The sequence below is a fragment of the Halomonas sp. B23F22_20 genome, assembly GCF_043496985.1.
Classification (GTDB): domain Bacteria; phylum Pseudomonadota; class Gammaproteobacteria; order Pseudomonadales; family Halomonadaceae; genus Halomonas.
This window is the reverse complement of the sequence record NZ_JBIEKH010000001.1, coordinates 56,392-113,594: the sequence shown is the minus strand read 5'-3', so window position 1 is coordinate 113,594 and position 57,203 is coordinate 56,392. Positions and strand designations below refer to the sequence as shown.

At 66.3% G+C, this 57,203-nt stretch carries 48 protein-coding genes and 2 tRNA genes (2 of these 50 only partly in view); 16 read left to right on the top strand and 34 right to left on the bottom strand.

What is annotated here, in order from left to right; genetic code table 11:
- The 11 genes from ACGTN6_RS00505 to ACGTN6_RS00455 form a co-directional block, all read right to left on the bottom strand.
- Positions 1–872, bottom strand: partial view of an AGE family epimerase/isomerase gene (locus ACGTN6_RS00505; RefSeq protein WP_394589282.1) — the 5' portion only. The gene continues 319 nt to the left of window position 1, outside the view; only the first 872 of its 1,191 coding nucleotides appear in the window; the start codon lies at positions 870–872; its stop codon lies beyond the left edge, outside the window.
- A 79-nt stretch (positions 873–951) separates the two neighbouring features.
- Positions 952–2,436, bottom strand: a complete 1,485-nt coding sequence (locus ACGTN6_RS00500) for an ATP-binding protein (protein WP_394589281.1) — start codon at positions 2,434–2,436, stop codon at positions 952–954.
- Positions 2,433–3,158, bottom strand: a complete 726-nt coding sequence (locus tag ACGTN6_RS00495; protein WP_394589280.1) for a response regulator — start codon at positions 3,156–3,158, stop codon at positions 2,433–2,435. Before ACGTN6_RS00495 ends, ACGTN6_RS00500 begins: the two co-directional genes overlap by 4 nt.
- A 56-nt stretch (positions 3,159–3,214) precedes the next feature.
- A complete protein-coding gene (locus ACGTN6_RS00490; RefSeq protein ID WP_394589279.1) occupies positions 3,215–4,012 on the bottom strand; it encodes an HAD family hydrolase in 798 nt (265 codons plus the stop codon).
- Positions 4,013–4,101: 89 nt separating this feature from the next.
- Positions 4,102–6,834 (bottom strand): beta-N-acetylhexosaminidase, encoded by a 2,733-nt coding sequence (locus ACGTN6_RS00485; RefSeq protein WP_394589278.1) that lies wholly within the window; start codon positions 6,832–6,834, stop codon positions 4,102–4,104.
- An 80-nt stretch (positions 6,835–6,914) separates the two neighbouring features.
- The gene (locus ACGTN6_RS00480; RefSeq protein ID WP_394589277.1) at positions 6,915–8,339 is read right to left on the bottom strand and encodes an OprD family outer membrane porin; all 1,425 of its coding nucleotides are present in this window, start codon (positions 8,337–8,339) and stop codon (positions 6,915–6,917) included.
- A gap of 218 nt (positions 8,340–8,557) precedes the next feature.
- Complete coding sequence (gene nagE / locus ACGTN6_RS00475; protein ID WP_394589276.1) at positions 8,558–10,261, bottom strand: N-acetylglucosamine-specific PTS transporter subunit IIBC; 1,704 nt, start codon at positions 10,259–10,261, stop codon at positions 8,558–8,560.
- The gene (gene ptsP / locus ACGTN6_RS00470; protein WP_394589275.1) at positions 10,258–12,798 is read right to left on the bottom strand and encodes a phosphoenolpyruvate--protein phosphotransferase; all 2,541 of its coding nucleotides are present in this window, start codon (positions 12,796–12,798) and stop codon (positions 10,258–10,260) included. Before ptsP ends, nagE begins: the two co-directional genes overlap by 4 nt.
- A 201-nt stretch (positions 12,799–12,999) precedes the next feature.
- The gene (locus ACGTN6_RS00465; protein ID WP_394589274.1) at positions 13,000–14,010 is read right to left on the bottom strand and encodes an SIS domain-containing protein; all 1,011 of its coding nucleotides are present in this window, start codon (positions 14,008–14,010) and stop codon (positions 13,000–13,002) included.
- On the bottom strand, positions 13,994–15,124 hold the full coding sequence (gene nagA, locus ACGTN6_RS00460) for an N-acetylglucosamine-6-phosphate deacetylase (RefSeq protein ID WP_394589273.1): 1,131 nt from the start codon (positions 15,122–15,124) through the stop codon (positions 13,994–13,996). Before nagA ends, ACGTN6_RS00465 begins: the two co-directional genes overlap by 17 nt.
- A 12-nt stretch (positions 15,125–15,136) precedes the next feature.
- Positions 15,137–15,871, bottom strand: coding sequence for a GntR family transcriptional regulator (locus ACGTN6_RS00455; RefSeq protein WP_394589272.1), 735 nt, complete (start codon positions 15,869–15,871; stop codon positions 15,137–15,139).
- Positions 15,872–16,099: 228 nt separating this feature from the next.
- Between ACGTN6_RS00455 and ACGTN6_RS00450 the strand changes: the two genes are divergently transcribed.
- The 7 genes from ACGTN6_RS00450 (at position 16,100) to ACGTN6_RS00420 (ending at position 24,210) form a co-directional block, all read left to right on the top strand.
- Complete coding sequence (locus ACGTN6_RS00450) at positions 16,100–18,040, top strand: exoribonuclease II (protein ID WP_394589271.1); 1,941 nt, start codon at positions 16,100–16,102, stop codon at positions 18,038–18,040.
- Positions 18,041–18,235: 195 nt separating this feature from the next.
- The gene (locus ACGTN6_RS00445) at positions 18,236–19,354 is read left to right on the top strand and encodes a glycosyltransferase family 4 protein (protein ID WP_394589270.1); all 1,119 of its coding nucleotides are present in this window, start codon (positions 18,236–18,238) and stop codon (positions 19,352–19,354) included.
- The gene (locus ACGTN6_RS00440; protein ID WP_394589269.1) at positions 19,347–20,333 is read left to right on the top strand and encodes a lysylphosphatidylglycerol synthase transmembrane domain-containing protein; all 987 of its coding nucleotides are present in this window, start codon (positions 19,347–19,349) and stop codon (positions 20,331–20,333) included. Before ACGTN6_RS00445 ends, ACGTN6_RS00440 begins: the two co-directional genes overlap by 8 nt.
- 102 nt (positions 20,334–20,435) lie before the next feature.
- A complete protein-coding gene (gene siaA, locus ACGTN6_RS00435) occupies positions 20,436–22,481 on the top strand; it encodes a biofilm regulation protein phosphatase SiaA (protein ID WP_394589268.1) in 2,046 nt (681 codons plus the stop codon).
- A gap of 12 nt (positions 22,482–22,493) precedes the next feature.
- Entirely contained in the window at positions 22,494–23,027 is a 534-nt protein-coding gene (gene siaB / locus ACGTN6_RS00430) for a biofilm regulation protein kinase SiaB (RefSeq protein ID WP_394589267.1), read from the top strand.
- Positions 23,028–23,038: 11 nt separating this feature from the next.
- Positions 23,039–23,428 (top strand): biofilm regulation phosphoprotein SiaC, encoded by a 390-nt coding sequence (siaC, locus tag ACGTN6_RS00425; RefSeq protein WP_394589266.1) that lies wholly within the window; start codon positions 23,039–23,041, stop codon positions 23,426–23,428.
- The gene (locus ACGTN6_RS00420) at positions 23,425–24,210 is read left to right on the top strand and encodes a diguanylate cyclase domain-containing protein (protein WP_394589265.1); all 786 of its coding nucleotides are present in this window, start codon (positions 23,425–23,427) and stop codon (positions 24,208–24,210) included. The genes siaC and ACGTN6_RS00420 overlap by 4 nt, the downstream gene beginning before the upstream one ends.
- A gap of 113 nt (positions 24,211–24,323) precedes the next feature.
- On the opposite strand, the gene sucD is transcribed toward ACGTN6_RS00420, so the two are convergent.
- The 9 genes from sucD to sdhC form a co-directional block, all read right to left on the bottom strand.
- The gene (sucD, locus tag ACGTN6_RS00415) at positions 24,324–25,196 is read right to left on the bottom strand and encodes a succinate--CoA ligase subunit alpha (RefSeq protein ID WP_394589264.1); all 873 of its coding nucleotides are present in this window, start codon (positions 25,194–25,196) and stop codon (positions 24,324–24,326) included.
- Positions 25,196–26,362, bottom strand: a complete 1,167-nt coding sequence (sucC, locus tag ACGTN6_RS00410) for an ADP-forming succinate--CoA ligase subunit beta (RefSeq protein ID WP_183387563.1) — start codon at positions 26,360–26,362, stop codon at positions 25,196–25,198. Before sucC ends, sucD begins: the two co-directional genes overlap by 1 nt.
- A gap of 137 nt (positions 26,363–26,499) precedes the next feature.
- Positions 26,500–27,939 (bottom strand): dihydrolipoyl dehydrogenase, encoded by a 1,440-nt coding sequence (gene lpdA, locus ACGTN6_RS00405; RefSeq protein WP_394589263.1) that lies wholly within the window; start codon positions 27,937–27,939, stop codon positions 26,500–26,502.
- 48 nt (positions 27,940–27,987) lie between these two features.
- On the bottom strand, positions 27,988–29,535 hold the full coding sequence (odhB, locus tag ACGTN6_RS00400) for a 2-oxoglutarate dehydrogenase complex dihydrolipoyllysine-residue succinyltransferase (RefSeq protein WP_394589262.1): 1,548 nt from the start codon (positions 29,533–29,535) through the stop codon (positions 27,988–27,990).
- A 42-nt stretch (positions 29,536–29,577) separates the two neighbouring features.
- Entirely contained in the window at positions 29,578–32,412 is a 2,835-nt protein-coding gene (locus tag ACGTN6_RS00395) for a 2-oxoglutarate dehydrogenase E1 component (protein ID WP_394589261.1), read from the bottom strand.
- 208 nt (positions 32,413–32,620) lie between these two features.
- Positions 32,621–33,331: a succinate dehydrogenase iron-sulfur subunit gene (locus ACGTN6_RS00390; protein ID WP_394589260.1), complete on the bottom strand. Its 711-nt coding sequence runs from the start codon at positions 33,329–33,331 to the stop codon at positions 32,621–32,623.
- Positions 33,332–33,342: 11 nt separating this feature from the next.
- The gene (gene sdhA / locus ACGTN6_RS00385) at positions 33,343–35,115 is read right to left on the bottom strand and encodes a succinate dehydrogenase flavoprotein subunit (RefSeq protein ID WP_394589259.1); all 1,773 of its coding nucleotides are present in this window, start codon (positions 35,113–35,115) and stop codon (positions 33,343–33,345) included.
- 3 nt (positions 35,116–35,118) lie between these two features.
- Positions 35,119–35,466, bottom strand: a complete 348-nt coding sequence (gene sdhD / locus ACGTN6_RS00380; RefSeq protein WP_394589258.1) for a succinate dehydrogenase, hydrophobic membrane anchor protein — start codon at positions 35,464–35,466, stop codon at positions 35,119–35,121.
- Positions 35,460–35,837, bottom strand: a complete 378-nt coding sequence (gene sdhC / locus ACGTN6_RS00375) for a succinate dehydrogenase, cytochrome b556 subunit (RefSeq protein WP_394589257.1) — start codon at positions 35,835–35,837, stop codon at positions 35,460–35,462. The genes sdhD and sdhC overlap by 7 nt, the downstream gene beginning before the upstream one ends.
- A gap of 454 nt (positions 35,838–36,291) precedes the next feature.
- Here sdhC and gltA point away from each other — a divergent pair, with 454 nt between their 5' ends.
- Positions 36,292–37,578 (top strand): citrate synthase, encoded by a 1,287-nt coding sequence (gene gltA, locus ACGTN6_RS00370; protein WP_394589256.1) that lies wholly within the window; start codon positions 36,292–36,294, stop codon positions 37,576–37,578.
- 620 nt (positions 37,579–38,198) lie between these two features.
- Here the strand turns inward: gltA and ACGTN6_RS00365 are convergent.
- The 3 genes from ACGTN6_RS00365 to gltX form a co-directional block, all read right to left on the bottom strand.
- A tRNA-Glu gene (locus tag ACGTN6_RS00365) sits at positions 38,199–38,274 on the bottom strand.
- Positions 38,275–38,297: 23 nt separating this feature from the next.
- Positions 38,298–38,373 (bottom strand) — tRNA-Ala (locus ACGTN6_RS00360).
- 140 nt (positions 38,374–38,513) lie between these two features.
- The gene (gene gltX / locus ACGTN6_RS00355; protein WP_394589255.1) at positions 38,514–39,992 is read right to left on the bottom strand and encodes a glutamate--tRNA ligase; all 1,479 of its coding nucleotides are present in this window, start codon (positions 39,990–39,992) and stop codon (positions 38,514–38,516) included.
- A 209-nt stretch (positions 39,993–40,201) separates the two neighbouring features.
- On the opposite strand from gltX, the gene ACGTN6_RS00350 reads away from it, so the two are divergent.
- On the top strand, positions 40,202–40,942 hold the full coding sequence (locus ACGTN6_RS00350; RefSeq protein WP_394589254.1) for an SDR family NAD(P)-dependent oxidoreductase: 741 nt from the start codon (positions 40,202–40,204) through the stop codon (positions 40,940–40,942).
- 106 nt (positions 40,943–41,048) lie between these two features.
- Positions 41,049–41,636 carry a helix-turn-helix domain-containing protein gene (locus tag ACGTN6_RS00345; protein WP_394589253.1) on the top strand — a complete coding sequence of 196 codons (588 nt, stop codon included), beginning with the start codon at positions 41,049–41,051 and terminating at the stop codon, positions 41,634–41,636.
- 13 nt (positions 41,637–41,649) lie between these two features.
- Here the strand turns inward: ACGTN6_RS00345 and ACGTN6_RS00340 are convergent, their stop codons facing one another.
- The 3 genes from ACGTN6_RS00340 to ACGTN6_RS00330 all read right to left on the bottom strand — a co-directional run bounded on the left by ACGTN6_RS00340 (position 41,650) and on the right by ACGTN6_RS00330 (position 42,899).
- Positions 41,650–42,237 (bottom strand): hypothetical protein, encoded by a 588-nt coding sequence (locus ACGTN6_RS00340; protein WP_394589252.1) that lies wholly within the window; start codon positions 42,235–42,237, stop codon positions 41,650–41,652.
- Positions 42,238–42,300: 63 nt separating this feature from the next.
- Positions 42,301–42,624, bottom strand: coding sequence for a TraR/DksA family transcriptional regulator (locus ACGTN6_RS00335; protein WP_394589251.1), 324 nt, complete (start codon positions 42,622–42,624; stop codon positions 42,301–42,303).
- 35 nt (positions 42,625–42,659) lie between these two features.
- Entirely contained in the window at positions 42,660–42,899 is a 240-nt protein-coding gene (locus tag ACGTN6_RS00330; RefSeq protein ID WP_394589250.1) for a hypothetical protein, read from the bottom strand.
- Positions 42,900–43,047: 148 nt separating this feature from the next.
- Here ACGTN6_RS00330 and dusA point away from each other — a divergent pair, with 148 nt between their 5' ends.
- Positions 43,048–44,049 carry a tRNA dihydrouridine(20/20a) synthase DusA gene (gene dusA, locus ACGTN6_RS00325; protein ID WP_394589249.1) on the top strand — a complete coding sequence of 334 codons (1,002 nt, stop codon included), beginning with the start codon at positions 43,048–43,050 and terminating at the stop codon, positions 44,047–44,049.
- 1 nt (position 44,050) lies between these two features.
- On the opposite strand, the gene ACGTN6_RS00320 is transcribed toward dusA, so the two are convergent.
- Positions 44,051–45,082, bottom strand: coding sequence for a succinylglutamate desuccinylase/aspartoacylase family protein (locus tag ACGTN6_RS00320; protein WP_183387640.1), 1,032 nt, complete (start codon positions 45,080–45,082; stop codon positions 44,051–44,053).
- Positions 45,083–45,237: 155 nt separating this feature from the next.
- Here ACGTN6_RS00320 and ACGTN6_RS00315 point away from each other — a divergent pair, with 155 nt between their 5' ends.
- Positions 45,238–45,858, top strand: coding sequence for a TetR family transcriptional regulator (locus tag ACGTN6_RS00315; protein WP_394589248.1), 621 nt, complete (start codon positions 45,238–45,240; stop codon positions 45,856–45,858).
- Here the strand turns inward: ACGTN6_RS00315 and ACGTN6_RS00310 are convergent.
- The 4 genes from ACGTN6_RS00310 to ACGTN6_RS00295 all read right to left on the bottom strand — a co-directional run bounded on the left by ACGTN6_RS00310 (position 45,850) and on the right by ACGTN6_RS00295 (position 52,735).
- Entirely contained in the window at positions 45,850–46,554 is a 705-nt protein-coding gene (locus tag ACGTN6_RS00310; protein WP_394589247.1) for a hypothetical protein, read from the bottom strand. The two genes, ACGTN6_RS00315 and ACGTN6_RS00310, sit on opposite strands and share 9 nt — an antisense overlap.
- Positions 46,555–46,725: 171 nt before the next feature.
- Positions 46,726–49,908, bottom strand: a complete 3,183-nt coding sequence (locus ACGTN6_RS00305; protein ID WP_394589246.1) for an efflux RND transporter permease subunit — start codon at positions 49,906–49,908, stop codon at positions 46,726–46,728.
- Positions 49,905–51,182 carry an efflux RND transporter periplasmic adaptor subunit gene (locus tag ACGTN6_RS00300; protein ID WP_394589245.1) on the bottom strand — a complete coding sequence of 426 codons (1,278 nt, stop codon included), beginning with the start codon at positions 51,180–51,182 and terminating at the stop codon, positions 49,905–49,907. The genes ACGTN6_RS00305 and ACGTN6_RS00300 overlap by 4 nt, the downstream gene beginning before the upstream one ends.
- 95 nt (positions 51,183–51,277) lie before the next feature.
- On the bottom strand, positions 51,278–52,735 hold the full coding sequence (locus ACGTN6_RS00295) for a TolC family outer membrane protein (RefSeq protein WP_394589244.1): 1,458 nt from the start codon (positions 52,733–52,735) through the stop codon (positions 51,278–51,280).
- 166 nt (positions 52,736–52,901) lie between these two features.
- Here ACGTN6_RS00295 and ACGTN6_RS00290 point away from each other — a divergent pair, with 166 nt between their 5' ends.
- Positions 52,902–53,831 carry an alpha/beta fold hydrolase gene (locus ACGTN6_RS00290; RefSeq protein ID WP_394589243.1) on the top strand — a complete coding sequence of 310 codons (930 nt, stop codon included), beginning with the start codon at positions 52,902–52,904 and terminating at the stop codon, positions 53,829–53,831.
- Positions 53,832–53,835: 4 nt separating this feature from the next.
- On the opposite strand, the gene ACGTN6_RS00285 is transcribed toward ACGTN6_RS00290, so the two are convergent.
- A complete protein-coding gene (locus ACGTN6_RS00285; RefSeq protein WP_394589242.1) occupies positions 53,836–54,678 on the bottom strand; it encodes a fructosamine kinase family protein in 843 nt (280 codons plus the stop codon).
- Between the two features lie 131 nt (positions 54,679–54,809).
- Positions 54,810–55,316: a fasciclin domain-containing protein gene (locus tag ACGTN6_RS00280; protein ID WP_444875036.1), complete on the bottom strand. Its 507-nt coding sequence runs from the start codon at positions 55,314–55,316 to the stop codon at positions 54,810–54,812.
- A gap of 197 nt (positions 55,317–55,513) precedes the next feature.
- Here ACGTN6_RS00280 and ACGTN6_RS00275 point away from each other — a divergent pair, with 197 nt between their 5' ends.
- Positions 55,514–55,825, top strand: coding sequence for a YqfO family protein (locus ACGTN6_RS00275; RefSeq protein WP_394589241.1), 312 nt, complete (start codon positions 55,514–55,516; stop codon positions 55,823–55,825).
- A gap of 38 nt (positions 55,826–55,863) precedes the next feature.
- Here the strand turns inward: ACGTN6_RS00275 and ACGTN6_RS00270 are convergent, their stop codons facing one another.
- On the bottom strand, positions 55,864–56,421 hold the full coding sequence (locus tag ACGTN6_RS00270) for an NUDIX hydrolase (RefSeq protein WP_394589240.1): 558 nt from the start codon (positions 56,419–56,421) through the stop codon (positions 55,864–55,866).
- Between the two features lie 93 nt (positions 56,422–56,514).
- Between ACGTN6_RS00270 and ACGTN6_RS00265 the strand changes: the two genes are divergently transcribed.
- Both ACGTN6_RS00265 and ACGTN6_RS00260 read left to right on the top strand, forming a co-directional pair.
- A complete protein-coding gene (locus ACGTN6_RS00265; RefSeq protein ID WP_394589239.1) occupies positions 56,515–57,135 on the top strand; it encodes a CoA pyrophosphatase in 621 nt (206 codons plus the stop codon).
- On the top strand, positions 57,132–57,203 hold the beginning of the coding sequence (locus ACGTN6_RS00260) for a 2OG-Fe(II) oxygenase (protein ID WP_394589238.1). 579 nt of this gene lie beyond the right edge of the window; only the first 72 of its 651 coding nucleotides appear in the window; its start codon is at positions 57,132–57,134; the stop codon falls past the right edge of the window. Before ACGTN6_RS00265 ends, ACGTN6_RS00260 begins: the two co-directional genes overlap by 4 nt.

Sequence of the window (57,203 nt, the reverse complement as noted above, 5' to 3'; positions counted from 1 at the left end):
ACCAGACCACCGTGGCGACGGTCCCAGCCCACCGTGGCGCTGGACAGGAACAATCGCTCGGCGGCGGGCACCAGCCAGGGTTCGGGACGATGGCGCTCCAGCATCACCAGCAGCTTGGCCCACTCGGTCTGGTGACCGACCTGGTAGCCCCAGGGACGAAACAGGTGGGCCGGGTCGTCGCGATTGTAGTCCCAGTCGGGCCGCCACTGGTCGTCGTAGTGCTCCCAGATCCAGCCGTGGGGATGGTCGCGATTGGCCGTCACCATGGCCCGGGCGATGGCCGATGCCTGGTCGAGGAAGACGGCGTCGCCGGTGGCCTCGAAGGCGGCGATCAGCGCCTCGCAGCCGTGCATATTGGCGTTCTGGCCACGATAGGCAGAGACTCGCCAGTGCCGGTCGGCCTCATCGGCGAAGCGCTGCCAGCGCGGTTCCCAGAAGCGTTTCTGCAGCATCCGATGAACGGCATGGAGGCCGTCTCGCGCCTCGTCGATGCCGGCCCGGAGCGCCTCGGCATAGGCCAGCAGCACGAAGGCCAGCCCATAGCAGTGATGGGTGTCGTCCTCGACCACCCCGGCGTCAAGGGTCCAGGCGTAGCCCTGGGTGGCGGTCTGGAAGTGCGCCTGCTCCAGGTAGGCCAGGCCATGTCGGGCCCAGTGGCGATACTCGTCGCCGCCGCCATGGCGAGCGTAGCGGGCGTAGGTCACCACATAGCGGGCACTGGACACCAGGTGGCGGTGCTCGCGGTCGAGGATGGTGCCGTCATCGAGCAGGTAGTGATGGAAACCGCCGTGCGGATCGATGGCGCGGGGATGGTAGAAAGCCATGGTCTTGCGGACATGGGCGGCGAGAAAGTCGCGATCGTAGACGTTCACTGGGCTCCTCCTGAAGGAATATCGGGTCCAGCCTAGCGTGAGCCGGGGGGAATGCCGTATTTCCAAATGCTGCGAAGTGTTACGAGGCCAGCGGGCCAGGACGGGGCAGCTCGAGGCGCACCACCAGCCCTCCGCCGGGAGGGTCGTCGAGCTGCAGCCGCCCGCCGTGGGCCTCGAGGATGTGTCGGGCGATGCCCAGCCCCAGGCCGCTGCCGCCGGTATATCGGCTGCGCGATGGTTCGAGTCGCACGAAGGGCTCGAAGACACGCTCGCGCTGTGCCGCCGGGATGCCCGGCCCATGGTCGCGGATATCGAGACGCAGCGCCCTCTCGTCGTCCGCCAGGCTTACTTCGGCGCGCCGACCATAGAAGACGGCATTCTCCAGCAGGTTGGCCAGGCAGCGCTTGAACGCCAAGGGCTTGACGGTCAGCGGCGCCGCCTCGCCCTCGATCGTCACTTCGCCGCCCTGCAGTCGCAGCTCGCCGGCCAGTTCCTCGAGCAGTTCCCGCGGCTCGATGGCGGCGATCGCCTCATGCATGTCGAGGCCCTTGACCGAATCCAGGGCACCTTTCACCAGCCGGTCGAGCTCGTCGAGGGAGGCGCAGAAACGCTCGCGCTGGGTCGGGTCGTCGAGCATCTCGGCGCGCAGCCGAAGGCGTGTGATCGGCGTCTTGAGGTCGTGGGAAATCGCCGAGAACAGTCGCTCGCGCTCCTCCACCTGATGGCGGATGCGCCGCTGCATGCGATTGAAGGCCGCCGCCGAGGCCGCCACTTCCCGTGGCCCGCCCTCGCCCAGCGGTGGCGCATCCAGGTCGTCGCCGAAGCGCCGCGCCGCGCCGGCCAGCCGCGCCAGGGTACGGGTGGCGCTGCGAATGCCCAGCCACGACAGGCCGATCACGGTCAGCAGTACCACCAGCAGCACGAACAGGCGATCCGCCGACAGCCATTGGCGCGCGTCCAGGCCCTCCGGCACCGGCAACAGGGTCGCCACATACAGCCACTGGTCGGCCTCCAGAGGCAGCTGCACCACCAGAATCGGCTGCGACGGCGGCGCCGTCAGCAGGCTGTGCTGGCCCCAGCGCGGCGGCAGGTCACGCAGCGGCACCTCGTTGTTGAGCAGCCGCAGGGTACCGGGCTCGGAGAAGGCCACCAGGGCGTCGGTGACGCCAAGCTCTGCGCGCAGCACGCCCCGAAAGTTGTCGATCACCAGCCGCGCCTCGGGCCCTGCCCCGGCATCAGACACGGCGATGCGATGATCGTTGACGCTGACGAAGAAGCGCGTGCCGCCCATATCGCGCAGCTGGTCGAGCACGATGTGGCGGTAGCCGTAGGGCAACGAACGGAAGAAGCGCACCGTAGACGCCACGCTGTAGGCGATGTCACGCGACAGCTCATCGAGCCGGGCCAGCCGGCCGTCGCGCACCTGGGCCGTCCAGATGGCATAGCTGGCCAACTGGGCGCCGAGCACGCCGACCAGCATGATCAGCAGGAAGCGGCCACGCAGGGTACGCGGCAGCCAGCGCGCCAGTCGCCTGCGACCGCGTTGCCAGGCGCCGCGGCTCACGCGATCACGTCCACCCGGGCCGCCAGCACGTAGCCCGCGCCGCGCACGGTGCGGATCAGCGCCGAGTGCTGGGCGTCCTCGCCCAGCCGCTGGCGAAGACGGCAGACATGCACGTCGATGGAGCGATCCAGCGGCGGCGCCGGCCGCCCCCGGGTCAGGTCGAACAAGGCATCGCGCGACAGCACCTGCTCGGCGTGGTCAAGGAAGGCCTGCAGCAGCGTGAAATCGGCACCGGAGAGCGCGCTGCGCTCGCCATCGGCGCCGATCAGCTCACGGGTCACGCGATCCAGCCGCCAGTCGCCGAAGGCTACCACCCTGGCCCGCGCCGGGGGAATCGACGATTCCCGGGGTCGGCAGCGCCTCAGCACCGCCTTGACCCGGGCCAGCAGCTCGCGGGGGTTGAAGGGTTTGCCCAGGTAGTCGTCGGCGCCGAGTTCGAGGCCGAGGATGCGATCGGTCTCGTCGGGGCTGGCGGTGAGCATGATGATCGGCAGCTCGCCGTCGCGGCGCACTTCGCGACAGATCGCGAAGCCATCGTCACCGGGCAGCATCAGGTCGACGATCAGCAGGTCGGGACGCTCGGTGGCAAGCAGCCCGCGCAGCGCCACGGCATCTTCCGCTACCAGGGCGCGATAGCCGTGGCGGCCCAGGTAGTCGGCCAGCAGGTCGCGGATTTCCGGGTCGTCGTCGACCACGATCAGGGTAGCGGCGGGGGTTGTCATGTCGGACACCTTACCCGCGCCGCCGTTCTTGGGCGATACCACCAAGGTGGCAGCGCTCAGAGGGCAAAGCGTTCGGCCAGATGGCGCGCCACGCCGCCGTCGGCGTGGTGGCCGATGCGCCGGGCCCCGGGTAGCGTCGCCGCAAGCTCGGGGTGGCCGTTGGCCATGATGTGACCCTCGCCGGCCAGCGCCAACATCTCGGCGTCGTTGAGGTTGTCGCCGAACGCCAGGCAGCGCTCGGCGGGCAGGTCGAGGCGCGCGAGCAGCGCCGTCAGCGCGGTGCCCTTGTTGACGCCCTCGGCCATGATCTCCAGCGAATTGCCCATGGAATAAGTGACGTGCAGCCGCTCGCCGCCGCGCCGCCGCGCCTCCTGCTCGAGCTCGGCGAGATGCCCGGGGTCGCCGATGTAGAGCACCTTGCCGACACCCTCGGGCGAGAGCCGCTCCACCGCCTCCACCCGATAGCCGAACCCGGTGTGGACGTGCAGAGCGAGCAACTCCGGGGCCTCGGCGTCGATCACCCATTCGTCGTCATGATAGAGATTGAGGCGTACCTCGGCGGGGCGCGGCAGCTCGATCAGCTCACGAACCAGCTCGGCCGGCAGGTAGCGAGCCTCGATCAGGGCATCGTCGGGGCCGTGGGTATAGGCTCCGTTGGTGCTGATGATGTGGGCGTCCACGCCGAGCCGGTCACGGAACGCCAGGATATCGCGGTAGTGGCGCCCGGACGCCAGGGCGATATGGTGGCCCCGGGCCGACAGGGCGCGGAAGGTCTCGACGGTATCGTCCGCCAGGGCGTGATCCGCGCCGAGCAGGGTACCGTCGAGGTCCGTGACGATCAGGTGGGGCGTCATGCCTTGTCCTCACTCGATGAATAGGCGGCCAGTCTAGCAGCCCGTCGCACCGCATGCCGCCCGGCACAAGCGGCACGACGGGCCATGCGCTAGAGCGAAACGGAACGGCTGTGACGCTGACCATCGCGGCTGACGGTGCGCATCAGTACGTCATCATCGACCTCGGGGCGTGCCACGTCGTCGTAGGTTCGCCAGGTCTCACCGCCGTCAAGCGATATCTCGATGGTGACGCCTGGCAGCGCCACGTTGGCGAGCAGCCGGCCCTCCTCGATCCTGCCGCCGGGCAGCGGCAGCCGATAGGCGATACCCGCCGCCTCGAGCCGCGGTAACTCACGTTGCCCCAGCAGGTTGGCGAAGCGCTGCCAATCGCTCATCAGTGCCTGACGAGCGACATGCTCGGTGACACCGCCCTCGTAGGTTCGCCCCGCCACCGGGTCGAGCTCCCAGTCGGCGCGGTGCCAGGCACGCTCGGCCAGCGCCAGCAGGCGAGGGAAGACCATCGATTCCATCTGCTCCTCGGTGCGCACCGTCTCGCTCCAGGCCTGGCCGGACAGCCCGTGGGCGCCCTCCCAGGCCGGCTGGCTCTCGGCGGAGAAGGCCTTGCCATCACGATCCCGGGAAGTCTCGGCATTCTGCGCCAGGCTCGAGGCGGAAAACGAAAACACCTTGCGGGTATCGGTGAAGCGCGTCGCCCAGTAGTACCCCCGCTCATGAGGATTGACCTCGTAGGGCATGTCGAAATAGAGGTAATCCGGATTGGAGAGCACCACGTCGTAGCCACGCTGCTGCCAGTCGACGGCCGATTCGCTGCCTCCCCAATAGAGGGTCTCCCAGAAGTTCACCGCGACACGTTCGGTCGTAAAGTCGTCGGCATGAGCCACATCCTTGAGGCCGTCCTGCCAGGCCGACATGCCCTCGATGCCGTGCTCGGCGACCAGGTCATTGACGTGGCGGGCAAAATAGCTCGGCAGTTGCTCGACCGAGTCCACCTCCCCTTCGACCACCAGTCGCTGGCAGGTCGGCGAGGCCTCCCACGGATGATCCTCGCCGCTCTGGTCGACGGTGCCTTTCCAGTCCACCGGCTCGGCGGCGTCGACATCCTGGAAGCCGTTGCCCAGCAGGATGTTCTTGGCCTCGTCGCCGCCATAGTGCCAGGTGCGCAACGCTAACCCCGCCTCGCGATGCATCGACGTCACCTCGCCGATCACCTTGTCGACGAATCGCAGCGAGGCATCGCGACAGGGGTTGAGATAACTTTGGCGATCATAGAGCTGCACCGAGAGCGTCTTCGAGGTGTCTTCCGGGTCCAGCAGACGGTACTCGTTGGCCGCCTCCTCGTCACCGTCGGCCATCAACCGACGGTAGCGCGCCTCCATGGCCACCACTGCCGCTCGGGCGTGGGCCGGCATGTCGATCTCGGGAATCACCTCGATATGGCGCGCCTTGGCATAGCGCAGGATCTCGATGTAATCCTCGCGACTGAAGTGGCCACTGCCATGGGTCTCGCGAGTCGGCCCAGAGCCGAGCTGGGGCAGCAGACAATCATTCTCATCCAGATCGTGACAACGTTCTCCCCCCACCTCGGTCAATTCCGGCAGGCCAGGAATTTCCAGCCGCCATCCCTCGTCATCGCTGAGGTGGAAGTGGAAACGGTTGAGCTTGTAGGCCGCCATCCGGTCGAGCAGTCGGAGCACCGAGGCCTTGTCCTTCATGTTCCGCGCCACGTCCAGCATCATGCCGCGATAGTCGAAACGCGGCGCATCCTCGATCTCCAGTGCCGGCAGGTGGCCGTCGGCCCCCAGCGCCCCCAGCAGCGACTGCACGCCGTAGAAGGCGCCGGCGGCATCGAAGGCGGTGATGCTCGCCCCCCGAGCATCGGAGCTGAGCCGATAGGCTCCCTCCCGGGCCAGTTCTCCCTCGAAGCCGTCTGCCGCCAGCCGCACCTCGATCGGCCACCCCCCGCCATCGCGCAGCGCGATGCCGCGTCGCGAGAAGTACGTCTCCAGGGCCGATCGACTGGCCGCCGACATGGCCGGCGCATCGAGCACGACGCCAGCGGCGAGATCGGCCTCGGCGGCACCGACCTCGAGGTGACGCGGCGATGGCACGATTCCGCCGCGCAGCGACGCTGCCGGCATGGGACTGGCCACTGAGTTGCGCTCGAAGCGCGTCGCCGCCTTCATCACCACATTGGCGTCATCCGGGGTGCGCTTGACACGCTCCCCGGCGATCGGCGCCACGAAGTCGCCGATGTTCTCCGTCGACGTGCTGTCGAGAGTGGCGGTCGCCTCCCCCACTGCGATATACCAGCGTGGCATGACATCGGTCATGAACAGCTGCCAGTACTCCCCGACCACCGGAATCTCGAGGCGCTCTCCCGCCGCCAGACCGCCGAAGCCGGCGGCGGGCTCGAGCCGGTTGAGATCGCCGGTCAGGTGCTCGATGTCGACCCGATCGCTGTCGACGCGCAGCAGTCGACGTATGCTCGGAAAATAGATCGCCCAGTCATCGTGCTCGATAGCGGAGCCGCGGTTGGTCAAGCCGATGGTGGCAGTAAAGCAGGAGGCATAATCGGCGCCCAGGGATTGGCAATCGATGCCGTGGACGGAGGCATGGTTGGCGTTGATGCGATAATCGACCTCGAGTTGATCGGCCAGGCGCTCGGCCAGAGCCCGATCACCCTCGGCCTGGGCCTGCCCGACGCCGGGCAACGCCAGCAAGGACAGCGCCCCGGCCATGAGCCAGCGACGACGGGCGAGTGCGGTGGCGAGGGGGCGTCGAACGAACCCATGCATCGGGCGAGTCATGTTCGTGGTCATCATGCTTGTTCCTTTTGTCATGAAATGGCCATGGAAAAGACATCGGCATGCCCGGAGGCGCGCCTCCGGACACGATCGGGGCGTTACAGCAGGGAGAACGGCGCCACGATCAAGAACTTCACGTCGCGCTCGTCCTGAAAGGCGTTCTTGAAACCGCCCTCGCCCCAGGAGGCGTAATCGGTGCGGTTGTCATAGTCGGTGTAGTGCAGCTGGAAACGAGTGCCCTCGGCCCAGCCGTCCTGCACGACGTAATGCACATCGACGTTCCAGGCCCGTTCACTGAAGCGGCGATCCGGATCGGCATAGCCCGCATAGGGTTTCGCGCCCCAGCCATAGGCGTAGGACACGCCCAGGGCCCACCCCGGCAGCGACCAGCCATCGAGGGCGTATTCGACGCCGGCATAGATCGCCTTCTCATCGTGGTGATTCCAGTCCGAGCGAGCGTCCCACCAGATATCGAGGCGTCCGTTGGACGAGGCATAGGGCGTGGTCATGCGCGGGACGAAATACCCCTGCGAGCCGGGGGCTCGCACCCAGGAGAACTCCAGATTCCAATCGAAGGGCCCACGACTGTAGCTAGCCGTCATGGCCTGCTGCCAGGCGGTGCCGTCATAGACGTCGTTTACCGAGCCGTCGCTGTGGCTATCGTTCGCGCCATAGAACTGATAACTCAGGGAAAGGGGCGAGCCGGCCAGCTCGGTATCCCAGGACACCTTGGCGAAGCCCTGGTTCATGTAGTCGTGGGCCTGGCCAATCGCGGCCTCGAGTGTCACACCATCCTCGAAACGGTAGGACGCCCCCAGGGAATGCAGGTAATCGATCTTCCGATCATCGGGCTGACGGAATTCATAGACATCGCGGTACCAGGGCGCCTTGTAGGCATCGGCATAGACATAGCTCAGCGCCACACCGCCGATCTCGGTGCCGACTTCCGCGCCCCGATAGGTGCCCGGCAGATAAGACCAGTTGGGGGCGATGACGCTGGTTCCCTGGGGCTGTAGATACCCCATCCGCGCCCAGCTATCGCCCAGCTTCAGCTTGAGGGCGGCACGGTACAGGCTCGCGCCGTTCTCCTCCTTGCCATCCCACCGCTCGTCCCACAGGGTATCGGCCGGCCGGAAGTTGAATTCCGTGCCCTGGTGTTGATTCTGGAAGTCATAGGCCGCGAAGGCCGCCAGATCCAGCCCCACCACGCCCCCGGCATAGCCGCTGGAGAAGTCGAGCGCCAGATTGGCGGTGGAGTGCTGGAGGTTGGAAGCGTAACGCCCGGGTTGCCCCTCGCCGTTGGCGCCCCTGCCGCCCTCGCGGCGGTCGCGATCGCGGTAGATGTAATAAAGGTTGGCGTCGAGGCTCGCGTTTTCCCAGAAGCCTTCGGTCTCCACCTGGGCCAGTGCCGGTGTCAGCGAGGGCCATAGCGATAACGCCACGACACTCACCAGCAGGCGGCGTCGGCCGCGCCCGCCGATGAGCGACGTCGACACGGCGCAATGACGATGAAACGACTGCATCGTTGTCTCCTTGGCTTGTTGGCATTGTTGTGTGGACATCTCGGTTGTCATGGGCCCGACCGGGCCCGGCTCGACGGTCTCCCTCCGCCGAGTGCTGGCGCGCAGGCACCCGCCACGGCCCCGAGAGGCCATGCTGGATGACAAGGCGAAAGGATGGCGGCCGGACACGGCCGCCGGAGAAACGCTCCGCTAGGAACGCGGAGCGACGGGAATGACGGTCAGTCGCGCACCGACAGGGAAGCAGCGATGGTGCCCGCCTGGTCGCCGACCACCAGGTGCCAGGCGCCCTGCCCCAGCGACTGCATGCCCCGGCAGCCCAGGGCCTCGAGGGCCGCACCGTCCAGCCGGTCCTCGTCGGCCAGCTCGACGCGCAGCCGGCTATAGGCCAGGGCCTCCAGGCGACGCAGGTTGTCCACGCCTCCGAGGGCCTCGCGCCAGCGCTCGAGCCGCTCGGCATCCGGCACCGGAGTGGCGACCTGCGCGTCGCGCTCGGTGTCGCCCGACGTGTCCGGCGAAGCGTCATCGGGAGCCGCCAGGCCGGCACCCGCCACGGCGGCGCGGATCTCGTCGGCTACGCCGTCGGCGATCGGGCCGAGGATCACCTGCAGGCCGCCGCCACCCAGCTTGAGCACGCCACGCGATCCCAGGGACTTGAGCGCGGGCTCGTCGATGGCGCCGGCATCGGCGAGCACCAGGCGCAGCCGGGTGGTGCAGGCGCCGACGCTCGTCAGGTTGTTCGCCCCACCGAGGGCGGCAACGAAGGCCGGGCCGCGTTCGCCGATGGCCGCGGGCGCCGCCTCGGCGGCCTCGTCCTCGGGCTCGCGGCCCGGCGTCGGCAGGTCGAAGCGCACGATGGTCCAGCGAAACACCATGTAGTAGAGGGCGGCATAGGCCAGCCCCACCGGCAGCATCAGCCAACCGTGGGTGGACAGTCCGTAGGACAGTGCATAGTCGAAGGCCCCGGCGGAGAAGGTGAAGCCGAGCTTGACGTCCAGCCAGTGCATCAGCGCCATGGACACCCCGGTCATCACCGCGTGGAAGACGTAGAGCAGCGGCGCCAGGAACATGAAGGTGAACTCGATGGGCTCGGTCACCCCGGTGAGGAAGGCAGTCAGCGCCAGTGACAGCAGCAGGCCGCCCACCTGGGCGCGGCGGCCGCGCGGCGCAGCGTGGTACATGGCCAGCGCCGCGGCCGGCAGGCCGAACATCATCACCGGGAAGAAGCCGGCCATGAAGCCCCCGGCAGTGGGATCGCCGGCGAAGAAGCGATTGAGGTCGCCGGTGGCGCCGTCGAAGCTGCCGAACACGAACCATACGAAGCTGTTGAGCACGTGGTGCAGGCCGGTGACGATCAGAAGCCGATTGAGCGCGCCGTAGACGAACTTGCCGAACTCCCCGGCCTCGATCAGCCAGTGGCCCAGGCCATCGATGCCGGCCTGGATAGTCGGCCAGGCCCAGCCGAAGACGATGCCGAGGCCCACGGCCGCCAGTCCGGTGGCGATGGGCACAAAGCGCCGGCCGCCGAAGAAGGCCAGGTAGTCCGGGAGCTGGATCGCCTTGTAGCGGTTGTAGAGCAGGCCCGCCACGCTGCCGATGATCACCCCGGCCAGCACCCCCATGTTGATGTCAGGGTTGAGGGTCTTGAGCACGGCGTCCAGCACCAGATAGCCGATCACCCCGGCCAGGCCGGCGGCGCCGTTGTTGTCGTCGGCAAAGCCCACCGCCAGGCCGATGGCAAAGATCAGCGCCAGGTTGGCGAAGATGGCATTGCCGGCCTCGGCGACGAAGGCGATGTCGAGCAGGTCCGGCTGGCCCAGGCGCAGCAGCAGGCCGGCCACCGGCAGCACGGCGATGGGCAGCATCAGCGAGCGGCCCAGCCGTTGCAGGCCGGCCATGAGTCGGGAACCGAGGGTGGTGCTCATGAGGGCATCCTCTCGTGGGTTGTTGTTGTGGTACGAGTGACATCCGCGGCGAACCAGGCCGAAAGGCGCTCGCGTACCGCAGCGGCATCGTCGAGGGTCAGCAGCTCGGGGATCGTCCCGGCCAGGGCCGCGGCGTCCAGGCGACGCAGCGCGGCCTTGATCGCCGGCACCCGGGCCGGCTCCACCGAGAGCTCGTCGACGCCCAGCGCCGCCAGCAGCGGTGCGGCCAGATCGTCGCCGGCGGCGGCGCCGCACACCCCCACCGGACAGCGCCCGGCGGCGCCCTCCACGGTGGCGCGGATCAGCGTCAGCACCGCCGGATGCAGCACGTCGGCGCGGGCCGCTAGCCCGGGATCCTCGCGGTCCATGGCCAGGGTGTACTGGGTCAGATCGTTGGTGCCGATGGACAGGAAGTCGGCCTCGGCGGCGAGACGCCTGGCACACAGGGCGGCGCTCGGCACCTCGATCATGGCGCCCAGCGCCGGCAGCCGGGTCAGGCCCAGCGACTCGCCGAGTCGCTCGAGGCGCTCGCGCACCCGGGCCAGTTCACCGGCGTCGCCGATCATCGGCACCATGATGCGCAGCCGCTCCGGGGCCGTGACGCCGAGCAGCGCGCGCAGCTGGGCGTCGAGCAGCTCGGGATGACTCTCCCACAGCCGCGAGCCGCGCAGGCCCAGCGCCGGGTTGGGCGCCTGGGGCAGGCGCAGGTAGGGCAGCTGCTTGTCGGCGCCTATGTCGAGGGTACGGATGATCACCGGCTTGCCGCCCAGGGCGTCCACCGCGGCCTGGTACTCGCCGCACTGGTCGGTCTCGCTGGGTGCCGCGGACCGTTCGAGGAACAGGAACTCGCTGCGCATCAGGCCGATGCCGTCGGCGCCGGCCTCGGCGGCCAGCCGCGCCTCGTCGGCGGAGCCGATATTGGCGCCCACCTCAATCTCGCGACCGTCGCGGGTGACGGCCGGCTCATGGGCGGCGGCACGCTCCCGGGCGGCGCGTTCGGCGCGCTCGGCGATGGCCGCCTCGACCTCGGCCAGGCGCGCGGCACTCGGTGCCGGCTCGAGCAGCCCGGCTTCGGCATCGAGCACGGCCCGCTCGCCGTCGAGCTCGCCGATGCACTGGCCCATGGCCACCAGGCAGGGGATGCCACGGGCCCGGGCCAGGATCGCCACGTGGGAGGTGGTACCACCGGCGGAGAGGCACAGCCCGGCCGGGCGGGCCTCGGCCAGGGCCACCAGCTCGGAGGGGGTAAGATCCTCGGCGAGCACGATGGCCCCGGCGGGCACCTCGGGGGCCGCTGCCTCGGCCTCGGCGAACTCGGCCATCACCCGGCGCTGCAGGTCGCGCAGGTCGGCGACGCGTCCGGCGAGCAGCGGGTTGCCGCTGTCGACCAGGCGCTCGGCCTCGGCATCCAGTGCCTCACGCCAGGCCTGACCGGCGCTGCGGCCCGCGGCGAGATGATCGTCTGCCGCCCGACGCAGGTCGGGATCCTCCAGCCAGGCCTGGTGGGCGGCGAAGATCTCCGCCTCGGCCTCCTGGCCGGCCGCCCGGGCGCGCCGATACTCGGCATCGAGGTCGTCGCCCACCGTTTCCAGGGCGCGGGTCAGGCGCGGCGCCTCGACCGACTGACCCTCGCCATCCCGCGGCACCCGGGGCAACGCCGGGGTGTAGGCGACCAGCGGGCCGATCGCGAGGCCAGTGCTCGCCACCAGCCCGGGATACTGGCCGTCGGCGGCCTCGGCGAGGCTCGCCTGGAGCGCGGGGGCAGGCTCGGCCGCCTCGGGCGTGGTCAGCAGCCGCTGGGCGTCGTCCAGGGCCGCCTCTGCCCCCTCGCCCCGCGCCGTCAGCGTCAAGGCGGTGCCCTCGACCGCGCCCAGGTTCATCAGCGCGCTTAGGCTGTCGGCCGACGCCTCGCCGTCCGCCGAGGCCACCGTCAGGCTCGCCCCGTGTTCCCGGGCAATGCCCCGCAGCCGCGCAGCCGGTCGAGCGTGCAGGCCGGCGGCCAGCGCCAGGACCAGTTCGCAAGAGCGGGTCGGCCCATCGGCCACAGCGGGCGACGCGTGCTGCTGCGTCTGAGTCAGAGTCAGCAGCGCGTCGCCCTGGGCCACGCGCTGTCCGCTGGCCCGCTCGCCCGACGCGATCCGGTAGCCGGCAGGCTCGGTGACCACCAGTGGGGTGATCAGGGCCTTGGCCCGACGGGCCAACAGGTCGGGGTCGAAGCGGCACAGCAGCTGGCCGGCTGCCACCCGATCGCCGGTCGCGACGGCAAGCTCGATGCCCTCGCCGTCCAGTTCGACGGTATCCAAGCCCAGATGCAGCAATAGCTCGACGCCCTCGGCGGTACGCAGGGTCACGGCATGGCGGGTCCGGGCACACTGCACCACCTCGCCGTCGCAGGGCGCATGGAGGGTATCGCCGAGCGGGTCCAGGGCGATGCCCTCGCCCAGCGCCAGGCCGGCGAAGACCGGGTCCGGCACCGCGTGCAGGGGCAGCAGCACGCCGTCGCACGGCGCCTGCAGGGTCAGGGATGGGGTAGGCATGGAAGTCTCCATGGGGTGTTGTTGTGAGTTGTGAGCCTTAGAGAAGCGCGGATTCATGTCGCGGGCGATGAGAGGCTGGCCGCCGCCGGAGCGCAACAACCTGAGTTGACGGGGCCAGGATGGCTAGGTTCGTTGCATACCAACCTACGCACGTCCCACATCCATGTGAGTCGTCGAGCGCAGCAATAAATCCGTGCTTGCCTAGTAAGTGCGGGTGACCTTGCGCAAGTGGCGAGGACGGTCCGGATCGCTACCCCGGGCCTCGGCCAGCCCGGCGGCCATGGCATAGAAGCTCTGGATCACCGACAGCGGCTGCAGGTCGTCGTGGCCGGCGTCGGTCAGGGTCAGGTGGCGCCGGGCAACGCCCGCATCGGCGGCCAGCAGCACCCGGGCGCCCACGCCCTCGAGCCACGCCGCCAGCTCCAGTAGCCCGGCTTGCTCGGCGCCGCGCGGCGCGAACACCAGCACCGGATAGCCCTCCTCGATCAGCGCCATGGGGCCGTGGCGCACCTCGGCGCCGCTGAACGGTTCGGCCTGGATGGCGCAGGTCTCCTTGAACTTGAGCGCCGCCTCCTGGGCCACCGCCAGGCCGGGGCCGCGACCGATCACCATCATCCGCTCGACGCCGACCAGGGCCTCGATGGCCGGCGACCAGTCCTGCCCGGCCGCCTCGCTCAGGCGGTCTGGCAGCACCTCGAGCGCCGCCAGCAACGCCTCGTCGCCAGCCCAGTGGCCGACCAGTTGGGCGCCGGCGGACAGCGTCGCCAGGTAGCTTTTGGTGGCCGCCACGCTGAGCTCCTCCCCGGCGAACAGCGCCACCTCGTCGTCGCTGGCCTCTCCCAGCGGCGACTCGGGGGTGTTGACCAGCGCCAGGGTGCGGGCACCGCCGGCGGCCAGGGCCCGCTGGGCGGTGATCAGGTCGGGGCTCTGCCCCGATTGGGAGATCGCCACCGCCAGCTGACCGGACAGCCGCCAGGGCGCGCCGGCAAGCGACGGCGGCAACGAGGCCACCGGGATGCCCAGGTGCTTCATGACCAGATAGCCCAGATAGGCCGCGGCGTGGTCGGAACTGCCACGGGCCACGGTCAGCGCGCCGCTCGGCGCCGCCTCGCGCAGGCGGCTTCCTAGCGCGGCCATGACCTCGGCGTTGCGTTGCAGCTGTCCGCGGATCCGTTCGGGCGCGTTGCGGGCTTCGTCAAGCATCAGTGACATGGGGTTCTCCTTCGATGCGCCGGCCCGCCACGTGGACGGCCTGCAGGTTGAGTTCAGGGTCCAGCACCACCAGGTCGGCCCGGGCACCCTCGGCCAGGCGGCCCAGATCCTGGCGGCCGAGGAAGTCGGCGGGAAAGCGCGACAGCCGATCCGAGGCCTCGGCCAGCGTGAGGCCGAGGTTCACCAGGTTGCGCAGCGCCTGGTCCATGGTCAGGGTGCTGCCGGCCAGGGTGCCGTTGGCCAGGCGCACGCCGCCCAGGCATTTGGTGACGGCCTGCTCGCCGAGCCGGTAGTCGCCGTCGGGCATGCCCGCCGCGGCGGTGGAGTCGGTCACCGCATAGAGATAGGGAATGCTGCGCAGGGCGGCGCGAATGGCACCGGGATGCACGTGCAGCAGGTCGGGGATCAGCTCGGCGTAGTCGGCATGGGCCAGGGCCGCGCCGACCATGCCGGGCTTGCGGTGATGCAGCCCGCTCATGGCGTTGAACAGGTGGGTGAAGCCGCAGGCGCCGTGCTCAAGCGCCGCCACCCCTTCCTCGTAGCTGCCCAGGGTGTGGCCGAGCTGCACGCGGATGCCGCGCTCGCTGAGCTCGCGGATCAGGGTCAGGTGGCCGGCCAGCTCCGGGGCCAGGGTCAGCAGGCGGATCGGCGCCAGCCGGCACAGCGACTCGACCTCCTCGAGCAGGCCGGGGCGCGCATGGGACGGCTGGGCGCCGAGCTTGCCGGGATTGATGTAGGGGCCTTCCAGGTGCACGCCGAGCACGCCGGCGGCGTCCGGCGCCGGGTCGCGCAGGTAGTCGCCGATGTCGCCGAGCACGCGGCGAATTTCGGCGTCCGGGGCGGTCATGGTAGTGGCCAGCAGGCCGGTGGTGCCGAAGCGCACATGGGTGCGCGCCACGGTGGCCAGGGCCGCGCCGCCTTCCATCACGTCCGCCCCGCCGCCGCCGTGCACGTGCAGGTCGAGGAAGCCGGGCAGGATACGCGGCAGGTCGTTGTCGTCGGGATCTACCGGTGCCTCTGGCAGCGCGGCGAGGCGCCCGTCGCGCCAGCACAGCTCGCCGAGCCGCCAGCCGTCGGGGGTCAGGACATTGCCGTAGAGCTTGCCTTCGTACATGGGGGCTTCCTCTCAGCGGGTGAGTTCGACCACGAAGTCGTAGTAGTCGGTGCGACAGTAGGTGACGGTCAGCTCCGCCGGGGTGCCGTCGGCGAGATAGCCCAGGCGGGTCACCTCGAGCAGCGCCTGCCCCTCGGGGACCTCCGCCAACCGGGCCAGCTCGGCGTCGGCGTTGATCGCGCTGACGTGCTGCAGGGCCCGCGCCACGCTGTGGCCGCCGGCGTCCAGGGTGGCGTAGAGCGAACTCTCCACCGTCTCGGGGTCGGTGAGGATCGCTTGGGGAAGGCAGCTCTCCTCCACCGCCATCACCACGCCATCGGCCAGGCGCAGGCGCTTGAGCCGGGAGACCCGGGCGTCGCCGGCGAGTCCAAGGCGCAAGCTCTCCTCGGCGGTGGGCGCGGCCAGCGTGCGTGACAACCAACGCGAGGTCGGCATGAAGCCGCGCTGGGTGAGCATCTCGGTGAAGCTCACCAGTCGGGTCAGTGGCTGGTTGAGGCGCGGGGTGATGAAGGTTCCCGATCCGCGCGTGCGGCGAATCAGGCCCAGCTCGGCCAGCCGGTCCAGCGCCTTGCGGGCGGTAATGCGTGACACATCCAGCGCCTCGGCCAGGGCCCGTTCGGAAGGCAACGCCTCGCCGGCCAGCCAGGCGCCGGCTTCGATGGCGCGTTCGAGCCCGCTGGCCAGCTGGTGATAGAGCGGCGTCGGCAGCGAGGTATCGAGATGAAGCTGTTGCAGGCGGGCATCCATTGGGCGGTCTCGTCTTGGCATCTTGATAGTACCAATGTAGACCACCAACAATACCAATTAAATACCAATCGTCTTAGACCTTGGTCCGAGGCCTCCCCCGAGCGCTGGCCGGCGACGCTCCTCGCCCTCCTCGCGACGGCAGGGAGGGATACCGGCCATCGCCCGATTGGCGCCGGCTGGCGGAATCCGTATAGTGGCTCCCCTACTCCCGCCAATCGATCGTGACCCATGCTGCAGAACAACTCGGTGCTTGCTCAGCTCAAGCAACAGATCCGCGACAACACGCCCCGCGTCGAGGGGGTCATCAAGGCCACCGACCGCGGCTTCGGTTTCCTCGAGACCGACGACGGCGAGTCCTACTTCGTGCCGCCCCCCGCCATGAAACAGGTGCTCCATGGCGATCGGGTCCAGGCCGTGCTCCACGAAGAGGGCGAGAAGAAGTCCGTGGAGCCCGACACCCTGATCGAGAGCGGCATGGAACGCTTCATTGCCCGCGTGAAGAAGCGCGACGGGCGCCTGGCGGTGATCCCCGATCATCCGTCGATGAATGCCCCGTTGAAGGCGAGGGTCAAGCGCAGCCTCGACGAGGCGAGCCTGGGCGATGGCGACTGGGTCGTGGTGCGCCTGGTGCGTCATCCGCTCAAGCCCGAGGACCGTGGTTTCTTCACCCAGATCGACGAGCTGGTAGCCAAGACCGACGATCCGGCGGTGCCCTGGCGGGTGACCCTGGCCCGCCACGCCCTCGAGCAGGAATGCCCGGACGCCGGCGACGACTGGCCGCTGCGCGACGAGGGCCTCGAGCGCGAGGACCTGACCGCCGAGCCGTTCTTCACCATCGACGGCGAGAAGACCCGCGACATGGACGACGCCCTGCGGGTGGTGCCCCGCGAGGGTGGCGGCTGGACCCTGACCGTGGCCATCGCCGACCCCACCGCCTACGTCGAGGAAGGCCACGCCGCCGACCTCGAGGCGCGCACCCGCGCCTTCACCGTCTACCTGCCGGGCCAGAACGTCACCATGCTGCCCGAGACGCTGGCCGACGACCTGTGCTCGCTGTGGGAAGACCGTGAGCGCCCGGTGCTGGCCTGTGCGCTGGACATCGAGGCCGACGGCAGCCTGGGCGGCTACCGCTTCTTCGCCGCCACCGCCCGCTCCCATGCCAAGCTGGTCTACGACAACGTCTCCGACTGGCTCGAGGGCCAGGGCGACTGGGCACCGGCGGACGCCATCGGCGAACAGCTCAAGGCCCTGCGCGAGCTGACCGAGGCACGCGCCAGCTGGCGGGCCGAGCATGCCCTGGTGTTCAAGGATCGACCGGATTACGTCTTCGATCTCGACGCCGCCGGCAACGTGCTGAACGTCCGCACCGAGGAGCGGCGCATCGCCAACCGCATGATCGAGGAATCGATGATCGCGGCCAACGCCTGCTGCGCCGACCTGCTCAGCCAGCACGTGGGCCACGGCATCTTCAACGTCCATCGCGCCTTCGAGGCCGACAAGGCCGAGGCCGCCCAGGAGTTCCTGGCCAGCCAGGAAATCCAGGTCGAGCTCGAGGCACTGACCGAGCTGCCCCGCTACAAGGAGCTCAAGCGCGAACTCGAGGGCCGCGACGACGCCTGGCTGGACGCCCGCCTGCGCCGCTTCCAGGGCTTCACCAACATGTCCGCCCAGCCTGGTCCGCACTTCGGCCTGGGACTCGATGCCTATGCCACCTGGACCTCGCCGATTCGCAAGTACGGCGACATGGTCAACCATCGCCTGATCAAGCGCGTGCTCAAGGGTGAGCAGGCCCCGGCCGAGGCCAGCCAGGCGCTCACCGAGCAGCTCACCGAACGCCGCCGCCTGAACCGCCTGGCCGAGCGCGACGTCAAGGACTGGCTCTACGTACGATTCCTGGGCAGTGCCGCCGAGTCCGGCGAGAGCTTCGAGGCCGAGATCATCGCCATCAACCGTGGCGGCATGCGTGTGCGCCTGACCGCCAACGGTGCCACCGCCTTCGTGCCGGCGCCGCTGATGCATAGCGACCGCGACAAGGTGGTGATCGATGACAAGGAAGGCCGCATCCAGATCGAAGGCGTTGAGCGCTTCAAGCTCGGCGACGTCACCCGCGTGGCGCTGACCGAGGCCCGCGAGGAGACCCGCTCGCTGGTTGGCCGCCCGGCCGAATAAGCGCCTTCTCGCACCATGCCACGCACGTGAAACGGCGGCCCTCGGGCCGCCGTTTTGCGTTAATCCACACACCAAGAGTCGACGAGCGCAGACACTTTTCCTCGAAGCCCATGTCCTCGAGGCTCATGTCGTCGAACTGTCGCAAAGCCCGCGTAGCGTTATGGCTGAACCATCGGCCCGCGCGGGAGGGACCCTTTGCATATCGCCGACGTCACCATGTTTCACGCCCCCTCGAGCGGCGGCGTGCGCACCTATCTTCAGGCCAAGCGGCGCCGAATCGCCGCCCATCCCGGCCTGCGCTCGAGCCTGCTGGTGCCGGGCGCCGAGCGCGACGGCCTCGACGATCACCACACCCTGCCCGCCCTGCGCTTGCCGCTAGGACAGGGCTACCGCTTCCCGCTGCGTCGCGCACCCTGGCGTGACCGACTGCTGGACCTCTCCCCGGACCTGATCGAGGCCGGCGATCCCTACGTCACCGCCTGGGCAGCGCTGGAAGCCGGACAGCGGCTCGGCGTGCCGGTCATCGGCTTTTACCACTCCGACCTGCCACGGCTAATGGGCGACCGCTTCGGCAACGTGGTGCGCCGTCGTCTGCAGCGCTATGTCGTGGATCTCTACCGTCGCTTCGACGGCGTGCTCGCGCCCTGCCACGCCATGGCCGAGCGCCTGACCGACTGGGGCGTGAACGACGTCCGCGTCCAGCCACTGGGCGTCGATCTGGACACGTTCCACCCCGATCGCGCCGATCCGGCCTGGCGGGCCTCGCTGGGGCTGCCCGACGACACCCGGCTACTGGTCTTCGCCGGACGCCACTCCCGGGAAAAGAACATCGACGTGCTGCTGCGCACGTTGCAGCGCCTTGGTCGCCCCTATCACCTGCTGCTGATGGGCCCCGGCATGCCGACCCGGGTGCCCGACAACGTCACGGTGGTATCGCGCTACTGCGATCGCCGCGAGGTGGGCCGGGCATTGGCCAGCGCCGATGCCATGCTGCATGCCGGCACACGCGAGACCTTCGGCCTGGTGGCGCTGGAAGCCATGGCCTGTGGCCTACCGGTGGTGGCCGCCAGGGCCGGCGCGCTGATCGAGAACGTACCGCTGGGCGGTGGCGTGCTGTGCACGCCCCGCGACGATGTCGCCATGGCCGAGGCGGTGGAGGCGCTGTTCCTCAACGGGGCAGCAGCCAGCGGCCGTCACGCACGTCGCTATGTGGAGCGACGCTTCCACTGGGACAGGGTGATCGACGGTCTGCTGGAGCACTACGCCACCCTGGCCCAGCGACCCACGGACTCGCGCCTCTCCCGGCATGGTTGATCGTCTTCGGCGACACCGCTGGAGATGGCTGGCCGTCGCGCTGGTGCTGGCATCGGCGGTACCGCTGATGGTCGGCGGACGCGACGCACTGGCGGCGCTGGGCGACTTTCCCCTGGGTCTGCTCGCGGGGATGCTGGCGCTGGTAGCCCTGTGCTGGAACCTTAACGCCCTGCGCCTGCGCCTGCTGCTGGCGGGCCGTGCCGGAAGGCTCGGCCAGCGGAGCGCCCTGGGACTGGTCATGGCCACCGAATTCGCCATCTGCGCCACGCCGGGCGGCAGCGGCGGCCCGGCCACGCTGCTGCTGCTGCTGGCCCGTCGCGGCCTGCGCCCGGCAGGGGCCTCGGCGATATTCATGATCGATCAGTGCTGCGACCTGCTGTTCTTCCTGCTGGCCCTCAGCGGACTGGTGCTGGTGTCACTCGCCACGGCGGTGCCCTGGCCCCATCAGGGGCTGCTGATTGCCACCATCGGTATCCTGGCGCTGCTGCTGGTCGGCATCGCGCTGCTGGTGATCCGCCTACCGACGCTGCTGCGCCACGGCCATCCGATGAAGAAGCGCCCCAGGCTGGCCAGGCGACTGCTGCACTTTCGCCGCGCGCTGCTAGCCACCCTGGCCCTGCCACGCCCGACCCTGGCGCTGATCATGGCCTGCTGTGCTGGCCACTGGCTGGTGCGCTATAGCCTGCTCTACCTGGCTCTCTCCGGCCTCGGCGCCGACGTGGCCTGGAGCTGGGCCTTCCTGGTGCAGATGCTGTCGATGGCGGCCGGCCAGCTGAGCCTGCTGCCCGGCGGCGCCGGCGCCGCGGAGCTCGGCACCGGGGTGCTGTTGGTCCCGCTGGTCGGGCAGGCCACCGCCGGCGCGGCTATCGTGGTGTGGCGCTTCGTCACTTTCCACTGTTATCTGCTGGCCGGCGCCCCGGTGTTCGTGACGATGCTGCGTGCGCACACTGGCCGCTCCCGCACACTTCCCGACTCGTAGTTTTTCGCCTTCTGTGGCATCTTATATCACTTACATAATGATACATGGATCTGTCGGCGACGCCCTTGGCTCGCCGCCGCTCCGATGCAAGGGAATTCGTTCATGGCCAATCGCTGGGGGCTGCGTGGCCAGTCCACGCTGACGCTGTTGCTGGCCTGCCTGTTAGCCCTGATTCCGGCCCTATTGATCGGCTGGCAGGCCATCGACGATGTCCGCCATCACTTCGCCACCCGCTATGCCGAGCAGTACACCCTGCTGCACATGCAGAAAATTCTCGCCCCCGTCTCACGGGAACTGGCTCTGGCCCGCCGCTTCGCCGATTCGGTGGTGACCCAGGAGTGGCTGGCCACTCCTGACGATGTGCAACGACGCGATCGTTTCTTCCGCGAGGCCGAGGGCTTTCGCGAGCAGTTCAGCGGCGGCGCCTATTTCGTGGTGGCCGACGCCACTGGCAACTACTACTACAACGATGACGACTCATCGCCCAGCCGCCGTCCTCGCTATCGGCTGTCACTGGACGATCCGGAGGATGCCTGGTACTTCTCCACCATGGACAGCAGTGCCACCTACAACATCAACGTCAATATCGACGGCAAGCTGGGTCTGGCCAAGGTATGGATCAACGTCAAGGTGCAGGAGGACGGCAGGCGTCTGGGCATGGCCGGCGGCGGCCTGGACCTGAGCCGCTTTCTCGACGACTTCCTGCGCGACAATGCTGCTGGCCTGACGCCGATGATCATCGACAGCCGTGGCGCCATTCAGGCCCATCCCGACCGCCAGCGGCTGGCCTTCAACTCCGGCGCCCAGACTCGGCTGGCCGGGGATACGCCACGGCTCCAGTCGCTGCTTGGCGATGCGGCCCAGCGCGAGCGCCTGGAGGACGCCATGCTTGATGCCCGGCGCCGGCCCGGCGAGGTGCATAGCCTCGAAGCCACCCTAGAAGGACAGCCGCGCCTGCTGTCGGTGGGCTACATTCCCGAACTGCAGTGGCTGTTCGTCTCGGCGTTGGATCTCAAGAGCGCTCCGGTGTTCGAGGGGCGCTGGTTCTGGCCGCTGGTGGTCGCCCTGACGCTGGTGCTGGCGATCGTCATGGCCGGCTTCGCCTATGGCACCGAGCGGCTGATCCTGGGCCCGATACGTCGCCTGCAGCACTCGGCGCGCGCGATCGCCGACGGCCATTACGGCAGCCACCTGCCCACGGAGCGCGATGACGAGATCGGCGAGCTGTCTCGTGCCTTTGCCCATATGGCCGGCCAGATCGAGCGCCACACCCAAGAACTGGAGGAACAGGTGCGTCATCGCACCCGGGAGCTGGAAGCCACCAACGCCGAGATGGTCACCGCGCGGCGCCAGGTCGATGCGTCGCTGGAATATGCCAGCATCATCCAGCGCGCCATCCTGCCCAGCCGCCAGCTGGACATGCACCTGGCAGGCCACCAGGCCGTTCTGTGGCGGCCCCGGGACCAGGTAGGCGGCGATTTCTATGTTTTCCGGGCGACCGAAACCGGCTACCTGATGGGCGTCATCGACTGCGCAGGGCACGGCGTGCCCGGCTCGCTGATGACCATGCTGGCCCGGGCCATCATCGACAATGCCATCCTGCACGTGGGGGCACACGACCCGGCGGCCATCCTCAACGAGACCGACCGTCAGAATCGCGCCACCCTGAACCGGGAGACCCTGCCCTCCTCGATCGCCACCAACATGGACGTGGGACTGGTATGGGTCGGGCATGGCGCCGATGTCCTGACCTTCGCCGGCGCCAAGATGTCGCTGTATGCCAGCGACGGCGAGCGACTGGAGGTCCAGCCCGGGGGTAAGCGGGCCCTGGGCCAGAAACGCTCCATGACCCACGAGAACCACCGCCTGCCGCTGCGCCAGGGCTGGACCTACTCGCTGTGCAGCGACGGCTTTCTCGACCAGGCCGGCGGCGAGCACGGCTTCGGCTTCGGCAACCGCCGCTTCGAAGCCATGCTGCTACGCCATGCCGACGCGCCGCTGGACGACCAAGTCGCCGCCTTCGAGGCCGAACTGGACGCCTACCGCGGCGAGCATCCCCAGCGCGACGATATCACCCTGCTGTGCTTCCGTTTCGATAGGCCACCCAAGGCCGCGTCTCGCGACGCCCGCCTCCCCTTGCCCACCTGACCCGGAGACGCCATGAATCTGCTGAGCCTGCGCAACAATTACCTGCAGCAACGCATCATGCTGTGCTTCAACGGCCCGATCTCGCGCAGCCTGATCGAGGAAATCGGTCATGCCCTGCGCAACTATCTCAACAGCCAGTCCGCCGCCCCTTCCTCGGCGATGGACGTCTTCGCCGTCTATATCGAAATGACCCAGAACATTCGCCACTATGCCCTGCTACAAAACTATGGTGAGGAAGACGCCACCGCCACCATCGCCGTGGCCCGGGACGGCGACGGCCGCTACCTGGTCTCGGCCGGCAACCTGGTCGAGAATACCGACGGCCATCGATTGGTCGAGGCCGTAGAGAGCCTGGCGGGGCTCGATGCCGGCGAGCTCAAGCGCGCCTACAAGCAGCAGCTGCGCCGTCCCCGCGACGAGGCCGCCACCAGCGGCGCCGGGCTGGGACTGATCGACATGGCACGCAAGTCGACGCGGCCGCTGGAAGCCTCCCTGCAACCGTTGTCATCAAGCCAAAGTTTTTTTAGCCTGACAGCCACCATTTAACGGTCATCGCCATGAGCCACGATCTGAACCTTTCCGGCAGCCCGTCCACGCCTGCGATCCAGAGCGACTGGCAGTCCGGCCGCCTTGCCATGCAGGGCGATTCCTATCCGGAAAACTCCTACGAACTCTTCAGCCAGGTCATCGAATGGGTCGAGGCCTTTCTGGAACAAGAGTCTCGCCCCTTGACGCTGGTCCTGGAACTCGTCTATCTGAACACCAGCTCGGTCAAGGCCATGATGGACATCTTCGACCTGCTCGAGGAGGCCCACGAGGGCGGACGCGTGGTCGGCGTCGAATGGCGCTACGACCCGCGCAATGAGCGCATTGCCGAGCTGGCCGAGGAGTTCAAGGAGGACTGCAGCTATCCCTTCGCCATCCTGCCGCTCGAGGTAGGCTCGTGAAAAATCGGGACCAGGCCCTGCTCGACGAGGTGACAGCACTGCTCGACGATCCGATCCATCGCGACCACCCGCTGCATGGGGCCTTGGAGCGCCTCTATCGCCACCATCTGGAGCAGCGAGAGCGGCTGGAACGGCTGATCAGCATTGCCGACGGCTTTCAGCAGAGCGCCCAATACGACCTGCACGACGCCCGCCACCAGTTGGAACATCAGCGCCGTCGCCAGCGCAAGCTCTCGCGCATCGCCGACCGCTTCCAGGAACTCCTGCACGAGCGCAACCAGGCCCTGGAAGATGTCTCGGGCCAGGACCCGCTGACCGGCCTGGCCAACCGACGCCGCCTCCATCAGCACCTCGAAGAGATGACCGACGATGCCAGCCAGCCTTTCAGTGTGGCGATGATCGATATCGATCACTTCAAGGTCATCAACGACCGCTACGGCCATGCCGCGGGGGACCGCGCCCTGGTCGCCCTGGCCAAGACCCTGACGGCCTCGCTGCGTGCCGGCGACCTGTGCGGCCGCTGGGGCGGCGAAGAGTTCCTGCTGGCACTGCCGACCACCCGGCTCGACCAGGCCGAGTGCCTGGTCGCCCGGCTCGGCGATCGACTGCGCCAACTGGACCTGGCACTGGATGCCTCGGGTGAGCCCACCACCGTCACCGCCAGTATCGGCATCGCCGAACACCAGCCCGACGAGAATTACCGAGACACCATCCACCGAGCCGATCAGGCGCTGCTGACTGCCAAACGCGAGGGCCGCGACCGCGCGCGCCGCGCAGGCTGAGTTATCCCCCTCGGCGTAGCCGAGGGTGTCAACGCTATTCATGACGGGGCACGGACATGAAAAAGGGCACCCCGCAGGGTGCCCTTTTCGCGTCTCGTTCCGAAAGCCACAGCTTACCAGCCGGTGGCTTCCTTCAGAGCGTCGCCGATCTCGGCCAGAGAGCGTACGGTCTTGACGCCCGCCGCCTCGAGGGCGCCGAACTTCTCGTCCGCGGTGCCCTTGCCACCGGCGATGATGGCGCCGGCATGGCCCATGCGCTTGCCGGGAGGCGCGGTGACACCGGCGATGTAGGAGACGACCGGCTTGGAGACGTTGGCCTTGATGTAGGCGGCCGCCTCTTCCTCGGCGGTACCGCCGATCTCGCCGATCATCACGATCGCTTCGGTGGCCGGATCCTGCTCGAACTTCTCGAGGATATCGATGAAGGTAGAGCCCGGAATCGGGTCACCGCCGATGCCCACGCAGGTGGACTGGCCGAAGCCGTGATCGGTGGTCTGCTTGACCGCCTCATAGGTCAGGGTGCCAGAGCGCGACACGATACCGACCTTGCCCGGCTTGTGGATGTGGCCCGGCATGATGCCGATCTTGCACTCGCCCGGGGTAATCACGCCGGGGCAGTTCGGACCGATCAGCTGCACGCCCAGCTCGTCACACTTGACCTTGACGTCGAGCATGTCAAGGGTCGGGATGCCTTCGGTGATGCACACGATCAGCTTGATGCCGGCGTTGGCGGCCTCGAGGATCGAGTCCTTGCAGAACGGGGCCGGCACGTAGATCACGCTGGCCTCGGCGCCGGTCTGCTCGACCGCTTCCTTGACGGTGTTGAACACCGGCAGGCCCAGGTGCTCCTGGCCGCCCTTGCCCGGGGTCACGCCGCCGACCATTTGGGTGCCGTAGGCGATCGCCTGCTCGGAGTGGAAGGTCCCCTGGCCGCCAGTGAAGCCCTGGCAGATGACCTTGGTGTTCTTGTCGATCAGGATGCTCATTACTTGCCCTCCGCTGCCTTGACGACCTGCTGAGCCGCGTCGGTGAGGCTCTTGGCAGCGATGATGTTCAGACCGCTGGAGGCCAGTTTCTCGGCGCCCAGCTCGGCGTTGTTACCCTCGAGACGCACCACGACCGGCACGTTGACGCCGACCTGCTCGACGGCACCGATGATACCCTCGGCGATCATGTCGCAGCGCACGATGCCGCCGAAGATGTTGACCAGCACGGCCTTGACGTTGTCATCGGAGAGGATGATCTTGAACGCCTCGGCCACGCGCTCCTTGGTGGCACCGCCGCCGACGTCCAGGAAGTTGGCCGGGCTGCCGCCGTTGAGGTTGACGATGTCCATGGTGCCCATCGCCAGGCCTGCGCCGTTGACCATGCAACCGATGTTGCCGTCCAGGGCCACGTAGTTGAGGTCCCAGGCCGCGGCCTCGGCCTCGCGCGGATCCTCCTGGGAGGGGTCACGCATCGCCTGCAGGTCCGGGTGACGGTACAGGGCGTTGCCGTCCAGGTTGATCTTGGCGTCCAGGCAGTGGAGGTTGCCCTCGTCGGTGATCACCAGCGGGTTGATCTCGAGCAGCGCCAGGTCCTTGTCGTGGAACAGCTTGGACAGACCCAGGAAGATCTTGGTGAACTGCTTGACCTGCGCACCCTCGAGACCCAGCTGGAAAGCCAGCTCACGGGCCTGGTACGGCTGGGCGCCGACCAGCGGATCGATCTCGGCCTTGAGGATCTTCTCGGGCGTCTCCTCGGCGACCTTCTCGATCTCGACGCCGCCCTCGGTGGAGGCCATGAAGACCACGCGACGGGTGGCGCGATCGACCACGGCGCCGAGATAGAGCTCGTTGGCGATGTCGGTGCAGTTCTCGACCAGGATCTTGGCGACCGGCTGGCCCTTCTCGTCGGTCTGGAAGGTCACCAGGTTCTTGCCCAGCCACTGCTCGGCGAAGGCCTTGGCCTCCTCCGGGCTCTTGATCAGCTTGACGCCACCGGCCTTGCCGCGGCCACCGGCATGGACCTGGGCCTTGACGACCCACATCTCACCGCCGATCTTCTTGCAGGCTTCCGCCGCCTCTTCGGGGGTGTCGACGGCAAAGCCCTTGGAAACGGGCAGACCATAGTCGGCAAACAGCTGTTTGCTCTGATACTCGTGAAGGTTCATCGATTCATGCCATTGGTTGCATGTGACTCGAACGGTAGCCTCTGCACTGCCTGAGACGACAGGCGGCGGCTACCACCGTTCCCCTTCGATGCGTCGCCGAAGGGGACGCGCCGCCCGAGGGCGGCGCTCTTGTTGTCTTACTTGCGCTTCTTGCGATTGGCCATGTGGATGGCGTGACCTTCCACGGCCAGGGCAGCCTCGTGGACGGCCTCGGACATGGTCGGGTGCGCATAGCAGGACAGCGCCAGATCCTCGGCGCTGGAGCCGAACTCCATGGCAATGACGCCCTGGGCGATCATCTCGCCGGCGTGCTGGCCGACGATGTGCATGCCCAGGATACGATCGGTCTCGGCATCGGCGATCACCTTGGCCTGCCCTTCGGTGGCGTTGTTGGCCATGGCACGACCGCTGGCGGCGAACGGGAAGGCGCCGGTCTTGACCTCAATGCCGGCCGCCTTGGCATCCTGCTCGGTCATGCCGACCCAGGCCACCTCGGGGAAGGTGTAGATCACGCTGGGGATGGCGTCGTAGTTCATCTCGGCCTTATGGCCGGCGATGATGTCGGCGACCATGATGCCTTCCTCGGAGGCCTTGTGGGCCAGCATCGGGCCACGCACGCAGTCGCCGATGGCGTATACGCCCGGCACGCTGGTGCGGCACTGGTCGTCGACGTGGATGAAGCCGCGCTCGTCGAGCTCGACGCCCACGCCTTCACCGATCACGCCCTTGGTGTACGGCTTGCGGCCGACACAGACGATCAGCTTTTCGAAGGTGATCTCCTGCTCGCCCTTGGCGTCGGAGTACTTGACCACGACCTCGTCGCCCTTGACCTCGGAGCCGGTGACGCGGGCGCCCAGCTTGATATCCAGGCCCTGCTTCTTGAGCAGCTTCTGGGTTTCCTTGGCGATCGCGCCGTCGACCATCGGCAGGAAGTCGTCCATGGCCTCGAGGACGGTGACCTCGGAGCCCAGACGGTTCCACACGCTGCCGAGCTCGAGACCGATGACGCCGGCGCCGATCACGCCGAGACGCTTGGGCGCCTCCTCGAACTCGAGGGCGCCGGTGGAATCGACGATCAGGCCCTCGGTCAGCGGGGTCGGGGGGATCTCCACCGGCACCGAGCCGGCGGCGACCACGATATTGTCGGCCTCATAGGTGGCCGCCTTGCCGTCCGGATCGGTCACCTCGACCTGCTTGCTGCCGATGACCTTGCCGGTACCGTCGATCGGAGTCACCCCATTGGCCTTGAACAGGCCGGAGATGCCGCCGGTCAGGTTCTTCACGATCTGATCCTTGCGGGCCATCATCTTCTTGACGTCCATGGTGACGTCACCGGCCTCGATGCCCATCTCGTCGAAGTCGTTCTTGGCCTCGACGAACTTGTGGGAGGCCTCAAGCAGGGCCTTGGAGGGAATGCAGCCCACGTTCAGGCAGGTCCCACCGTGAACGACCTTGCCCTGCTTGCCGATCCACTTCTCGACGCAGGCGGTCTTCAGGCCCAGTTGGGCGGCACGGATGGCGGCGACGTAGCCGCCGGGGCCCGCACCGATCACGATGACATCAAACTTGTCGGCCATGTTGGCTCCTTGCGTTGTGTTTCGCTATGTCTCTGTTGCCCGTGCGGATCAGACGTCCAGCAGCAGGCGGGCCGGATCTTCGAGCAGCGCCTTGATGGTCACCAGGAACTGCACCGCGTCCTTGCCGTCGATCATGCGGTGATCGTATGACAGCGCCAGGTACATCATCGGACGGATCTCGACCTTGCCGTTCACCGCCATGGGACGCTCCTGGATCTTGTGCATGCCCAGGATAGCGGTCTGCGGCGGGTTGAGAATCGGTGTAGACATCAGCGAGCCGAAGATCCCGCCGTTGGTGATGGTGAAGGTGCCGCCCTGCATCTCGTCGATGCCCAGCTTGCCGTCGCGGGCCCGCTTGCCGAAGTCGACGATGCCTTTCTCGACGTCGGCAATCTTCATGCTGTCGGTATCACGCAGCACCGGCACCACCAGGCCGCGGTCCGTTGACACGGCAACGCCGATGTCCTGGTAGCCGTGGTAGACGATGTCGTCGCCGTCGATGGAGGCGTTGACGTCGGGGAAGCGCTTGAGCGCCTCGGAGGCTGCCTTGACGAAGAAGCCCATGAAGCCGAGCTTGGTGTCGTGGGCCTTGAGGAAGGTCTCCTTGTACTGCGCGCGCAGGTCCATCACCGCGCCCATGTCCACCTCGTTGTAGGTGGTCAGCATGGCGGCGGTCTGCTGGGCCTCGACCAGACGCTTGGCGATGGTCTTGCGCAGGCGGGTCATCGGCACGCGCTTCTCGGGGCGCTCGCCCTCGACGGCCGGGGCCGGCGCCGCGGCGGCCTTGGCACCGCCGGCCGGCTTGGCGGCCTTCTTGGCGCTGCCGTCCTTGATGGCCTTCTGCACGTCTTCCTTGAGGACGCGACCGCCCTTGCCGGTGCCCTCGAGCTTGGCGACGTCGAGGTCGTGTTCGGCGACCAGCTTGCGCGCGGCCGGGGCCAGGATCTTGTCGCCGACCTTCTCGTCGCTGGCGCCGTCATCGGCGGATGCCGCGGCCTTGCCCTCGCCGGCACCGGTCGGGCTGGCGCTGCCGCCGGCCCCTTCGGTGAACACCGCGAGCAGTTGCTCGGAGGTCACCTGGCTGCCTTCCTCGGCCTTGATCTCGGACAGCGCACCGTCGGCGGGTGCGACCACTTCGAGCACGACCTTGTCGGTCTCGATCTCGGCCAGCACCTCGTCGCGCTTGACGGCTTCGCCGACCTGCTTGGCCCAGCTGGCCACGGTGCCTTCCTGAACGGACTCGGGGAAGGTCGGCGCCTTCACCTCGTGCGCTTGGCCGCCGCCGGCCGGGGCGGCCTCCGGCTTGGCGTCGCTCTTCTCCTCGCTGGCGGCCTCGGCTTTGTCGCCGCCGCTGGCCGCGCCTTCGCCGAGGCGGCCAAGGACCTGCTCGGACTCAACGGTATCGCCCTCTTCCGCCAGCACCTCGGCCAGGGTACCGGCCTCGGGTGCCACGACCTCGAGCACCACCTTGTCGGTCTCGATTTCGACGATCAGTTCGTCACGCTCGACGCTGTCACCCGGCTGCTTGTGCCAGGCGGCCACGCTGCCTTCGGCAACGGATTCCGGAAAGGTGGGTGCCTTGATCTCGGTAGCCATGTCGTTTCCCTTGTGTGTTCTCTCTCGTCCCGGTGGGCTGCCTTAGAGGTTGAAGGCGTCTTCCACCAGCTTGCGCTGCTGTTCGGTGTGCACGGACATGTAGCCCGCCGCGGGCGCCGCCGAGGCCGGTCGGCCGGCGAACTTGAGCTTGCCGCCCAGGCCCGTCTTGAGCTGCTCCGCCACGCTGCGCATGTGATGCTGACTGGAATACCATGCGCCCTGGTTGAGCGGCTCTTCCTGGCACCACACCATCTCGCTGGCGTTGGTGTAGGCCTGGATCGCCTCGAGGAGCTCGGCCTCGGGGAACGGATAGAGCTGCTCGAGGCGCAGGATGGCCACGTCGTCGCGAGCGTTCTCCTCGCGCCAGTTGGCCAGGTCGTAGTAGACCTTGCCGGCACACAGGATGATGCGCTCGACCTTCTCGGCGTCGCGCTTGCCCTGGTCGGGAAGTACCATCTGGAAGCTGCCGTTGGCCAGCTCATCGAGGCTTGAGATGGCCTCCTTGTGGCGCAGCAGGCTCTTCGGCGACATCACCACCAAGGGCTTTCTCAGCTTGCGGATCACTTGGCGGCGCAGCAGATGGAAGATCTGCGCCGGGGTGGTCGGCACGCAGACCTGCATGTTGTGCTCGGCGCACAGTTGCAGGAAGCGTTCCAGACGCGCCGAGGAGTGCTCGGGCCCCTGCCCCTCGTAGCCGTGCGGCAACAGCATGGTCAGGCCGCACAGTCGCTCCCACTTGGTCTCGCCTGAGGAGATGAACTGGTCGACCACCACCTGGGCACCGTTGAAGAAGTCGCCGAACTGCGCTTCCCAGATCACCAGGTCGTTGGGTGCCGTGGTGGAATAGCCATACTCGAACGCCAGCACGGCTTCCTCGGAGAGGAAGGAATCGTGGATGGTGAAGCACGGCTGACCATCGCTCAGGTGCTGCAGCGGCACATAGGTGCTGCCATCCTTCTGGTTGTGCACCACCGCGTGGCGGTGGGAGAAGGTGCCGCGCCCCACGTCCTGGCCGGTCAGGCGCACCGGATGCCCCTGATCGATCAGGGTGGCATAGGCCAGCGTCTCGGCGAAGCCCCAGTTGGTAGCCATGCCGCCGGCCTGCATCTTGCGACGGTCGTCGTAGATCTTGGCGACCTGGCGCTGCACCTCGATCCCGTCCGGGATGTCGCACATCTTCGCCGCCAGGTGCTGCAGGCGCTTCATGTCGAAGCTGGTGTCGGTGTGGCCGCTCCATTCGTGACCGAGATAGGGCTTCCAGTCGACGAACAGCGCGGTGTTGGGCTTCTGTACCAGGGCATTGGCCACGTGGTTGCCGGCGACCAGGTCGTCGCGGTATTTCTCCATCGTGGCCTTGGCATCGTCCTCGCTGATCAGCCCTTCCTTGACCAGACGCTGGGCGTACAGGGTGCGCGAAGAGGCATGATTCTTGATCTTGCTGTACATCATCGGCTGGGTGCCGGACGGCTCGTCGGCCTCGTTGTGGCCGCGACGGCGATAGCACACCAGGTCGATGACCACGTCCTTCTTGAACTGCTGACGATAGTCCAGTGCCACCTGGGTGGCATGCAGCACGGCGTCCGGATCGTCACCGTTGACGTGGAAGATCGGTGCCTGGACCATCTTGGCGATGTCGGTGCAGTACTCGGTGGAACGCGAGTCTTCAGGGTGCGAGGTGGTGAAACCGACCTGGTTGTTGATCACGATGTGCACCGTGCCGCCGGTCCGATAGGCACGGGTCTGGGACATCTGGAAGGTCTCCATGACCACGCCCTGGCCAGCGAAGGCCGCGTCACCATGGACGTTGATCGGCAGCACCTTGCCACCGTCGGCGTCGCTGCGGCGATCCTGACGGGCCCGCACCGAGCCCTCCACCACCGGAGCCACGATCTCCAGGTGCGAGGGGTTGAACGACAGTGCCAGGTGTACTTCGCCGCCCGGCGTCATGACGTTGGAGCTGAAGCCCTGGTGATACTTGACGTCGCCGGAGCCGCGTTCGACCACCTTCTTGCCATCGAACTCGTCGATCAGCTCGGAGGGGTTCTTGCCGAGGATGTTGACCAGCACGTTGAGGCGGCCGCGGTGGGCCATGCCGATTACCACTTCCTTGGTGCCGTAACCACCGGCACGCTGGATCAGCTCGTCCATCATCGGGATGAAGGACTCGCCGCCCTCCAGACCGAAGCGTTTGGTGCCCGGATACTTGGAGGCCAGGTAGCTCTCCAGGCCCTCGGCGGCGGTCAGCCGCTCGAAGACATGCTTGCGCACCTCTTCACTGAACTTGGGCTTGGAACGCACCGACTCGAAGCGCTGCTGCAGCCAGCGTTTCTCCTCGGTATCGACGATGTGCATGATCTCGCAGCCGATGCTGCGGCAGTAGGTCTGCTCCAGCGCCTCGACGATCTCCTTCAGCGGGGCCTTGTCGGCGCCGAGGAAGAACGAGCCCGTCTGGAACTCGGTGTCCAGATCGGCCTTGGAGAGCTGGTGGAAGGAGAGGTCGAGGTCGGGCACCGGGGTCGGGCTGCGCAGATCGAGGGGGTCGATATCGGCCTTCTGGTGCCCGCGGAAGCGGTAGGCGTTGATCAGCTGCAGCACCTTGACCTGCTTGCGACTCTCGTCGCTGCCGGAGGCGGCAGTAGCCTGGGCGGTACGGCGCTGACGGCCTAGCTGATAGAACTGTTCGCGGGTAGGAGCAAGTGGAACGTCGGGGGTGGCGCTGCCGTCGGGTCTCGGCAGTTGGTCGAAATACTGACGCCATTCGTCGGGAACGGCGGTGGGATCATCGAGGTACTGATCAAAGAGCGCTTCCACATAGTGAACATTGCTGCCACTGACATGGGAGGAGCGCCACATCAACTCCATTATGCCTTGTTGCATCTCTCGGTCACCCTGCACTGATGGGGTGGTATCGGCCGTCACGGCTCACCCGTGGCGACATCTTTGGTAGCCTGCCGGCGGGCGGACACCTTGTTCTCGATGGTCAAAAGCCGGTGCACGAGGCACCGGCTTCGACGTCTCACCGGGGGCCAGGCTGCGACAGCAAGTCGCAGCACGCGGCGTATGATAACAAGCCGGGGCCCACGATTTAAGTGGCATTCGCCAGCAGCATCTCGCGGATCTTGCCGATCGCGCGCGTGGGATTCAGCCCCTTGGGGCATACCGCCACGCAGTTCATGATGCCGCGGCAGCGGAACACGCTGAACGGATCCTCCAGCTCGGTCAGGCGCTCTCGGGTCGCCTCGTCACGGGAATCGGCCAGGAAGCGGTAGGCCTGCAGCAGGCCGGCCGGACCGACGAACTTGTCCGGATTCCACCAGAACGACGGGCAGGAGGTCGAGCAGCAGGCGCACAGGATGCACTCGTAGAGGCCGTCGAGCTTGTCGCGGTCCTCCGGTGACTGCAGGCGCTCGATGGCCGGCGCCGGGGTGTCGTTCTGCAGGTACGGCTGGATCCGCTCGTACTGCTTGTAGAACAGCCCCATGTCGACCACCAGATCGCGAATGACCGGCAGGCCGGGCAGCGGACGCAGGGTCAGCTTGCCCTTCTTGACCACGTCGGAGAGCGGCGTGATGCAGGCCAGGCCGTTCTTGCCATTCATGTTCATGCCGTCGGAACCACACACGCCCTCGCGGCAGCTGCGGCGGTAGGCCAACCCGTTGTCCTGCTCCTTCACCAGGTGCAGCACATCGAGCACCATCAGGTCGCGACCCTGGGTGTCGACCTGGAACTCCTCCATATAGGGAGCGGAGTCCGTTTCCGGGTTGTAGCGGTACAGGGATACCTGAAGATTGGACATCGTGACTCCCCTCAGTAGGTACGGACTTTCGGTTCGAACATGTCGACGGTCTTGGGCGCGAAGTTCACATCACGCTGGCCCAGGCGCTTCTCGGCCGGGAAGTACATGGAGTGCTTCAGCCAATTGACGTCGTCGCGATCCGGGTAGTCGTAGCGTGAGTGGGCACCACGGCTCTCCTTGCGCTCCAGGGCGGCGATGGCGGTGGCTTCGGCGACCTCCATCAGGTTGTCGAGCTCCAGCGCCTCGACGCGCGCGGTGTTGAAGGTGCTGGACTTGTCCGGCAGGTAAGCGTTGTCGATGCGCTCACGCAGCTCGGCCAGCTGCTGGACGCCCTTCTGCATGTTGTCCTCCTGGCGGAAGACGCCGAAGGCGTTCTGCATGATGTCCTGCAGCTCGCGCTTGAGCTCGGGCACGGTCTCGCCGCTCTCGGACTCGTTCCAGCGGTTGATGCGCTGCATGGCCGAGGCGACATCGGATTCGCTGGCCGCCAGATACTCGACGCCCTCGTTGAGCGCGCTCTCGATGAACATGCCGGCGGCGCGGCCGAACACCACCAGATCGAGCAGCGAGTTGCCGCCCAGGCGGTTGGCGCCGTGGACCGACACGCAGGCCGCCTCGCCCACGGCGAAGAGGCCGTTGACGATCTGGTCGTTGCCGTCGCGGTCCTGCATGATCGCTTGGCCGTGCACGTTGGTCGGCACGCCGCCCATCATGTAGTGGCAGGTCGGCACCACCGGAATCGGCTCCTTGGCCGGGTCCACGTGGGCGAAGGTCTTGGACAGCTCGACGATGCCCGGCAGGCGCTTGCCGAGGACTTCCTCGCCGAGATGGTCGAGCTTGAGGTAGACGTGGTCGCCGTTCTCGCCGCAGCCACGACCCTCGAGGATCTCCATGACCATGGAGCGTGCGACCACGTCGCGGCCCGCCAGGTCCTTGGCGTTGGGCGCATAGCGCTCCATGAAGCGCTCGCCGTCCTTGTTGATCAGGTAGCCACCCTCGCCGCGGCAGCCCTCGGTCACCAGGGTACCGGCGCCATAGATGCCGGTCGGGTGGAACTGCCACATCTCCATGTCCTGCATCGGGAAGCCGGCGCGCAGCGCCATGCCGATGCCATCGCCGGTGTTGATCAGGGCATTGGTGGTGGAGGCATAGATGCGACCTGAGCCGCCGGTGGCCAGCACGGTGGCCTTGGATTTGACGTGAACCACTTCGCCGGACTCGATGTCCATGGCAATGCAACCCACCACATCACCGTTGGCGTTCTTGACCAAGTCGATGGCGTACCACTCGTTCAGGAAAGTGGTATTGTTCTTCAAGTTGTTCTGGTAGAGCGTGTGCAGCAGGGCGTGACCGGTACGGTCGGCAGCGGCACAGGTACGGGCCGCCTGGCCGCCCTCGCCGAAGTTCTTGGACTGGCCGCCGAACGGGCGCTGATAGATGCGGCCGTTGTCGAAGCGGGAGAACGGCAACCCCATGTGCTCGAGCTCGAAGACCGCCTTCGGCCCCTCGGAACACATGTATTCCGCCGCATCCTGGTCAGCGATGTAGTCGCCGCCCTTGACGGTGTCGTACATGTGCCAGCGCCAGTCGTCATCGGGATCGGAGGAGGCGATGGCGCAGGTGATGCCGCCCTGGGCGGAAACGGTGTGCGAGCGGGTCGGGAAGACCTTGGACAGCACGGCGGTCTTCTTGCCGGACTTGGCCAGCTCGAGGGCGGCCCGCAGGCCGGAACCGCCACCGCCGATGATGATGGCGTCGAAGGTCAGGCTACGCATGTTGGACATGGATCAGGCTCCCCACAGGACTTGGATACCCCAGACCAGAAACACGAAGATGGCCAGGATGATGACGGTCTGGACGGCGATGCGAATGCCGGTCGGCTTGAGATAATCGGTAGTCACGGTCCACAGCCCCACCCAGGCATGGGCGGCCAGGGACACGAAAGCCAACAGCGAGAAGATGCGCATCCAGGTCTGAGTGAAGAGTCCGCTCCAGGTCGCGTAGTCGAGCCCCGGGTGAAACAGCAGATAACCGACGATGAAGAGAGAGTAGAGGGCCAGGATGATGGCCGAGACGCGCTGCACGAGCCAATCGGACAGCCCGCTGCGCCCAAAATTCGTGATGTTGGTTACCATACCCAGACTCCAGCCAGAATGATCAGGACTGCGCTCACCACCACGGTGATCTGTGCCTTCTTGACGCCGCCTTCGAGGGTCACGCCGATATCGATATCCATCAGCAGGTGCTTGATGCCGGCCACGAAGTGAAAGGCCAGCGCAGACAGCAATCCCCAGGCGATCAACTTGGCCAGGAAGTTGTGGGCCAGGGCATCATGCACCGCCACAAAGCCTTCGGGAGACGACAACGAGGCGTCGAGGGCCCAGAAGCCGAAGATCAGACCAATGAAGAGGATGACGCCGGTAATGCGGTGGGCGATCGACGTCAAGGCGGGGAGGGGGAACTGTATCGTGGACAGATCCAGATTTACGGGTCGTTTGCTATTCACGGCTCTCTACACACTCTCTTGGCCCGCAGTAGGCGCTCGGGCGAGGCCCGTCACGGGCGGTGGTTTCGGGAAGGGACTCGATCATGACGCGATGTCACGATCACCGTTTCCTGCCAGTCGCGCGACAAGATTATAGGGTTATGCCCACACCATGACAAATGACTCACGCACCGACTCGACCATGGTGGCAAACGACTCAGGGGCAAAAAAACACCGCCACGGCGTAAGTTATCACCTACAACCCCACCACTCCGATGGATCTTGCACGCAAATGGTGCAAAGCACCAACTCTGTTACAAACCCTGTACCTCATCCAAGGAATGCACAAGGCAAGGGTGGCGATCGATGAATTGACAATCGTGAAGACGCTTCTATAGTGGGCGAACCTTTTCGCCGGCAAGTTCTGCGAAATCACGCATTATCGCGCCACCATGAACTCGAGAGGAGGCCAGTTATGGCTGACAGGAAAGCAACGTTGACGGTAGAAGGTCTGGACAAGCCGATCGAGCTGCCGGTCTACTCGGGGAGCGCAGGACCGGATGTGATCGATGTCCGCAGCCTGGGCGCCGAAGGCCTCTTTACCTACGACCCCGGCTTCATGGCAACCTCCTCCTGCCAGTCCGCCATCACCTACATCGATGGCGGCAAAGGGGTGCTGCTACACCGCGGCTATCCCATCGAACAGCTGGCCAAGCACTCCGACTTCGTCGAGCTATGCTACCTGCTGATGTTCGGTCAGCTGCCCGACAAGGCCCAGTACAAGGACTTCGCCGGACGCGTGCGCGGCCACACCATGGTCCACGAACAGCTGGCCAACTTCTTCAAAGGCTTCCGTCGCGACGCCCACCCGATGTCGATCCTGTGTGGCGTGGTCGGTGGCCTGGCGGCGTTCTATCACGATCACCTTGACATCACCAAGCAGGAAGATCGCGAGATCAGCGCCATCCGCCTGATCGCCAAGATGCCGACCATCGCCGCCATGTCCTACAAGTACAACGTGGGCATGCCCTTCAACTACCCGCGCAACGACCTGAACTATGCAGAGAACTTCCTCTACATGATGTTCAGCAACCCGTGCGAGGACTACGAGATCAATCCGGTGTTCGCCAAGGCCATGGATCGCATCTTCATGCTCCATGCCGATCACGAGCAGAACGCCTCGACCTCCACGGTGCGCCTGGCAGGCTCCACCGGTGCCAATCCCTTCGCCTGCATCAGCGCCGGCATTGCCGCCCTATGGGGACCGGCTCACGGCGGCGCCAACGAGGCGGTGCTCAACATGCTGGACGAGATCGGCGACGACTCCGAAGAGAACATCCAGCGCTTCATCGACAAGGCCAAGGACAAGAACGATCCGTTCAAGCTGATGGGATTCGGCCACCGCGTCTACCGCAACTTCGACCCGCGCGCCAAGGTCATGAAGGAAACCTGCGACGAAGTCCTGGAGCAGCTGGGCATGGCCGACGATCCGCAGCTCAAGATCGCCAAGCGCCTGGAGCAGATTGCCTTGGAAGACGAGTACTTCATCGAACGCAAGCTGTACCCGAACGTCGACTTCTACTCCGGCATCATCCTCAAGGCCATGGGCATCCCGACCAACATGTTCACCGTGATTTTCGCGGTGTCCCGTACCATCGGCTGGATCTCCCACTGGCACGAGATGATCAGCGACAGCTACAAGATCAGCCGTCCGCGCCAGCTCTACGTGGGCCACACTCAGCGCGACTATCCCGCCGAGTGAACCGGCGTCATTGATCCCACGACGACGAAGGCCGCCCACCGGGCGGCCTTCGTCGTTGAGAGCCTTGGCTGCTTGCCACCTCCCCCACCTTCCACCACTCTCCGACACATCGAACCTATACCGCCCCCCCCCCTGGAAGAGCCTTCTGAGCGCCTTTCAGGGCTCGGGCGACAGATCCCCCAGGCTTGCCCATTACCACCCTGTCTGCAGCCCCGAGGACCGTATCGACGGCCGATCGGGCCCGACGATTCCCCACTGTCATCCCACTGACCTCATTCCGAAGCGTTTTCCACACATTCTGTGGATAACCCTGTTCAAAACCCCTAGAGAAACGCCTCAAATCGCCATGGACAGCGGGTCGCACTCAGATTGATCAATTTTTGATCTAATACAACTCATTGATTTTAAAGAACTAATCAACGAACCCCATAACCACGGGGCTAGGAAGCGAGCCTGTGCACAGAACGCGGGGAAGGAACGGCCAACGTGGACAAGTCAAGGCCCGAGATGGCCTATCTTGGGTACAAAAGCACGAGAATGCGGCATGCTCAGCGCGCCAGAAGCTCGCGCGGCGAACACAAAAAAAAGACGCCATCGGCGTCCGGATATACAGGAAAGGATGGCGTCCCATAGGGGGTTCGAACCCCTGTTACCGCCGTGAAAGGGCGGTGTCCTAGACCACTAGACGAATGGGACGCTGCATCTTCGAATCGAGAAGGTGGTGGAGCCTAGCGGGATCGAACCGCTGACCTCAACACTGCCAGTGTTGCGCTCTCCCAGCTGAGCTAAGGCCCCGCATCTCGTGAAGACGGGACGTATAGTACTGATTCGCCCGGGGTTCGTCAACACTTTTTCGAAGAGAAGAGCGAAGGAGGAAGTGGGAAGACTGGGGCCGCGGCCGCCCCGTCTCCTTCTTCAAGCGGCGCAGCCGCGTCTTACAGCTCCCGGTATTCCTTCTCGAACCGCTTGGCCTGCTTCTTGGACACGCCACCCAGCACCGCGATGGCATGGCGCAGGCGCGCGCGGGTCATGTCGGAGCCGAGGATCGCCATGGCGTCCATCACCGAGGTGCTGGACGCCGAACCGGTGATGGCAATGAACACCGGCGCCAGGAAGTCCTTCATCTTGAGCTCGAAGTGTGCAGCCAGCGCCTTGACCTCGTCGAGCAGGGCTTCCTTGTGCCAGGTCGGCACCGTCTCGAGGCGCCACGTCAGAAACTGCAGCAGCTTCACCAAGTCTTCGCGGCCCAGCTTGACCGCATCGAAGTCGCCTTCCTCGATCGCCGGCATGCCGGAGAAGAAGTGGCCCGCCAGAGGCATGACATCGGACAGCGTCTCCACCCGCGGACGGATCTGGGGAAGGATCTGGCGGACATAGTCCTCGTTGAAAGCCCAGTCGCGAAGCGCCGTGAGGAAAGCATCGTCGTCCAGATCCTCGCGAATGTAGAGACCATTGAGCCAGCTCAGCTTCTGCAGGTCGAACACCGGCCCGCCCAGCGAGACCCGCTGCACGTCGAAGTGGCTCATCATCTCGTCGAGGGTGAATTTTTCCCGCTCGTCCGGCATCGACCACCCCATGCGCCCCAGGTAGTTGGTCACCGCCTGCGGCAGGAACCCCATGCGCCGGTAGTAGTTGATCGAGGTCGGATTCTTGCGCTTGGAGAGCTTCGACTTGTCCGGGTTGCGCAGAAGCGGCATATGGCACAGCGCCGGCATCGGCCAGCCGAAGTATTCATATAGAAGCTGATGCTTGGGCGCGGAGTTGATCCACTCCTCGCCGCGCAGCACATGGGTGATGCCCATCAGATGGTCATCGACCACGTTGGCCAGGTGATAGGTCGGCATGCCGTCCGACTTGAGCAGGATCTGCGCGTCCACCTGAGCCCAGTCGACCTCGATGGTCCCGCGCAGCATGTCCTCGACCACGCAGGTCCCGCTGGCCGGTACCTGCATGCGCACCACGTAGGGCCAGCCCTCACGCTCACGGCGTGCAACCTCTTCCTCGGGCAGCGCCAGATCGGCCGGCTTCAGCGCCAGATGCAGTCCGGCAGCCTTGCGCGTTTCGCGCAGTTTGTCGAGCTCCTCGCTAGTGCGGTAGCACTTGAAGGCATGACCGGACTCGATCAGCTTGCGCGCATGCTCGGCGTAGATATCGCCGCGCTCGCTCTGCCGGTAGGGGCCGTGCGGACCGCCCACATCGGGGCCCTCATCCCACTCCAGGCCGAGCCAGCGCAGGGAATCGAGAATCATCTGCTCGGACTCCGCGGTCGAACGTACCCGGTCGGTGTCCTCGATACGCAGAATGAACTCACCGCCGTGTTGACGAGCGAAGCACAGATTGAACAAAGCGATATAAGCGGTGCCCACATGGGGATCACCGGTGGGAGACGGCGCGATACGAGTACGTACGGTCATGTCGTCCTTGGTCCAGTCGAGAGAATGAGGCCCTGGGCGCTGTCGCCAGCGCGGCACGAAAAGGCCGAGACGCTCGCTCGATGGGACAGGCACCTGACCAGGGCGGATGGACGCATTATACGCACCTCGCGCCAAGGCAGCAGCCGTGGTATGGAATCATTGACGCCCCAGGCGGTCCACAGCACACCCTCAGCAAAGGCACGACAGCGATGCTTGCTCAACTGCCGAATGACTTCAACGCCCTGGTGGCCGGAGCCTCAGGCGGGATCGGCTCGGCCCTGGTCGATGCACTGCTGGCCACCCCCAGGCTTGGGCGCCTGTATGCCGTCAGCCGGAATGAGGTGCGACGAGATGACCCACGACTGAGCGCTCTGCCCCTGGACCTGACCGAGCCTGAGGGGTTGGAGGCACTCAGCAACGCCCTCCCCGACCGGCCGCTGCACCTGGTGATCAACACCCTCGGCCTGTTGCACGACGAGGCGAGCGGTATCTTCCCGGAAAAGAAACTGGGCGAGCTCGATGGCGACGCCCTAGCCCGCTTGTTTCACGTCAACGCCACGACTCCGGCACTGCTGCTCCAGACGCTGGAGCCCGCGCTCAAGGGCCATCACCCGGTGCTGATCGGCAGCCTATCGGCCCGGGTCGGCTCGATCGGCGACAACCGGCTCGGCGGCTGGTACGCCTACCGCGCCAGCAAGGCCGCCCATAACATGTTGATGAAGACCGCCGCTGTCGAGCTCCGCCGCCTCAATCCCAACGCCGTGGTGATCTGCCTGCATCCCGGCACCACCGACACCGCCCTGTCGGCTCCCTTTCAAGCCAGAGTTCCCGAGGGCAAGCTATTCTCGCCGACCTTCGTCGCCGAGCGTTTACTGATCGTACTGGGAGAACGACGGCCTGCGGACAGCGGCGGCTTCCTGGACTGGAACGATGTCCCCATTCCATGGTGATAAAGTCTCGAGACCGCGGTCATAACGTTGATGCGCGCTATTGCACAGTCTAGAGCAATAACGGACCATTCCATCCTTCTAGACGACCTCAGACAGGACGACGTTAATGGAAACACTCGGCCCTCGGATCAAGCATCTCCGGCTGGAGGCCAAACTCAACAAGGCCGCCCTCGCCCGCCGGGTCGGCGTCTCGGACGTCACCATTTCGTATTGGGAGTCCGGGGCCATCAAACAGATCGGCCATGAGCGCCTGGTCGCCCTGGCCGCCGCCCTCAACTGTCCACTGTCTGCCCTGCTCGATGACGAGGGTACGCGTCCTTCACCGCTGTTCTTGAAGGCTGATGCTTCGCCTCCCTGGACGACACCCGATGCCAAGGGCATCGAACTGCCCATCGAGCTCACCCCGGGGCAGCGCTGGGATGGAGACTGCCACCTGGTCACACCGGCCCCGGGAGAATGCTTCGATTATCTCGGCGCCGGCGATCTGGCGGCCATTGCCCCTACCGAGATATTTCGGCAACCCGGCCTCTACCTAATTGAAGAAGCCGGCCGCCTGGCACTGCGACGGGTACAGCAGGATGCCAAGGGTGCCCTGACCTTCCAACGCCAGGACGATGGCAGCCCCGCGCCCTACACCCCGGACTGCCGATTGCTGGGCAAGATCGTCTCGCTGTGGCGTCACGAAGCACTGTGAACGCCCTGCATGTTCAGTCCAATTCCATGACCTCGACCTGGTCGGTGGTATGTCGCGTCCGAGTGCCCACCAGGAAACGCTGAGTGGCACTGACCACCTGCCCCAGCCCATGACGCGATGCCTCGACCAGAGGGCCCCGCAGGTTCTCCCCCTGCTCACCCAACCGCGCCCGAACCCTTGGCGGCTGAACCTGGGCGGGTGGCATGTTCACAGTGATGCGATAATCTCCGTCGGGCAGACCGCTCCCGGGGCCAAAGGGCCCAGCGGAGAAAGCCCCGGCCAAGACGGTGGTTCGCTCCTGCCAACGCACACCGCTGACTTCTCGCTCCACCAACACCTGAAGGCGGGTGTCATCCGGCAGATTGGTGGTGCCCTCCACCACCAGCCGACGATCGCTACGTAGACGGGCCGATACCTCGATGACCACGACGGCATCGAAGGGGGGAACCTCGGCGGTAGGCGTAGTTTCGGCGGCCGACTCTGGTTGAGCCACGCCGCCGATCCTCTCGTCGGGCGGCGGCGAGTCCTCCTCGCTGCTGCCGCATCCGGACAGCAACGCCACCAGAACGATCCACAGAATGCCGCGACGCCATGCCCTCATGCCTGTCCTCCATGCCCTGGGATGCCTCGCCAGCCTACCATCACAGCAACGGACTCGCGCCCTTCAGTCACCGCGACACTCCCGGCATAGCGTGGCATGCGGCACCGCGGCCAGCCGCCCCGCATCGATCACGTCACCGCACCGTTCGCAGATCTCTCCCCTGCCCTCGCGAATCCGTGCCAAGGCATGGCGCACCTGGGCCAGTTCATCCTCGGCTTCCGCTTCCAGCGACGCCACCACCTCGTCATCGCGTGTCTCCAAGGACTGATCCTCCATGTCCTTGTCCACCGGACCGCCCAGATGCTGACGATGGGCCCGATAGTGCTCCAGGCGCTCCTTGAGCTCATCCCGGAGCCGTTCCAGTTCGACCTTGCGATCGTCGCTCATCGCCATCTCTCCTTTCATCTCCTGGCCTACCGTTCCTAGCCAACTTCCAGGGCACGATACCCGGACGTCGTCAGCTCGATCCGACGTACGCACCTCTCGTCATCGCGTTCGACCTTGATCAAGCCAGCTGCTTCCAGGGCCGCAATATCGTCCAGGATCAGAGGCTCGTGCGAATCCTCACCGGCATGACCGAAAGGCGCGCCCAACACGCCGCCATGCTGCAGCACCCGAGCCAGCAGCTCGCGTTGTGTGTCGTCGAGATCATGCGCGTCCATTGGCTGCTCTCCTGCTCACTCCGCCATTGCGGTACTCCCTGCAGTATGGACGAGATCGTCAGCGACACGATTCACGCTGATAGCCCACTCGCAACCGACTCCGAGGCTGTTAGAATACGCGCCACTCCGCCCGACCTCCGTGATACCGATGACCGACCTCGACCGCACCTTCTCAGTCGCCCCGATGATGGATTGGACGACCCGGGACTACCGCGCCTTCGCGCGGACACTGACCCGACGCGCCCTGCTCTATACCGAGATGGTGACCACCGGCGCCATTCTCCATGGCAGTCCGCGGGAGCGTTTCCTCGGCTACGATGCCGTCGAGCACCCGTTGGCCCTGCAGTTGGGCGGCAGCGACGCCGGCGAGTTGGCGGAGTGTGCCGCAATCGCCGAGCAATGGGGCTATGACGAGGTCAACCTCAACGTTGGCTGCCCCAGCGACCGCGTCCAGAACAACCTGATCGGCGCCTGCCTGATGGCCCACCCGGAAAAGGTGGCCGCGGCGGTAGCGGCCATGCGCGAGGCAGTATCAATCCCTGTCACCGTGAAGTGTCGTATCGGCATCGACGACCAGGATGAGGATGCCGATCTGGCCCACTTCATCGAGCGGGTGGCCGATGCCGGCTGCGAGGTATTCATCGTCCACGCGCGCAAGGCCTGGCTCGAGGGGCTCTCTCCCAAGGAGAACCGCGATATTCCGCCGCTCAACTATCCGCGCGTCCACCGGCTGAAGGCTAGCCGTCCAGAGCTGCATATCGGCATCAACGGTGGGATCAAGACCCTGAGCGAGTGTCAGGCACAGCTCGAGCACGTCGATAGCGTTATGATCGGCCGCGAGGCCTACCAGAATCCCTGGCTGCTGGCCGAGGTGGACCAACGACTTTACGGTGAGCCCGGCCCGGCGGCGAACCGCCACGCCGCCGCCGAAGCCCTGCGTCCCTACATGGCCCGACGCCTCGAAGAAGGCGCCAAGCTCAATCACCTCACCCGCCACCTGCTCGGCCTCTTCCAGGGCTGTCCCGGCGGGCGCAAGTTCCGTCGCCACCTGTCGGAGAATGCCCACCGGCCGGGCGCTGGCCTAGCGGTATTCGACGATGCCCTGGGCCTGGTCCCCGAGCCGGCACTGGATCAGGCCCTGGTCGGCTGACTCAGTACAGCGGATCAGGCGGTGGTTCGAGGGTCGACTGGAAGCTCTCGACGGCATTTTCAGCCTCCTCGATGGCATCGAAGCGGGCGATGTGGAACAGTGCCTCGCCCTCGTTGGCCAACGGTAGCCGACTCATGCCGATAACGATCCCGTCGGCCACGGCTCGCACCTCACCTTCGGCGTTACCGAAGGGATCGGCAACCCGCCCCAGCAGTTCCCCCTGGGCCACACGGGCCCCCAGCCGTACCTGCGGCCGGAGGATGCCGTCGATGGGCGCCCTCGCCCAGCTCGAGCCGTTGGCCACCTCAGCGGCAGGCGGCGAACGGCGGCGATGCTCGCCGCTCAGCATGCCCAGCCGGCGCATCACGCGCAGCACACCGCGCACCCCAGGCGTAATCGCCCACTCATCGAAGCGCAACGCCTCACCGGCCTCGTAGGTCAGCACCGGGATGTCGTGCGTCTCGGCATAGTGGCGCAGGCTACCTTCGCGCAGGTCCGCATTGAGGATCACCGGGGCCCCGAAGGCATCGGCCATGCGCTCGGTCTCGCTGCCGGGGCGCAGCTGGGCCCGGATCTGCGGCAGGTTGGTACGATGCAACGCACCGGTATGCAGGTCGATGACATGGGTGGCCTGATCGACGATCTGCTGACGGAACAGCGCCGCCACGCGACTGCCCAGCGACCCCGACTCGCTGCCCGGAAAGCAGCGGTTCAGGTCACGCCGATCGGGCAGGTAGCGGCTGTGCTGGACGAAGCCGAAGACATTGACGATGGGCACCGCGATCAGGGTGCCCCGCAACCGCTGAATCTGCCGCGAGCGCAGGAGCCGGCGGACGATCTCGACGCCGTTGATCTCGTCGCCGTGAATGCCGCCACAGACCAGGATCACCGGTCCCGGCTGACGTCCGTGGACCACCTCCACCGGGATATGCAGAGGCGCATGCGTGTAGAGCCGAGCCACCGGCACATCGATCTGGCTACGTGACCCCGGGGCCACACGCACGCCGGCGAGTTCGAAAGGGGCACGAGCCATGGGCAACCTCCTGCAGGAAACGGTAGTCACGCATATTCCCGCATCCCCCAGCGCATCACAAGGCATCCCGAACGAGCATGCATTCACTCATGAATGTAAAGCGGCGCGTCGCTTAGGTAGAATGGAGTCGCACCCTACCGGAGTCGATCACCACCATGGCCAGACGCACCAAGGCCGAAGCCGAAGCCACCCGAGTCGCCCTGCTGGATGCCGCCGAAGAGGTATTCTTCGACAAGGGCGTCGCTCGCACCTCGCTGGAGCAGATCGCCCGCCACGCCGGCATGACTCGTGGCGCCGTCTATTGGCACTTCCGCAACAAGGCCGATCTCTTCCGCGCCATGCTCGATCGTGTCCGCATGCCGTTCGAGGAGCTGGTAGGAGAAACTGATATCGGCGATGCCACCCCGCTGGATACCATGCGGCTAGGCTGTCGACAGGGCTTCAAGCGCCTGGAACAGCCGCAGCACCGTCGGGTCCACGCCATCTTGCTGCACCGCTGTGAGTTCTTCAGCGACATCGACCCTCAGGCCATGCAGGCCGAGATGGCCGGCGAGTGCCTGGACGCCCTGCTTGGCTACTTCACCGCCGCCCGCGACCAGGGCCTGCTGCGCGACGACGTCAGCCCCGAATTGGCCACCCAGCTCCTGCAGGCGGTACTGAGTGGCCTCTTTCACGACTGGCTGCGTGACAGCGAGGCTTTTTCCCTCCTCGAGCGAGGTTCGCAACTGGTCGACGCCCAGCTGCGCCTGCTCGGCCGAGACAATGCCTCATCCTGAAGGCGTCGAGCCGTTGTGGCCGCCATGCCCCTGGTGGTCGGAGCGCGCGTGGCGCTCCAGCAAATGCAGGCGCATCAGCCGCGTGCGCGCATCCAGGTAATCCTGCTCCGGCACCGACCGGTAGGCCTCCTGCCCCGCCAGATACTTGACCAGGATGCGCGTCTCGCCTGCCTGCGGCAGGTTGCCCGCCTTGCCCAGCAGCTTGACCTCGCGACCGGGGTCGTCATCCAGCACGGCGGTCGCCGCCTCATCATCCACTCGGGTGACCCGCACCCGCTCGCCGAGCAGGCAGCGGCGCGATAGGTTCGGGTGGCAGTGCAGACGCCGGTGCAGCCGGCGACAGAGGCCGGCCGCCAGCGGCGAGGCCAGCGCGAAAGCGGCCCAGATGACCCCCACCCCGACGGGAATGCGGAAGAATCCCAGCGGTAGCCACTGCAGCACCGCCAGCTCGACGACCAGGGTCAGTGCCGCGGCCAGCACCACCAGCGAGCTCAATGCCACCGAGGCCGGGACGCCGGCGAATCCCAACGACACCAGGGCGCTGGCCAGATTGTCATCGCGCAGGCTGTCGTGCTCGAACAGTTCGGTCGGCGCCAGCCGCAGCATCACCAGCAACCAATATACGGCCAATAGTGCCAGCAGCACCGTGAAGACGATCAGGGGGAAACTCAGGGCAAGCGAGACAGTGGCGTTCATGGCGGCTCCTTGGGCCGGCCCGTTAGCCGGCAAAGCGTTCCGTGGCTTTGCCTTCAGCGTAGCCGAGTGATCCGTGAAAGCGCCGCCACTTTGGTCGCATATCAACCCTGGCAACGAAAACGGGCACCGCCTCTGAGGAGACGATGCCCGTCGGTCAAGCCACGGACGTGATCAGGTCACGTCCTGCTCCAGTGCCGGACGCTCCGTCGCCTGGTCGCCGCGCGTCTTGCGCTTCAACCAGTCGGTGATCCTGGCGATCAGCGCATAGAAGGTCGGCACGAACAGACTGCCGAGCACCGCTACCGAGGCCATGCCCATTGCCACCGTGGTACCGATGTGGTGACTGCTGGTGTCACTCGCCCCGGTAGCCATCGCCAGCGGCAGAGTGCCGAAGATGAACGCCAGCGAGGTCATGACGATCGGTCGGAAGCGCAGCTCCGCCGCCGTGATGGCCGCTTCACGGATGGTCTTGCCCATCTCGCGCCGCTGCAGCTCGGCGAACTCGACGATCAGAATGGCGTTCTTGGCCGCCAGGCCGACCACCACCAACATGCCGATCTGCACGTAGACGCTGGTGTCCAGCCCGCGCAGGGCGATACCGCCGATACCCCCGAGGAAGGCGAACGGCGTCGCCGTCAACACCGCCAGTGGCAGCGACCAGCTTTCGTACTGGGCCGCAAGGATCAGGAACACCATCAGCAGACCAAAGACGATGGCCAAGGTCGCGGCGCTGCCCGCCTGGCTCTCCTGGTAGGCGGTACCGGTCCAGCCCATGCCCCAACCCTCGCCGAGCGTCTCGCTGACGATCTGGTCCATGGCGGCAATGGCCTGGCTGGAGCTGTAGCCCGGCGCCGGCCCGCCCTGGAACTGCGCACCGGGATAGACGCCGAAGCGAGTCACCACGGCCGGAGCCGTCTGGCGCTTGAGGGTCACGAACTCGGACAGCGGAATACGCTCACCGTCGCCACCGCGCACGTAGACGCTGGAGATGTCATCCGGTGTCTTGCGGAACTTATCCTCATTCTGCAGATAGACCTGGAAGTTGCGGCCCTGATAGCTGAAGTAGTTGACGAAGCCGTTGCCGAAGGTATTGCCCAGGGTCGAATTCAGCGCCTCCAGCGACACGCCGTAGCTCAGCGCCTTCTGCCGATCGATCTCGGCGCGGAAGGACGGCACGTTGACGTTGAAGGTCGTGAACACCTGCTGCAGCACCGGGTTCTGGCCGGCGGCCTGCATGACCTTCAGAGAGGCCTGATAGAGCTCCTGAGGCGACGCCCCTTCGTAGGACTGCAGGTAGCCGGTAAAGCCGCCGGTGGTCGACAGCCCGATGATCGGCGGCATGTTGAAGGCGATGGCCGACCCGCCCGGCGTCTGGGCGCCGAGCCCCATGATCTTGCCAATCAACTGCGTGGCGGTAAGATCACGCTCGTCCCAGGGGTCCATGTTGACGAAGATGATCCCGCGGGCGGTGTTCACCGAACTGGTCAGCATGTCGTAGCCTGCCACCGCGGTGGAGTATTTCACCCCCGGGATCTCCTCGATGCCCGCACTCAGTTGGGCCATGTACTCGTTGGTCCGGGCCAGCGAGGCAGAGTCCGGCAGCTGCACGGCCGCCAGCACGATACCCTGGTCAGTCTCCGGCACCAGCGTCGAGGGCGTGCTCTGATAGAGCCACCAAGAGCCCGCCCCTACCAGGGCAGTAAGCAATAGTGCCAGCCCCCAGAAGCGCACCAGCACCTTCACCACCGACATGTAGACGGCAGTGATCCCGGCGAACAGGCGATCGAAGAGCCTCAGCGGCGTACGCACCGCCCGCAGGAAGGCCGATTCCTTGCGATGCAAGTCATGCTTGATGAAGATCGCCGACAGCGCCGGAGTGAAGGTCAGCGCCATCAGTGCCGAGAAGGCCACCGACACGGCGATGGTCAACGCGAACTGCTGATAGATCTGACCGCTGAAGCCGCCCAAGAACGCCACCGGCACGAACACCGCCGCCATGATCAGCGAAGTGGCGATGACCGGCCCTCCGACTTCCTTCATGGCCCGCACGGTGGCCTGCAGGACGGTGATCTCCTCATCCTCGCTGAGCACCCGCTCGACGTTCTCCACCACCAGGATAGCGTCGTCCACCACGATGCCGATCGACAGCACCAGCGCGAACAGGGTCAGCAGGTTGATCGAGAAGCCGAAGGCGTAAAAGCCGGCAAAGGTGGCCAGCACCGAGACCGGCACCACCGACATGGCGATCACCGTGAAACGCCAGTTCTGCAGGAAGATGAACAGGATGACGCCAACGATCAGGAACGCCTCGATGAAGGTGTGCAACACCGTCTCCACGGAGGCGTCGATGAACTGGGTGGTGTCGTAGGGCACCACGTACTCGAGCCCCGGCGGGAAGCGAGAGGCCAGCTCGTCCATCGTTGCCTGGACACCGCGGGCGGTCTCCAGGGCATTGGCACCCGGCTGCTGATTGATGAGGATCGGCGTCATGGTGCCGCCGTTCAACCGCGCATCGACACCGTAGAAGGAAGCTCCAAGCTCGATGCGTGCCACGTCGTCCAGGCGCAGTGCCGAACCGTCGGGATTGGTGCGCAGGAAGATGTCCCGGAAATCGTCGACATTGGTCAGGCGCCCGCCGGCGGTGATGGTGTAGGTGAAGGCACGCGGCTCCGACTGCGGCGTGGCCGCCAGGCTGCCCGCCGGCACCTCGGTATTCTGGGCCCGGATTGCGCTGGCCACCTCGGAGGGCGTCAGGTCGTACTGTGCCAGCTTGTCCGGATCCATCCAGATCCGCATGGCGAAGTCACCGCCCCCCAGCACCTCGGCCTCGCCGACGCCCGGTACTTGGCGCAGCTCGTCGAGAATGTTGAGGGTGGCATAGTTCTGCATGTAGACCTTGCCATAGTCGCCCTGCGGCGAGATCAACGACACCAGCATCAGAATCGAGCTGGAACGCAGCTCCACCGTCACGCCCTGGTCCTGCACCGCCTCGGGCAGCTGGGACAGCGCCCCCTGCACCCGGTTGTTGACGTTGATGGTGTTGATGTCGCCGTCGGTGCCGATGTTGAAGGACACCGAGAGACTCATCGAACCGTTGTCGGCGCTGGTCGAGGTCATGTAGAGCATGTCCTCGACGCCGTTGATGGCCTCCGCCAGTGGCGCGGCCACCGTCTGGGCCACGGTCTCGGCGTCGGCCCCGGGGAAGGTGGCGTTGACCGAAACCGTGGGCGGCACCACGCTGGGGTACTGCTCGATGGGCAGCACCCGCATGCTCATCAACCCGATCACCGTCAGGATGATCGCCAGCACCGAGGCGAAAATCGGTCGCTTGATGAAGAAATTGGAGAAATTCATTCCGCCGCATCCTCTTCGGCCGGCGCGGCCTGCTCGGCGGCGGCCGCACCGTTATCTCCCTGCCCCTGCTGGTCCTGAGCTTGGCCCTGGCCTGCAGCCTGCGCCGCATCCGCCTGGGCGATCAGCGCGGCGGCATCGCCGTCGAAGGGCTGGGCTTGGATCGGCGTGCCCGGCTTGAGCCCGGCCGGATCGCCCACCACCACACGCTCGCCCGGCTCGACGCCACCGTTCAGGATCTGCCAGGGTCCGGCCAGCTCACCCAGTTCCACCGGCCGGGCCCTCGCCACATCGTCCTCGTCGAGCACGAATACCTGAGGGCCCATCAGCCCCTGGCTCAGGGCGATCTCGGGTACCGCCAGCACCTCGAAGCGCTTGAGGCCTTCCAGCCTCACGCGCACGAACTGCCCCGGCAGCACGCGCCCTTCGGGATTGGAGAAGGTCGCCTTGGCCTGGACGGTACTGGTGGCCTCATCCACGCGCGAGCCCAGGAAGTCCAGATGGCCCTCGAGGCTCCCCTCGCCCGCCGGCAATTCAAGGCTCGCGCCGATATCGCCAAGCGACGACGCATCGCCGAGCTGACGGCGCAGCGCAAAGGCATCCTGCTGGGGCAACTGGAAGCGCACCTCAAGGGGATCCAGCGGCGTAATGGTGGCCAGTTCGGTGCCGGAGCTGACCAGGTTGCCCACATTGACCTGGCTGAGGCCGATGGCCCCGCTCACCGGCGCGGTGACATCGGCATAACCCAGGTCGATACGCGCGCTGGCCAGGGCGGCCTCGGCCTGGGCAACGCTGGCTCGGGCCACGTTGAGGTCGGCCTGAGCCTGGTCGACCTGCTGGCGACTCACCGAGTTCTGGCTCAACAGCTGCTGGAAGCGATTGGCATCGCGACCGGCCCGTGCCAGCTCCGCCTTGGCACTCTCCAGGTCGGCCTCGCGCTGGGCCACGGTGGCCTGGTAGAGATCCGGCTCGATGGCATAGAGGCTCTCGCCCTCTTCCACGATATCGCCGGGTGCGAAGTGGCGTGCCTCGAGGAAGCCGGTGACCCGGGCCACCAGGGTCACCTCGGTCTCGCTGCGAAGCTTGGCCGGATAGGATTTGTCCAGCGGGATGTTCTGACGCGCCAGCGTCGCCACCGGCTTGGGTTGCGGCGGCGCCTGGCCGCCTTGCGCCGCGGCCTGCTGCTGGGAGGCCTCGTCCTGGCCACAGGCGGACAGCAACAGGCCCGCCGCCAGCGCCAGCAGCCCGGCGCGGCTGCGTTGTAGGGTCATTTTCATGCCTGGCAATCTCGTTAAGGGATCGAACGTCGAAGCGGGTTATCGATCGACAGCCGCGAATCTAAACATACATTCGCGTCTGTACGTAAGAAAAATCACGACTCGGGCTGTGGCGGAGCGCCAATGTCCATTGCCTCATCATAGCGGCCGCCCTCCCGCGCATCGGGAAGCGTCAGATAGACACTCTGGTCGTCCGCCAGCCAGTCATTGATCGACTCGATGGCCTCGACATTGAGGGTGCCCGACTGCTGACGCAGGGTAAGCAGGTCGATCACATAGCTGAAGCGCGCATCGGCATGGTCGGCAATGGCGTCGTAGAGACTCTGCTCGGCGTTGAGCACGTCGACGATGTTGCGGGTACCCACCTCATAGCCGGCGCGCGTAGCGTCCAGCGCACTCTGGTTGGAAACGATGGCCTGGGCCCGGGCCTCCACCGTAGCCACGTCGTTACTGACCTGGGTGTACAACGAACGCACCTGCTGGATGGTCTGGCGGCGCTGGTCCTCGAAATCGTACTGGCTGGCTTCGAGGGAATAGGTGGACTGGCGAATGCCGGCGCTGGTTCGCCCGCCGGTGTAAAGCGGCAGGCTCACGCCCACCCCGACCTGGCTGGAGGACGAGTGCCCCTCGATGCCATCCTGGTCGGCATCGGCATAGTCGTAGTTGGCGAAGGCCTGAACCACCGGCAGCCGCTGGGCCTGAGAGATGTCCACGCCGCTGCGCGATACCTCGACCCCGGCTTGGCTGGCCAGCACCAGGGGGCTGTTATCCATTGCCAGATCGACCCAGGAATCGCGGTCGGACGGCTCGGGCGGCGTGACCGGCATGGTTTCCTGGAGGGCATCGATGCTCTCGTAGCGCTCTCCGGTCAAGCGCTCCAAGGCTTCGAAGCTGACCTGCAGATCGCTCTCGGCGGCGATCCGCTCGGCTCGGGACTGGTCATAGCTGGCCCGAGCCTCTTCTACCTCGGTGATAGCGATCAGGCCGACGTCGAACTGCTCCTGAGCCTGCTCGAGCTGACGCCCGATGGCGCGCTCCTGGGCACGACGAGCCTCGAGGATCTCGTAGGCCCGCAGGATGTCGAAGTAGGCTGACGCCACGTCGATCAACACCTGCTGCTCGGTGGCGGCCAGTTGGTAGGTCTGCTGGTCGATTCGACGCTCGGCCTGATCGACCTCAGCACTATTGGCAGCGTCGAACAATGCCTGGGTGGCCTCCAGGGATAGCGCAGCGCTGTTGTAGCTGTCATCGCTTTCGCCGCTGCTTCCCGCGCCGCCAGCGGCGAGAGACGAACGCTGGCTCTCGTACTGGCGGTTGTGCGCCACCTGCCCGCTGGCCGTGAGCTGCGGCAGCAGATCGCCCTGCTCGACATCTCGGCCCGCTTCCACGCTGCCATACTGGGCACGTGCCGAGGCCAGAGTGGCATTGTTGTCGATAGCATCGCGGGTAATGGTCAGCAGATCAGCGGCCTGCGCCTGACTGGCCAGCGACACGACCAGCAGGCAGGGCAACAGGGCACGTCGCCCCACCGGCACCGGATGATACGGCTTCATCGGCAAGTTCCTTCTGCGAGAGTGACTATACATTCATTGTCGCATGTTTGTGACGTCAATCCATCATCATCCATGCAATTAGCGTGAAAATTATCGCGCCGTCCTTCGAATGCCGGAGAATCGACTATGCTGCAAAGCAGCATACCCCATACCAGGATAGCGACCCATGGACGACTTGATATTCGTGCGTGTCAGGGAGCTGGAAGTTGCCGTGCGCATCTGGCACCCCGAGGCACCTCGCACTCTGATCGCCTGGCACGGCCTGGCACGCCACGGCGGCGATTTCGCCGAGTTCGCCGAGTTCGCCCGCTGCCTGGGGCCCGGCTGGCGAATCCTGGCCCCTGATACCCCCGGGCGCGGCCTGTCCAGCTGGTCGCTCTATCCCTCCCATGACTACTTATACTCGCACTACATGACCATAGCAGTAGCGGTGCTGGAGCACTTCCATCTCGAGCGCGTTTCCTGGGTCGGCACCTCCATGGGCGGCCTGCTCGGCATGCTGCTGGCCGCCGAACCGGAGACCGCCGGGCGCATCGAGCGTCTGGTGCTCAACGACGTCGGACCGGAACTGGACCCGGACGGCCTGGCCTCGCTGGCCAGCTACTTCGGCGTACCGCACCGCTTCGGACGTTTCAGCGAACTCGCCGCGGAGCTGCGCCAACATTACGCTGGCTTCGGCATCCAGGACGAGGCGACCTGGCGACGCCTGGCACTCGAGAGCGCTCGCCGACTCCCAGACGGCGGCTGGACCTACCACTATGATCCACGCATCGGCGAGCAATTCGTCCACGACACGCCCCGAGACACCTGGGCCGACTGGCGAGCCATCCGCTGCCCACTCATGGTGGTGCGCGGCGCCGACTCGCCGCTGCTGCGCGCCGACAGCGTAGACCGCATGCAACGCGAACAACCAACGCTGGTCCGCCTGGAGGCCCCCGGCTGCGGCCACGCCCCGATGCTCGACCACCCCGACCAGGTCACGCCCATCGCCGACTTCCTGACCCGCCCTCTGCCGGCTGGCGCGCCGTCGCCGCGCCCCCGAGCGGCCTGTTGGCGGCGCGGACTGGCCTGGCTGCGCCGCAGGACCCGGGGCTGACGCCTCATACCCGCTCCACTCGTGCCAGGGTCCGAGCCACGCCCTTCCGGTAGGCGCTACCGAACAGCAGCAGGTGATTGAGCAGCGGATACAGCTGGAACAGCGCCTCGCGGCGCGGCCAGTCCTCAGGAGCGCCGCCCTGCCAGTAGGCCTCGAAGAAGGCTGGTGAAGGGGCGCCGAACAGCGTCAGCATGGCAAGGTCGACCTCTGGATAGTGACGATAGACCGCCGGGTCGATCAGCGCCGGCCCGCGAGTTGTATAGAGCACGTTGCCCGACCACAGATCACCATGTACCAGACACGCGGGGGCGTCCGGCAACCAGGTCTCGAGGCCATGGGCCACGCCCTCCACGCGCTCACGAAGCCGGTCATCCAGCAGCCCCCGGGCATGGCAGGCCCTTGCCAGAGGCAGCAGGCGGCGCTCGCGCTGGAAGGCGCGCCCGTCGGCCATCGGCACGTTCGGCTGGGGGGTGCTGCCGCAGGCATTGTCCCGGTGCCAGCCATGGGGCTCAGCGTCGATCGCATGGAGCTCGTGCAGCCCCTCGGCCAAGCTGATCTCGTCGTGCGGCACTCCTCGAGGCCTCGGTACCAGGGCCTCCATCACCAGCCAGCCATCGCCTTCCCCCCACACCTCGGGAACCACCAGGCGCGGCGACGCCCTGCGCAGCGCCTGGAGCCCCTCTGCCTCGCCGGCCAGCCTCACAGCCTCATCGTGTTTGACCACCGCCTCGCCACGGTCGGTGGACAGGCGATAGACGGCGGCGATATCACCACCGGACAGCGGCACCAATGCGCCCGCAGGACGAATCCCCAGGCGGCGTAACAATTCGTCGAGGGCGTCGGGCATGGCGTGGCTCCGGTCAAATATTGTCCACGAGGCTCGTCCCTCGCTCCGCCCTTGTCAAAAAAAGCCGCCCGGGGGTGGGCGGCAAGCAGGAGGTCGCGGGGACGACCGAGGGGATGGGAGGGTCGACGGAATCACTCGGGCATCAGCACCCCATCGATGACATGGATTACGCCGTTGCTGGCCTCGATGTCAGCCTGTAAGACGGTGGCCTCGTTGATCATCACCTGGCCGTCCATGGTGGTGATGGTCAGATCTTGCCCCTGGACGGTAGTAGCGCTGTCGGCCGCCATCGCGTCCTCGGCCATGATCTTGCCCGGCACCACGTGATAGGTCAGCACCGACGTCAGGGTCTCACTGTTCTCGGGCTTGAGCAGGTCGTCTACGGTGCCCGCCGGCAGAGCAGCGAAGGCTTCATCGGTAGGGGCAAAAACGGTGAAGGGCCCCTCTCCTTTCAGGGTCTCGACCAGGCCTGCTGCCTTCACGGCAGCGACCAGGGTCTCGAACTGGCCGGCCTCCACGGCGGTGTCGACGATATCGGCCTTCATCTCGTGATGATCGGCCTGGACACTGGTGGCCAACATCAGGCCCAGTGCGCCCGCACCGATCCATTTGGGGGCGTGGTGAATCATGGCATTCATGGTCTTCGCTCCTCCGGTCAGACCGGGTTATGACGGGTGAAGAAAGGTGCCACCGGATGAGGCATGTCGCACTCAACCTATACAGAAAATAGACCGTGTATAAAAATTGGACAAGTATTTTTGTCGAGCAGCCGGCAGACGCAAGATACCGCCTTGTGGCACAACAGGGGACGACACTCGAATGACGGGAGATCCCCATGTACAAGCTCGCCTTCTTCGTTCCCATGGCAGACGCCGAAGCCGTCAAGGAGGCCGTTTTCGCCACCGGCGCCGGTCGGATCGGTGACTACGAGGCCTGCTGCTTCCAGACCCCCGGCACCGGCCAGTTCCGTCCACTGGCAGGGGCCAATCCGCACATCGGCCGGGTCGGCGATCTGGAAAGGGTGGAAGAACTCAAGGTGGAGATGGTCTGCGAGGACGCCCTGGTCCACGAGGCACTGGCCGCGCTGCGGCGAGCCCATCCCTACGAGGAACCGGCCTATGACGTGTGGCGGCTCGCGGACCTGTGATCGAGGCGACAAGAACGCCGCCTCTGTCCGCCATCGCGTCAGGCCGAGCCGAAGTAGCGCTCGCGATCCTCGGGCGTGATGTCGCTGACGTGCAGGGGGAAGTCGCCGTCTCGACGGTCGGCGAAGAAGTGGCGCAGGGTGCGCTCGATGGTGGGAAAGGCCAGTTCGCCCCAGGGGATGTCGTGTTCCTCAAACAGCGCGACCTCGAGGCTTTCCGGGCCGGCACCGTAGTCGCCGGTCAGCTCGGCGCGAAAGATCATGAACACCTGGTCGATGTGCGGCAGGTTGATCAAGGTGTAAAGGTCGTGGATCGCCACCTCGGCCAACGCCTCCTCGCGCGTCTCGCGGGCCGCCGCCTCGACGGTGGTCTCGGCGTTCTCCATGAAGCCCGCGGGTAGCGTCCAGAAGCCCTTGCGCGGCGAGATGGCCCGGCGACAAAGCAGCACCTGCGAACCCAGCACCGGCAGTGTGCCGGCGACGATGCGCGGGTTCTGATAGTGGATGGTGCCGCAGGCCTCGCACAGGAAGCGTGGCCGGTCATCGCCCTCGGGAATCGCGAATCGGACCGGCTGACCACAGTGGCTGCAAAAGTTCATGGCGCTCCCTGACAGGCTGGCGACGGGACATGGCCCGGGCTTGACGCCGCGCGTGGCGACTGGGTAAAAGGAGTGAAACTCGACGGAATCACCATGTTAGAGAAACTCCGCGAGCGCCTGCAAGCGCATGCGCCGCCCCCCTTGCGCGTCGACCTCCCCCAGGCGGCCGTGCTCATCCCCGTGGTGGCACGCCCAGACCCCACGCTGTTGTTCACTCGCCGAGCGGCCCACCTCTCGACTCACAGCGGGCAAGTGGCCTTTCCCGGCGGCAAGCGCGAGCATGAGGACCCCGACCTGCTGGCTACCGCACTGCGCGAATCCGAAGAGGAAATCGCTCTGCCTCCCACCCGGGTCGAGGTGCTCGGACGGCTGTCCGACGTACTCTCGCTGCACGGCATCAAGGTCACCCCCTACGTCGGCGTTATTCCCCCGGACCTGCCGTTGTTACCGGATCCGAATGAACTGGATGCCATCTTCGAGGTGCCGGTGGCGGATTTCCTGGCCGATCGCCGCACCCATACCGACGTGATTCGCGTCGACGGCCGCGACTACTACGTGCCGAGTTATCGCCACGATGGCCACGTGATCTGGGGGCTGTCGTCGATGATGCTGGTGGAACTGCTGGCCGAGGGTTTCGGCATGCCGATCACCCTGTTCCAGCGCCCTCCAGGCGAGCTACGCTTCCACCCAGAGCGCCGGACGACACTCTCATGAGCCACCTACACCTGCCTGCCCACCGGCTGACCGAGCTGGTCGACGCCCTGGTCGAACAGGGCTGGTAC

Excerpts from the sequence above, each read along its gene's own strand:
- ACGTN6_RS00495 (WP_394589280.1), bottom strand. The coding sequence starts at position 3,158 with ATGACAACCCCCGCCGCTACCCTGATCGTGGTCGACGACGACCCGGAA.
- ACGTN6_RS00490 (WP_394589279.1), bottom strand. The coding sequence starts at position 4,012 with ATGACGCCCCACCTGATCGTCACGGACCTCGACGGTACCCTGCTCGGC.
- ACGTN6_RS00485 (WP_394589278.1), bottom strand. The coding sequence starts at position 6,834 with ATGATGACCACGAACATGACTCGCCCGATGCATGGGTTCGTTCGACGC.
- ACGTN6_RS00480 (WP_394589277.1), bottom strand. The coding sequence starts at position 8,339 with ATGCAGTCGTTTCATCGTCATTGCGCCGTGTCGACGTCGCTCATCGGC.
- nagE (WP_394589276.1), bottom strand. The coding sequence starts at position 10,261 with ATGAGCACCACCCTCGGTTCCCGACTCATGGCCGGCCTGCAACGGCTG.
- ptsP (WP_394589275.1), bottom strand. The coding sequence starts at position 12,798 with ATGCCTACCCCATCCCTGACCCTGCAGGCGCCGTGCGACGGCGTGCTG.
- ACGTN6_RS00465 (WP_394589274.1), bottom strand. The coding sequence starts at position 14,010 with ATGTCACTGATGCTTGACGAAGCCCGCAACGCGCCCGAACGGATCCGC.
- nagA (WP_394589273.1), bottom strand. The coding sequence starts at position 15,124 with ATGTACGAAGGCAAGCTCTACGGCAATGTCCTGACCCCCGACGGCTGG.
- ACGTN6_RS00455 (WP_394589272.1), bottom strand. The coding sequence starts at position 15,871 with ATGGATGCCCGCCTGCAACAGCTTCATCTCGATACCTCGCTGCCGACG.
- ACGTN6_RS00450 (WP_394589271.1), top strand. The coding sequence starts at position 16,100 with ATGCTGCAGAACAACTCGGTGCTTGCTCAGCTCAAGCAACAGATCCGC.
- ACGTN6_RS00440 (WP_394589269.1), top strand. The coding sequence starts at position 19,347 with ATGGTTGATCGTCTTCGGCGACACCGCTGGAGATGGCTGGCCGTCGCG.
- siaA (WP_394589268.1), top strand. The coding sequence starts at position 20,436 with ATGGCCAATCGCTGGGGGCTGCGTGGCCAGTCCACGCTGACGCTGTTG.
- siaB (WP_394589267.1), top strand. The coding sequence starts at position 22,494 with ATGAATCTGCTGAGCCTGCGCAACAATTACCTGCAGCAACGCATCATG.
- siaC (WP_394589266.1), top strand. The coding sequence starts at position 23,039 with ATGAGCCACGATCTGAACCTTTCCGGCAGCCCGTCCACGCCTGCGATC.
- sucD (WP_394589264.1), bottom strand. The coding sequence starts at position 25,196 with ATGAGCATCCTGATCGACAAGAACACCAAGGTCATCTGCCAGGGCTTC.
- sucC (WP_183387563.1), bottom strand. The coding sequence starts at position 26,362 with ATGAACCTTCACGAGTATCAGAGCAAACAGCTGTTTGCCGACTATGGT.
- lpdA (WP_394589263.1), bottom strand. The coding sequence starts at position 27,939 with ATGGCCGACAAGTTTGATGTCATCGTGATCGGTGCGGGCCCCGGCGGC.
- odhB (WP_394589262.1), bottom strand. The coding sequence starts at position 29,535 with ATGGCTACCGAGATCAAGGCACCCACCTTTCCGGAATCCGTTGCCGAA.
- ACGTN6_RS00395 (WP_394589261.1), bottom strand. The coding sequence starts at position 32,412 with ATGCAACAAGGCATAATGGAGTTGATGTGGCGCTCCTCCCATGTCAGT.
- ACGTN6_RS00390 (WP_394589260.1), bottom strand. The coding sequence starts at position 33,331 with ATGTCCAATCTTCAGGTATCCCTGTACCGCTACAACCCGGAAACGGAC.
- sdhA (WP_394589259.1), bottom strand. The coding sequence starts at position 35,115 with ATGTCCAACATGCGTAGCCTGACCTTCGACGCCATCATCATCGGCGGT.
- sdhD (WP_394589258.1), bottom strand. The coding sequence starts at position 35,466 with ATGGTAACCAACATCACGAATTTTGGGCGCAGCGGGCTGTCCGATTGG.
- gltA (WP_394589256.1), top strand. The coding sequence starts at position 36,292 with ATGGCTGACAGGAAAGCAACGTTGACGGTAGAAGGTCTGGACAAGCCG.
- gltX (WP_394589255.1), bottom strand. The coding sequence starts at position 39,992 with ATGACCGTACGTACTCGTATCGCGCCGTCTCCCACCGGTGATCCCCAT.
- ACGTN6_RS00350 (WP_394589254.1), top strand. The coding sequence starts at position 40,202 with ATGCTTGCTCAACTGCCGAATGACTTCAACGCCCTGGTGGCCGGAGCC.
- ACGTN6_RS00345 (WP_394589253.1), top strand. The coding sequence starts at position 41,049 with ATGGAAACACTCGGCCCTCGGATCAAGCATCTCCGGCTGGAGGCCAAA.
- ACGTN6_RS00340 (WP_394589252.1), bottom strand. The coding sequence starts at position 42,237 with ATGAGGGCATGGCGTCGCGGCATTCTGTGGATCGTTCTGGTGGCGTTG.
- ACGTN6_RS00335 (WP_394589251.1), bottom strand. The coding sequence starts at position 42,624 with ATGAGCGACGATCGCAAGGTCGAACTGGAACGGCTCCGGGATGAGCTC.
- ACGTN6_RS00330 (WP_394589250.1), bottom strand. The coding sequence starts at position 42,899 with ATGGACGCGCATGATCTCGACGACACACAACGCGAGCTGCTGGCTCGG.
- dusA (WP_394589249.1), top strand. The coding sequence starts at position 43,048 with ATGACCGACCTCGACCGCACCTTCTCAGTCGCCCCGATGATGGATTGG.
- ACGTN6_RS00320 (WP_183387640.1), bottom strand. The coding sequence starts at position 45,082 with ATGGCTCGTGCCCCTTTCGAACTCGCCGGCGTGCGTGTGGCCCCGGGG.
- ACGTN6_RS00315 (WP_394589248.1), top strand. The coding sequence starts at position 45,238 with ATGGCCAGACGCACCAAGGCCGAAGCCGAAGCCACCCGAGTCGCCCTG.
- ACGTN6_RS00310 (WP_394589247.1), bottom strand. The coding sequence starts at position 46,554 with ATGAACGCCACTGTCTCGCTTGCCCTGAGTTTCCCCCTGATCGTCTTC.
- ACGTN6_RS00305 (WP_394589246.1), bottom strand. The coding sequence starts at position 49,908 with ATGAATTTCTCCAATTTCTTCATCAAGCGACCGATTTTCGCCTCGGTG.
- ACGTN6_RS00300 (WP_394589245.1), bottom strand. The coding sequence starts at position 51,182 with ATGAAAATGACCCTACAACGCAGCCGCGCCGGGCTGCTGGCGCTGGCG.
- ACGTN6_RS00295 (WP_394589244.1), bottom strand. The coding sequence starts at position 52,735 with ATGAAGCCGTATCATCCGGTGCCGGTGGGGCGACGTGCCCTGTTGCCC.
- ACGTN6_RS00290 (WP_394589243.1), top strand. The coding sequence starts at position 52,902 with ATGGACGACTTGATATTCGTGCGTGTCAGGGAGCTGGAAGTTGCCGTG.
- ACGTN6_RS00285 (WP_394589242.1), bottom strand. The coding sequence starts at position 54,678 with ATGCCCGACGCCCTCGACGAATTGTTACGCCGCCTGGGGATTCGTCCT.
- ACGTN6_RS00280 (WP_444875036.1), bottom strand. The coding sequence starts at position 55,316 with ATGAATGCCATGATTCACCACGCCCCCAAATGGATCGGTGCGGGCGCA.
- ACGTN6_RS00275 (WP_394589241.1), top strand. The coding sequence starts at position 55,514 with ATGTACAAGCTCGCCTTCTTCGTTCCCATGGCAGACGCCGAAGCCGTC.
- ACGTN6_RS00270 (WP_394589240.1), bottom strand. The coding sequence starts at position 56,421 with ATGAACTTTTGCAGCCACTGTGGTCAGCCGGTCCGATTCGCGATTCCC.
- ACGTN6_RS00265 (WP_394589239.1), top strand. The coding sequence starts at position 56,515 with ATGTTAGAGAAACTCCGCGAGCGCCTGCAAGCGCATGCGCCGCCCCCC.